Annotated in this window: 39 protein-coding genes, 2 tRNA genes and 1 pseudogene (1 of these 42 running past the window's edge); 20 read left to right on the top strand and 22 right to left on the bottom strand. The window is 39.4% G+C overall.

Annotation, left to right across the window (positions count from 1 at the left end; genetic code table 11):
* Positions 1-1,078, top strand: a 1,078-nt coding sequence (gene radA / locus FIM44_RS03655; RefSeq protein ID WP_140472072.1) for a DNA repair protein RadA, incomplete at its 5' end; no start/stop codon positions are given.
* A gap of 123 nt (positions 1,079-1,201) precedes the next feature.
* Positions 1,202-2,281 (top strand): peptide-methionine (R)-S-oxide reductase MsrB, encoded by a 1,080-nt coding sequence (msrB, locus tag FIM44_RS03650; protein WP_140579123.1) that lies wholly within the window; start codon positions 1,202-1,204, stop codon positions 2,279-2,281.
* A 399-nt stretch (positions 2,282-2,680) separates the two neighbouring features.
* On the opposite strand, the gene FIM44_RS03645 is transcribed toward msrB, so the two are convergent.
* Positions 2,681-3,514, bottom strand: coding sequence for a sulfite exporter TauE/SafE family protein (locus FIM44_RS03645; RefSeq protein WP_140579122.1), 834 nt, complete (start codon positions 3,512-3,514; stop codon positions 2,681-2,683).
* Between the two features lie 211 nt (positions 3,515-3,725).
* Positions 3,726-5,807: a Hop family outer membrane protein HopM/HopN gene (hopM, locus tag FIM44_RS03640; RefSeq protein ID WP_274595360.1), complete on the bottom strand. Its 2,082-nt coding sequence runs from the start codon at positions 5,805-5,807 to the stop codon at positions 3,726-3,728.
* 254 nt (positions 5,808-6,061) lie between these two features.
* Here hopM and FIM44_RS03635 point away from each other — a divergent pair, with 254 nt between their 5' ends.
* Positions 6,062-7,219: a SulP family inorganic anion transporter gene (locus FIM44_RS03635; RefSeq protein WP_140579126.1), complete on the top strand. Its 1,158-nt coding sequence runs from the start codon at positions 6,062-6,064 to the stop codon at positions 7,217-7,219.
* 34 nt (positions 7,220-7,253) lie between these two features.
* Here the strand turns inward: FIM44_RS03635 and FIM44_RS03630 are convergent.
* The 3 genes from FIM44_RS03630 to kdsB form a co-directional block, all read right to left on the bottom strand.
* Positions 7,254-7,328 (bottom strand) — tRNA-Asn (locus FIM44_RS03630).
* Between the two features lie 139 nt (positions 7,329-7,467).
* Positions 7,468-8,922 (bottom strand): porin HopA, encoded by a 1,455-nt coding sequence (hopA, locus tag FIM44_RS03625; RefSeq protein ID WP_140579121.1) that lies wholly within the window; start codon positions 8,920-8,922, stop codon positions 7,468-7,470.
* Between the two features lie 201 nt (positions 8,923-9,123).
* Positions 9,124-9,849 carry a 3-deoxy-manno-octulosonate cytidylyltransferase gene (gene kdsB, locus FIM44_RS03620; protein WP_140579120.1) on the bottom strand — a complete coding sequence of 242 codons (726 nt, stop codon included), beginning with the start codon at positions 9,847-9,849 and terminating at the stop codon, positions 9,124-9,126.
* A gap of 109 nt (positions 9,850-9,958) precedes the next feature.
* Between kdsB and dsbK the strand changes: the two genes are divergently transcribed.
* Genes dsbK through FIM44_RS03600 form a run of 4 tightly spaced genes read left to right on the top strand, consistent with a single transcriptional unit; the run spans position 9,959 to position 13,154 of the window.
* A complete protein-coding gene (gene dsbK / locus FIM44_RS03615) occupies positions 9,959-10,756 on the top strand; it encodes a protein disulfide-isomerase DsbK (RefSeq protein ID WP_140579119.1) in 798 nt (265 codons plus the stop codon).
* Between the two features lie 15 nt (positions 10,757-10,771).
* Entirely contained in the window at positions 10,772-11,428 is a 657-nt protein-coding gene (locus tag FIM44_RS03610; protein WP_140579118.1) for a UPF0323 family lipoprotein, read from the top strand.
* A 23-nt stretch (positions 11,429-11,451) separates the two neighbouring features.
* Positions 11,452-12,624: a glutathionylspermidine synthase family protein gene (locus FIM44_RS03605; protein ID WP_140579117.1), complete on the top strand. Its 1,173-nt coding sequence runs from the start codon at positions 11,452-11,454 to the stop codon at positions 12,622-12,624.
* On the top strand, positions 12,624-13,154 hold the full coding sequence (locus tag FIM44_RS03600) for a hypothetical protein (RefSeq protein WP_140579116.1): 531 nt from the start codon (positions 12,624-12,626) through the stop codon (positions 13,152-13,154). Before FIM44_RS03605 ends, FIM44_RS03600 begins: the two co-directional genes overlap by 1 nt.
* 482 nt (positions 13,155-13,636) lie before the next feature.
* Here FIM44_RS03600 and hcpE read toward each other — a convergent pair whose 3' ends face one another.
* From hcpE to flgI, 12 genes are all read right to left on the bottom strand, one after another.
* A complete protein-coding gene (hcpE, locus tag FIM44_RS03595) occupies positions 13,637-14,704 on the bottom strand; it encodes a Sel1-like repeat protein HcpE (protein WP_140579115.1) in 1,068 nt (355 codons plus the stop codon).
* Between the two features lie 93 nt (positions 14,705-14,797).
* Complete coding sequence (locus FIM44_RS03590) at positions 14,798-15,169, bottom strand: c-type cytochrome (RefSeq protein ID WP_140499339.1); 372 nt, start codon at positions 15,167-15,169, stop codon at positions 14,798-14,800.
* A complete protein-coding gene (hemC, locus tag FIM44_RS03585) occupies positions 15,169-16,089 on the bottom strand; it encodes a hydroxymethylbilane synthase (RefSeq protein WP_140579114.1) in 921 nt (306 codons plus the stop codon). Before hemC ends, FIM44_RS03590 begins: the two co-directional genes overlap by 1 nt.
* A 10-nt stretch (positions 16,090-16,099) precedes the next feature.
* On the bottom strand, positions 16,100-17,833 hold the full coding sequence (gene proS / locus FIM44_RS03580; protein ID WP_140579113.1) for a proline--tRNA ligase: 1,734 nt from the start codon (positions 17,831-17,833) through the stop codon (positions 16,100-16,102).
* Between the two features lie 3 nt (positions 17,834-17,836).
* The gene (gene hemA / locus FIM44_RS03575; protein ID WP_140579112.1) at positions 17,837-19,186 is read right to left on the bottom strand and encodes a glutamyl-tRNA reductase; all 1,350 of its coding nucleotides are present in this window, start codon (positions 19,184-19,186) and stop codon (positions 17,837-17,839) included.
* Entirely contained in the window at positions 19,186-20,109 is a 924-nt protein-coding gene (locus FIM44_RS03570) for a polyprenyl synthetase family protein (protein ID WP_140579111.1), read from the bottom strand. Before FIM44_RS03570 ends, hemA begins: the two co-directional genes overlap by 1 nt.
* 9 nt (positions 20,110-20,118) lie before the next feature.
* Positions 20,119-20,514 (bottom strand): hypothetical protein, encoded by a 396-nt coding sequence (locus FIM44_RS03565; RefSeq protein WP_001004080.1) that lies wholly within the window; start codon positions 20,512-20,514, stop codon positions 20,119-20,121.
* Positions 20,507-20,791, bottom strand: coding sequence for a DUF2018 family protein (locus FIM44_RS03560; protein ID WP_024773878.1), 285 nt, complete (start codon positions 20,789-20,791; stop codon positions 20,507-20,509). The genes FIM44_RS03565 and FIM44_RS03560 overlap by 8 nt, the downstream gene beginning before the upstream one ends.
* Before the next feature lie 20 nt (positions 20,792-20,811).
* Positions 20,812-21,246, bottom strand: a complete 435-nt coding sequence (gene dps, locus FIM44_RS03555) for a DNA starvation/stationary phase protection protein (protein WP_000846456.1) — start codon at positions 21,244-21,246, stop codon at positions 20,812-20,814.
* Positions 21,247-21,451: 205 nt separating this feature from the next.
* Entirely contained in the window at positions 21,452-22,597 is a 1,146-nt protein-coding gene (flgS, locus tag FIM44_RS03550; protein ID WP_140579110.1) for an acid survival sensor histidine kinase, read from the bottom strand.
* Positions 22,594-22,911: a hypothetical protein gene (locus FIM44_RS03545; protein ID WP_000609401.1), complete on the bottom strand. Its 318-nt coding sequence runs from the start codon at positions 22,909-22,911 to the stop codon at positions 22,594-22,596. The genes flgS and FIM44_RS03545 overlap by 4 nt, the downstream gene beginning before the upstream one ends.
* Complete coding sequence (gene flgI / locus FIM44_RS03540; protein ID WP_120926916.1) at positions 22,908-23,936, bottom strand: flagellar basal body P-ring protein FlgI; 1,029 nt, start codon at positions 23,934-23,936, stop codon at positions 22,908-22,910. The genes FIM44_RS03545 and flgI overlap by 4 nt, the downstream gene beginning before the upstream one ends.
* Before the next feature lie 189 nt (positions 23,937-24,125).
* On the opposite strand from flgI, the gene FIM44_RS03535 reads away from it, so the two are divergent.
* From FIM44_RS03535 to FIM44_RS03525, 3 genes are read left to right on the top strand one after another with little or no spacing between them, the layout of a single operon-like run.
* Positions 24,126-25,604 carry a DEAD/DEAH box helicase gene (locus tag FIM44_RS03535; protein WP_140579124.1) on the top strand — a complete coding sequence of 493 codons (1,479 nt, stop codon included), beginning with the start codon at positions 24,126-24,128 and terminating at the stop codon, positions 25,602-25,604.
* A 20-nt stretch (positions 25,605-25,624) separates the two neighbouring features.
* A complete protein-coding gene (locus FIM44_RS03530) occupies positions 25,625-26,713 on the top strand; it encodes a prohibitin family protein (RefSeq protein WP_001121057.1) in 1,089 nt (362 codons plus the stop codon).
* Positions 26,714-26,719: 6 nt separating this feature from the next.
* Positions 26,720-27,259, top strand: a complete 540-nt coding sequence (locus tag FIM44_RS03525) for a DUF2393 domain-containing protein (protein WP_140579109.1) — start codon at positions 26,720-26,722, stop codon at positions 27,257-27,259.
* An 84-nt stretch (positions 27,260-27,343) separates the two neighbouring features.
* Here the strand turns inward: FIM44_RS03525 and nikE are convergent, their stop codons facing one another.
* The 3 genes from nikE to FIM44_RS03510 all read right to left on the bottom strand — a co-directional run bounded on the left by nikE (position 27,344) and on the right by FIM44_RS03510 (position 30,106).
* Positions 27,344-28,894, bottom strand: coding sequence for a nickel ABC transporter ATP-binding protein NikE (gene nikE / locus FIM44_RS03520; protein ID WP_140579108.1), 1,551 nt, complete (start codon positions 28,892-28,894; stop codon positions 27,344-27,346).
* A gap of 9 nt (positions 28,895-28,903) precedes the next feature.
* Positions 28,904-29,926, bottom strand: a complete 1,023-nt coding sequence (locus tag FIM44_RS03515) for an ABC transporter permease (protein ID WP_194148687.1) — start codon at positions 29,924-29,926, stop codon at positions 28,904-28,906.
* A 104-nt stretch (positions 29,927-30,030) separates the two neighbouring features.
* A tRNA-Ala gene (locus FIM44_RS03510) sits at positions 30,031-30,106 on the bottom strand.
* Positions 30,107-30,263: 157 nt separating this feature from the next.
* Here FIM44_RS03510 and hopF point away from each other — a divergent pair.
* The 7 genes from hopF to xseA all read left to right on the top strand — a co-directional run bounded on the left by hopF (position 30,264) and on the right by xseA (position 37,875).
* The gene (gene hopF / locus FIM44_RS03505) at positions 30,264-31,706 is read left to right on the top strand and encodes a Hop family outer membrane protein HopF (RefSeq protein ID WP_140579106.1); all 1,443 of its coding nucleotides are present in this window, start codon (positions 30,264-30,266) and stop codon (positions 31,704-31,706) included.
* 12 nt (positions 31,707-31,718) lie between these two features.
* A complete protein-coding gene (gene hopG, locus FIM44_RS03500; protein WP_140579105.1) occupies positions 31,719-33,149 on the top strand; it encodes a Hop family outer membrane protein HopG in 1,431 nt (476 codons plus the stop codon).
* Between the two features lie 98 nt (positions 33,150-33,247).
* Positions 33,248-34,483, top strand: coding sequence for an adenylosuccinate synthase (gene purA, locus FIM44_RS03495; protein ID WP_140579104.1), 1,236 nt, complete (start codon positions 33,248-33,250; stop codon positions 34,481-34,483).
* Positions 34,480-34,908 carry a flagellar export protein FliJ gene (locus tag FIM44_RS03490; RefSeq protein WP_140579103.1) on the top strand — a complete coding sequence of 143 codons (429 nt, stop codon included), beginning with the start codon at positions 34,480-34,482 and terminating at the stop codon, positions 34,906-34,908. Before purA ends, FIM44_RS03490 begins: the two co-directional genes overlap by 4 nt.
* Positions 34,901-35,554 (top strand): MotE family protein, encoded by a 654-nt coding sequence (locus FIM44_RS03485; protein WP_140579102.1) that lies wholly within the window; start codon positions 34,901-34,903, stop codon positions 35,552-35,554. The genes FIM44_RS03490 and FIM44_RS03485 overlap by 8 nt, the downstream gene beginning before the upstream one ends.
* Positions 35,554-36,600 carry an RIP metalloprotease RseP gene (gene rseP / locus FIM44_RS03480; protein WP_140579101.1) on the top strand — a complete coding sequence of 349 codons (1,047 nt, stop codon included), beginning with the start codon at positions 35,554-35,556 and terminating at the stop codon, positions 36,598-36,600. Before FIM44_RS03485 ends, rseP begins: the two co-directional genes overlap by 1 nt.
* A gap of 12 nt (positions 36,601-36,612) precedes the next feature.
* Positions 36,613-37,875 carry an exodeoxyribonuclease VII large subunit gene (gene xseA / locus FIM44_RS03475; protein WP_140579100.1) on the top strand — a complete coding sequence of 421 codons (1,263 nt, stop codon included), beginning with the start codon at positions 36,613-36,615 and terminating at the stop codon, positions 37,873-37,875.
* 18 nt (positions 37,876-37,893) lie between these two features.
* On the opposite strand, the gene FIM44_RS03470 is transcribed toward xseA, so the two are convergent.
* Both FIM44_RS03470 and FIM44_RS03465 read right to left on the bottom strand, forming a co-directional pair.
* Positions 37,894-39,066 (bottom strand): DNA methyltransferase, encoded by a 1,173-nt coding sequence (locus tag FIM44_RS03470; RefSeq protein WP_140579099.1) that lies wholly within the window; start codon positions 39,064-39,066, stop codon positions 37,894-37,896.
* On the bottom strand, positions 39,059-39,673 hold the full coding sequence (locus FIM44_RS03465; protein ID WP_140579098.1) for a hypothetical protein: 615 nt from the start codon (positions 39,671-39,673) through the stop codon (positions 39,059-39,061). The genes FIM44_RS03470 and FIM44_RS03465 overlap by 8 nt, the downstream gene beginning before the upstream one ends.
* 188 nt (positions 39,674-39,861) lie before the next feature.
* On the opposite strand from FIM44_RS03465, the pseudogene FIM44_RS03460 reads away from it, so the two are divergent.
* The 3 genes and pseudogenes from FIM44_RS03460 to FIM44_RS03450 all read left to right on the top strand — a co-directional run.
* Positions 39,862-40,555 (top strand): annotated as a pseudogene (locus FIM44_RS03460) (BsaWI family type II restriction enzyme).
* Complete coding sequence (locus FIM44_RS03455; RefSeq protein ID WP_140579097.1) at positions 40,552-41,310, top strand: DNA-methyltransferase; 759 nt, start codon at positions 40,552-40,554, stop codon at positions 41,308-41,310. The pseudogene FIM44_RS03460 and the gene FIM44_RS03455 overlap by 4 nt, the downstream one beginning before the upstream one ends.
* Positions 41,311-41,381: 71 nt before the next feature.
* A protein-coding gene (locus FIM44_RS03450; protein WP_140579096.1) for an ATP-dependent Clp protease ATP-binding subunit crosses the window boundary here: on the top strand, positions 41,382-43,216 show its 5' portion. The gene runs 736 nt beyond the window's last position; 1,835 of the gene's 2,571 nt are visible here — the first part of the coding sequence; it begins with the start codon at positions 41,382-41,384; its stop codon lies off the right edge, out of view.

Genomic DNA, 43,216 nt, shown 5'->3' with positions numbered 1-43,216 from the left:
GTTGTATTTAGTGGGGGGGAGTCCTGGGGTGGGGAAATCCACTCTGCTTTTAAAAGTGGCTTCTGGCTTAGCCAAAAACCAGCAAAAGGTTTTGTATGTGAGCGGGGAAGAGAGCCTAAGCCAGATTAAAATGCGCGCCACTAGATTAGATTGCATAGAAAAAGAATTGTATCTGCTCAATGAAATCAATTGGCCTGTGATTAAGGCTAATATTGAAAGCGAAAATTATTTTGCTTGCGTGATTGATTCCATTCAAACGCTTTATTCGCCAGAGATTTCTTCAGCGCCCGGCTCTATTTCGCAAGTGCGAGAGATCACTTTTGAGCTCATGCGTTTGGCCAAAACAAGAAATATTGCTATTTTTATCATCGGTCATATCACTAAAGAAGGGAGCATCGCAGGGCCTAGGGTGCTAGAGCATATGGTAGATAGCGTGCTGTATTTTGAGGGCGATCCCAGTAGGGAATTAAGGATTTTAAGGAGTTTTAAAAACCGCTTTGGCCCTACGAGTGAAATCGGCTTGTTTGAAATGAAAGAGCAGGGTTTGGTGAGCGCTAAAGAAGCTTCAAGCTTGTTTTTTTCTAAAGAAGAGCCTATGGAAGGGAGTGCCATTACCATTACTTTAGAAGGCTCAAGAGCGTTGATTTTAGAGATTCAGGCGTTGGTGAGCGAGTGCAGTTTTGGAGCGCCCAAACGATTAGCGAACGGGTTTGACACCAACCGCCTTAACATGCTTATTGCTTTGTTAGAAAAAAAGCTAGAAATCCCTTTAAACCGCCATGATGTGTTCATTAATGTGAGCGGGGGCATTAAGATTAGCGAGCCGGCTTGCGATTTAGCGGTCATTGCCAGTATCCTTTCAAGCTTTAAAAACAGAAAAATTGACAATAAAACCGCGTTTTTGGGCGAAGTGAGTTTGAATGGCAGGATTTTAGAAGCCCCTAATTTGAACGCTAGATTGAAAGAAATGGAAAATTACGGCTTTTTAAAAGCCATTTTGCCTAAAAAACCCAGTCAAAAAACCTCTATCAAATGCTATGAAGCCAATGCGGTGGGGAAGATTGTTGAATGGATGTGATTTTAAATTTTGTTACCTAATAGAACAGAGCCTTATTAAAATTTAAACTCAATTTAAAGAACAACTATCGTTTTTTTTAGTTATAATGGCAGACACCATTAAAATTAAAACAAAGGTTATTCAATGAAAGTATTATCTTACTTGAAAAGTTTTTATCTTTTTTTAGCGATAGGAGCAATTATGCAAGCGAATGAAAACATGGGGGCTAAACACCCAAAAACCGATGAAAGAGTGATTTACTTGGCTGGGGGGTGCTTTTGGGGGCTAGAGGCGTATATGGAGAGGATTTATGGCGTCATAGACGCAAGCTCTGGTTACGCTAACGGCAAGACTTCAAGCACGAATTATGAAAAATTGCATGAGAGTGATCATGCTGAAAGCGTGAAAGTGGTTTATGATCCTAAAAAAATCAGTTTAGACAAATTGTTGCGTTACTATTTTAAGGTGATTGATCCGGTGAGCGTGAATAAGCAGGGTAATGATGTGGGCAGGCAGTATCGCACAGGGATTTATTATACCAATAGTGCGGATAAAGAAGTGATAGATCACGCCTTAAAAGCGTTGCAAAAAGAAGTGAAAGGCAAAATCGCTATTGAAGTGGAGCCTTTAAAAAATTATGTGAGGGCTGAAGAGTATCACCAAGATTATTTGAAGAAAAATCCTGGTGGTTATTGCCATATTGATTTGAAAAAGGCGGATGAAGTGATTGTGGATGATGATAAATACACCAAACCAAGCGATGAAGTTTTAAAGAAAAAACTCACCAAACTCCAGTATGAGGTGACTCAAAACAAACACACTGAGAAACCCTTTGAAAACGAGTATTATAACAAAGAAGAAGAGGGCATTTATGTGGATATTACCACAGGCGAGCCGTTATTTTCTTCAGCGGATAAATACGACTCCGGTTGCGGGTGGCCAAGCTTTTCTAAGCCTATCAATAAAGATGTGGTGAAATACGAAGACGATGAGAGCCTTAATAGGAAACGCATTGAAGTATTAAGCCGTATTGGTAAGGCGCATTTAGGGCATGTGTTTAACGATGGGCCTAAAGAATTAGGGGGCTTAAGGTATTGTATCAACAGCGCGGCTTTAAGGTTTATCCCCTTAAAAGACATGGAAAAAGAGGGCTATGGCGAGTTTATCCCTTATATCAAAAAGGGTGAATTGAAAAAATACATCCAGGATAAAAAAACGCATTAAGGGGTAATGACTAAGCCCCCTAATGGGGGTTTGAGCGTTTGGGTTATTTTAAAAACGCTAAAAACCGCCCACTGATTTATTCTTAACTATTCTTATTCAAAAAAAACAACCTCTATAAAATATTTTATTTCTTAAAAGAAGTCATTTAAAAAATGTATTTTTTGGTTTTGTTCTCATCAAATAAGGATAACTAAAACTTTTTATTTTTTTAAAAATGAGGTTTTTAATTTTATTTTTTGTTTCAAACTCATTTTTTAAGGGGGTAGGGGGTTATCCCATTACAACCCCCAAACTAAACCCCCCCTAACCCTAAAGAAGCGCTTTTTTAGAGATTATCGCTTGCTCTTAGAAAGCTTTTTGATATTAATTTTAAAAATGCCCTTGAGCATTTTTAGATTTTTACCCCATAATGAGCTTGTGTAAAGTCGCTAAAATGCTTAAAGCATAAATGAGGAGCAACAGGATTTTATGCACCTTTTCATTAGCCAAAGCAATGAGCTTGATGCCAATGCCCACGCCTAAAAACGCTCCAATACCGGTAATCACCCCCGCTTGAACGCTTATATCATCAAGAACCTTCCCGTTATAAAGAGAGATGACCCCGGATAAAGAAGCGAACACCACAAAAAATAGCCCCAAAGGTACGATTTTTTTAGAATCGTATTTCAAAAAATAGCCCAAAAACGGCACCATTAAAATCCCCCCACCCATGCCTAGCGGGATAGAAAAAATGCCGGTAACAAAACCGGCGAGCATCAAAACCCCATGCGTTCTGTCCATAGACACAAAAGGGATTGCGCGCTTTTTTTCTGGCGTTTTGTTATTCGCATGCAAATCAAAATGCATTTCTTCAAAATGCTTTGGCTTTTTGTTGCTAGAAAATGCGTATTTGATAAAGGTGTAGCACACCACCACCACAAACACAGCCATTAGAATTTTATCGTCAATGATTTTTAAGATAAAGCTCCCTAAAATCGCCCCCATTAGCCCTCCAAGTGCGGCAAATGAGCCTTCTCTCAAATCCAATAAGCCCTTTTTGTAATTGATGATAGAGCCGACCACCGAAGAAAAAAGCATTTGCATGAGCGAAATACCCACCGCATGGCCATAGCTAAAATGGGCAAAAATCGCGCTAGGGACGACAATCTCCCCCCCACCAATACCAAAAAACCCGGCGGTAATGCCGGTGAATAGCCCCACAAGAGCCAAAATAAACGCTGTTGATTCTTCCATAAAAAACTCCCTAAATTCTAAATGATTACTTTATCAAAAAAGAGTGATAATCTTTAAAAATTTTTCTTTAATGATTGCAAAAATAGGGTTTTGATCACTTTAATTTTATCGCTTGAGAGCGGTTGCAAGAGATTATCTAGGCTCTTTACTGCTTAATTTTAAAAATGCTTTTAAGCGTTTTTAAACAAGCCCCCTTTTTTAAAGAGGGTTTTTAGTAAGCAAACACATAATTGAGAAAAAGGCTATACATCCTTCTGTATTCTAGTTTCGCGCCCATGAAAGAATAATAGCTGGTGTTAATGGTAGGGATTTTAAAGCCTAGTTCAATGCCATGCTGAGCGGCATGATCGCTGTTTTTTTTCTTAGGCCTAGCGAGATTCATTCTCAAGCCTAAATCAAACAAAAATTGGAAATTAGAAGTGCTGACATTAGCGTTATAAATGCCATTCATCATGGTCAAATTCACTTGTTGGGAATTAAGCCATGAAGTGCCCGCTAACGCAAAGCCTCCAAAAAGCCCCACAGAAAGCTTGTTATTTTTGCCTAAGAAATTGGTGTTTTTATCGTTGATGAAGTTATAAAGAGCGTCCATACCCACCCCATAAGTCCACACATCAGAAGCGGAGTTAAAAAAATTAGATTTGATATAAGCATGGTTGTAATCAAAAAAGCCATAATACCTTAACCCCCAATTCCTTTTTTTACCAAAGAATTGCTTATAGCCCACTTGCACGCCGATCCCGTTCATCGCGCCGTTATTGTTTTGAAAGTCAATCACGCCGATGCGCCTGAAAGGGTTTTTGCCTAGTTCTTGCGCAGTGGTTTGGAGCTGGTTGTATTTGTTGGTATCCAAAGAATAAGTGAGTAGGTCTTCTGGGGAATTGGGGTTTTGAGTTGCATGCGTCATGTTTTGAAGAGATTTAGCGTTGGGCAAGTTAGAGATGCCGCTATTAATTGCTGTAGAATCTTTGTTTAGAGTGTTAAGGGCTTCTTTAAAATTCAAAATGGTTTGAGATAAAGCCTTATCCTGATTGACCTGGTTGCCGTAATAAGCGGTGTGTTGCTCCAAAGAGTTTAAAGTTTCTTTCACAAACGCGCAGCCTGAACCCCAAGTGTTATTAGTGATCACACCAGCCGATCCCGCTTTACATTCTTCCAAATCCCCTTGGATAGGCCCTTGAATGCTGTGGAAATTGTTTGCAACTTGTTGGGCTAAGCTTAAAATCTCTGCTTGAGCATTCGCTCTGTTGAGCATTTCTTGAGCGAATTGCTTGTTTTTAGAAGTGTAGGGGTTGAAATTGTCTGGTTGTGTGATTTGGGTATTTTCATTAGCGTTAAGCTGTTTAGTCTTTTCTAAAACGGCTTGAGCGTTTTTAATCATCTCGTTAATAGCGTTAAAAGAAGGGCCAAAAATATCCATCACATTCCCAGGCGTAGAACTCAACCCCCACGCTTTACCGCCATTGCTCGTTTGCACATGCGGGTTTTGAGTGGTAAGAACTTGCATGATAATAGCGGCTTGTTGCAAAAGGTATTCAGCGTTATTGTTGTATTTCACTCGTATCGTAGGCGAGAATGCTGATCCGCCTGAATAAGAGATTGGGATCTCTTTCCCATTCTCTTTATAATAATGCTCTATGATATTGTTTTGTGTAGTGGTCTTATAATTGGTCTGTTGTATGTTGACTACCCCTGTTTTGGTGGTGTCGTTCAAGGCAGGCATCCCGCCTCCTTGACTTTGGTTCAAAGCGGTTTGGATGATTTGATAAGCTTGGTTGAGTTTTTGGTATTCGTCAATGGATAGAATACCATTGGGACCTGTCCCATACGCTTGATTGCAAGTGGTGGTTGTCCTATTAAGGGCTGGTGTGTTACCAAACGATTGATAGCTTTGATTGTTGGTAGGGCCAGGGCCACAGCCAATAAAAAGGGCTATGACTTGCCACATGCCAACAGCGGCATTGAGCGCTAAAGCCACAGCTTGATAGGCTGGGGAAGTGGTGGTAGCACTGGTGAGGTTGATCGCGCTTGAGCTTAGATTGCCAATCGCACCCGTGATCGCGCTCGGTGTGCTGGCTAGATTGACTAAGGAATTGAGATAGTTGTATTGGTTTAAAAGGTTGCTTAAGTTATCGTATCTGTCCGCAAGGTTTTGCAACGCTCCAGTGTTTTTCACTTTTTGAACCGCTTCACCGATTTGATAGCCCACGCTCATGTAAAATCCATCGTCTTCAGCTCTTGATAATGAAGCTATGAGAGAAAGAGAGAGCAAGAGGGATTTTTTGATTTTCATGTTTTCTCCTTTTAATAGATTTTTCTTTCACATTCCCATGACATTCCCATGATAGCCATGTTTGTGAAAGTTCGCCATTTTACCATAAAATGCTTATTCTTAACTTAAATTTTATATTTTGAAAAAAAAAAAAACGATTTTAAGTATTTTTTACCATAAAATATTTAAGAAAGCTTAACGCTAAGAAAAATTTTATTGGTTTGAAATTGGTTTTTAAGTCTTATAATCAAGCCATTCTAACAAGAAAGAAAGGCATGTTTGAAAAGATACAAAAAGAATGGCTGAGCAACATTCAAAAAGATTTGTTGTCTGGTTTTGTGGTGGGGCTTTCTGTGATCCCAGAGACGGCCGGCTTTGCGATCATGGTGGGTTTAGATGTGGGCGTGGCGTTTTATACGACCTTTTACATGGCTTTTGTTTTGTCTCTTTTTGGGGCTAGAAAGGCGATGATTAGCGCAGCGGCCGGATCAGTGGCGCTCATTTTAGTGGGCGTGGTTAAAAACTATGGGCTTGAATACGCGGGCGTGGCGACTCTTATGGCAGGGGTGTTACAAATTCTTTTAGGCTATTTGAAAATAGGGAATCTTTTGAGGTTTATCCCTCAATCAGTGATGTATGGCTTTGTGAACGCGCTAGGCATTTTGCTTTTAATGGAGCAATTCAAATTCCTTCAAAACCAAAATTTAGGGGTGTTTATTTTACTCGCTATTGGGATATTGATTATTTATCTTTTCCCTTTAATCACTAAAAAAATCCCCTCTAATCTGATTTGTATCCTTATAGTGAGCGCGATCGCTTTAATTTTTGATACGCATGCGCCGAATTTAGGGAGCATTGAGCAAGGAGTTTCAGGCTTTCATTGCATCATTATCCCCAAAAATTTGGATTTTAAAATGGTGGTAGGGTTGTTGCCTTACGCTCTTTCTTTAGCGCTAGTAGGCACGATAGAAAGTTTATTGACCGCTAAAACTTTAGATATTATTTTAAAAGACGGCGTGAGCGATAAAAATAAAGAAACTAAAGCGCAAGACTTGGGGAATATCATCTCAGGGCTTTTGGGGGGAATGACAGGGTGCGCTTTAGTGGGGCAGTCTATCATCAACGCAAAATCTGGGGCCAAAACCAGGCTTTCTACTTTTTTTGCCGGCTTCTCTTTAATGGTGTTAGTGCTAGTGTTTAATGAATATGTGGTTAAGATCCCCATTGTGGCGGTTGTGGCGGTGATGGTGATGATTTCTTTCACCACTTTTAATTTCCAATCCGTTATGAACATTAAAAAAATCAAGCTCTATGACACGCTGAACATGCTCTTAGTCATGGCGGTGGTTTTATACACGCATAATTTAGCGATAGGGGTTGTGGTGGGGGTGTTAGCCAATGCGTTATGGATCAAATCAAAAGGGATTGCATGAAGTTTTGCTATAAAAAGTTAGGTAGTTAAAAGTATGGCTCCAGATGTAGGATTCGAACCTACGACCAAGCGGTTAACAGCCGCCTACTCTACCGCTGAGCTAATCTGGAATTTCGCTCAAAAACAAAAAGAAATTTTAGCGTGTTTTTTGTAAAAAGTCAAGTAAAACGATGCCGTTATTCATTGAGAGCCAAAAAGAGAGCCAAAAAATTGGCTTTGTCCTCATTAGTAATGAGAACCGATTCAATATCAATAAGCCAAAACATAATTGAAATACACGCTATAAAGTCTTCGGTATGCTAATTTAGCGCCCATGAAAGAATAGTAATTCGTGTTGATGGTGGGGATTTTCACGCCTAATTCAACGCCATGGTGAATCCCTTGAAGCCTTAAACCGGTATTGAATAAGAATTGGAAATTAGTGTTGTTGATCTTAGCGTTGTAGATGCTAGTGGTGGTTTTTAAATTCACCAATTGGGAATTAAGCCATGTCGTGCCGGCTAATGCGATGCCTCCAAAAATGCCAAAAGAGACTTTGCGGTTTTTATCGGATCCGCCATTGATGAAATTCAATAAAAGATCGCTGCCGGCGCCATAAGTGAAAACATTGGAAGCGGAGTTAAAAAAGTTGGATTTGATATAGGCATGGTTGTAATCAAAAAAGGCATAATACCGGATCCCAAAAAATTTATTTTTCCCAAAAAATTGCTTATAGCCTAATTGCACGCCCACGCCATTCATCGCCCCATTATTGCTTTGAGAATTGATTAACCCCACGCTTCTAAAGGGGTTATGGCCAAACTCTTTGGTGGTGGTTTGGAATTGGGAATATTGAGTTTCATTGAGAGAATAACTATAGCTAGAACGGCTCACCAAACCTTGAAACCCTTTAGAATCGGGCGTTTTTTGAAGGGTGTTATAGATGGTTTCTAAATTGTCCCCTTTGAGGTAAGAGATAGTGTCATCAATAACGCTTGAGACTTGATTAAGGTTTTTATTAAAATCAGCGTTGTTAAACGCGCTTTGTTGGTTTGCGCCTTGACTTGGGTCAGTTCTTCTAAATTGCTCGGCGGCTTTTTTAGCGCTATCAATCATGCTAGTAATAGCGCTAAAGGTGCTGCCAAAAATAGTGCATGCGTTCCCGCTTGCATTAATGCCCCATGGTTTGCCATTGCCTCCGTCTATTCCTGGGCATTGGCTTTGAAGGGTGCTAATAATGGTGCTAGCTTGAGTTAAAAGATGGTCATAGTCATTATCAATCGTGAGTTCATTGTTTTTATTTTCTAGGGTATTTTGGAGCAATTGAGAAATCGCATTGATTTCGTTGTATTTATCAGTGGGTAGCGTGCCATTGGCTAAATTAGAGGCTACCACTTGCCACATGCCCACCGCAGAGCTGAGCGCTGAGGATACGGCTTGATTAGCGGTATTAGGGGCCGTTTTTAATCGGCTAGCACTCTCTTTTAGATTGCTAATCGCTTGAGCGGTGCTTGAATTGGTGTTAGAGGCCGTTTGTTTGAGTTCGTTATAGCGGGTTAAAAGATTGTTTAAATTTTCGTAAGCGTTGGAGACTTTTTGGATTTCGCCGGTGTTTTTCACCATTTGAGCGGCTTCGCCGATTTGATAGCCCACGCTCATAAAAACGCCGTCATTTTCAGCCAGGAGCGGTGAAACCATAAGAGAAAGTAAAATCGTTTTTTTCATAAAATGTTCCTTAAAGTAATGTTTTATTCGTAAAATCGTATCAAATTGAAACTTTATTTACAATGAATTTAAATTGTGCCATAAATTTATTGAATTTTTAATAAAATTGAGCGAAAATTAACAAATTGTGCTTTTTTTTGGATTTAAAAAAAGGTTTTTGAATGGTGGAAAATGCTTTGAGCGCTTTTTAAAATTTAGCGCTCAAAGGAGATTGGGGTTAAAAATTTTCAAAGCGTTTTGCAAATCTTCTTTGGTGTCAATGCCCACGCTTTCACTTTGAACGATTTTCACTGCAATCTTTTTTTGATAATACAAAGCCCTTAATTGCTCTAATTTTTCTATTTCTTCTAAAACGCAAGGTTTTAAAGCGCATAATTCTTCTAAGATTTCTTTATTGTGGAAGCCATAAATACCGATATGCCCTAAAAGGGGGGTTTGGCGTTTTATATCAGCGTCTCGTAAAAAGGGGATAAGGGAGTGCGAAAAATACAAGGCGTTATTTTGGCCATCTAAAACCACCTTGACTAAATTAGGGCTTTTGGCTCGCTCTTCATCAATGGCTTTAGCGCAAGTCGCCATGAAAGGGGCGTTTTTGGTGGCTTCTAATAACGCTAAAATGACCTCTTTTTCTAAAAAAGGCTCATCGCCTTGCAAATTTAAAACCCTTTCATCGTTTTTTAACCCTAAAATTTGCGCCGCTTCCAAACAGCGTTCCGTGCCGCTATTATGGTGTTTGGAAGTTAGCACCGCTTTAATGTGGAATTTTTGGCATGTTTGCATGATGCTTTCATCATCGCAAGCGACTACGCATTCATCTACTAGATTCGCATTTTTAGCGCAACGCACTACCATAGGCAAGCCAAAAATATTTTCTAGCACTTTATTTTCAAAACGACTGGATTTTAATCTGGCAGGAATGATAATCATCTTTAAACCTTTTTAAGCCTTGTGAAAATAGGGGATTTTTATGGTATTATACCCATTAAAAGCTTATTCCTTTTTAAAGGGTTTAGGCTATTGAACTTTAGGAGTTTTAATGATATTAAGAGCGAGCGTGTTGAGCGCGTTACTTCTTGTAGGCTTAGGGGCAGCCCCTAAACATTCAGTTTCAGCTAATGACAAACGGATGCAGGATAATTTAGTGAGCGTGATTGAAAAACAGACCAATAAAAAGGTGCGTATTTTAGAAATCAAACCTTTAAAATCCAGTCAGGATTTAAAAATGGTCGTTATTGAAGATCCGGACACTAAATACAATATTCCGCTTGTAGTGAGTAAGGATGGTAATTTAATCATAGGGCTTAGCAATATCTTTTTTAGCAATAAAAGCGAAGATGTGCAATTAGTCGCAGAAACCAATCAAAAAATCCAAGCCCTTAACGCTACCCAACAAAATAGCGCGAAGTTGAACGCTCTTTTTGATGAAGTGCCGGCTGATTATGCGATAGAGTTGCCCTCTACTAACGCTGAAAATAAGGATAAAATCCTTTATATTGTTTCTGATCCCATGTGCCCGCATTGCCAAAAAGAGCTCACTAAACTCAGGGATCACTTGAAAGAAAACACCGTGAGAATGGTTGTAGTGGGGTGGCTTGGAGTCAATTCAGCTAAAAAAGCGGCTTTGATCCAAGAAGAAATGGCGAAAGCTAGGGCTAGGGGAGCGAGCGTGGAAGATAAGATCTCTATTCTTGAAAAGATTTATTCCACCCAATACGATATTAACGCCCAAAAAGAGCCTGAAGATTTACGCACTAAAGTGGAAAATGTTACTAAAAAGATTTTTGAATCTGGCGTAATTAAGGGCGTGCCTTTCTTATACCATTATAAGGCATGATATAAGGTTGCTCTCATGAAAAAACCCTACAGAAAGATTTCTGATTATGCGATCGTGGGTGGTTTGAGCGCGTTAGTGATGGTAAGCATTGTGGGGTGTAAGAGCAATGCTGATGACAAACCAAAAGAGCAAAGCTCTTTGAGCCAAAGCGTTCAAAAAGGTGCGTTTGTGATTTTAGAAGAGCAAAAGGATAAATCTTACAAGGTTGTTGAAGAATACCCCAGTTCAAGAACCCACATTATAGTGCGCGATTTGCAAGGCAATGAACGAGTGTTAAGCAATGAAGAGATTCAAAAGCTCATCAAAGAAGAAGAGGCCAAAATTGATAACGGCACGAGCAAGCTTATCCAGTCTAATAATGGAGGGAGTGGAGGGAGTAATGAAGGCTCAGGCTTTGGCTTGGGGAGCGCGATTTTAGGGAGCGCGGCGGGGGCGATTTTAGGGAGTTATATTGGCAATAAGCTTTTCAATAACCCTAATTATCAGCAAAACGCCCAACGGACCTACAAATCCCCACAAGCTTACCAACGCTCTCAAAATTCCTTTTCTAAAAGTGCACCCAGCGCTTCAAGCATGGGCACAGCGAGTAAGGGACAGAGCGGGTTTTTTGGCTCTAGTAGGCCTACTAATTCGCCGGCGGTAAGCTCTGGGACAAGGGGCTTTAACTCATAATTTAATCTATTCAAGGCTAAAAAATGCAAGTGATTCCTTTAAAACCTTTAGACAATAAGACCTTAGAAGAAATCGGCCTAGATTGGCACACTAATGACGACATGTCATCTTATATCGCTGATGAAATGGTGGTTGTTTCTCAAAAAGAAGCGGACGCTTATTATGACGCTTGTAATGAGCTTTATGACATGTTTGTAGAGACGGCTGAAGAGGCCATTAAAAACGATCGCTTTTTTGAATTGGATATTCCTAACGCGCTCATTCCTATGATCAAACAGAGTTTTGAAGAAGAAGTGCATTGGCATATTTACGGGCGTTTTGATTTAGCTGGGGGGCTTGATGGCAAGCCTATTAAATTACTGGAATTTAACGCTGATACCCCCACCATGCTCTATGAAACGGCGCTGATCCAATGGGCGTTACTCAAAGCGAATGGCTATGATGAAAACAAGCAATTCAATAACCTTTATGAAGCGCTTGGCGAGAATTTTAAACGCATGGTAACTTTAGGCGAAGACACGAGCCGTTTTGAGGAAATGTATGAGGGGTGGAAAATCCTTTTTTCAAGCGTTAGGGGGAATATTGAAGAAGAGCGCACCATGCGTTTTTTGCAAGACACTGCTCAGAGCGTGGGGTTTGAAACGGATTTTTCTTACATTGATGAGGTGGAATTTAATATAGAAGAGGGCGTGTTTAAAAACGGCTTGAATTATGAGTTTTTATTCAAACTAATCCCTTGGGAAAACATTGCTATTGACGAGCCAGAATTAGCCCTTTTGATGCAAGGCATGATGGAAAATAAAAACACGATTTTTTTAAACCCCGCTTACACGATCCTTTTCCAATCCAAGCGTTTTTTAAAACTTTTGTGGGACAGATACCCCAACCACCCCTTATTGTTAGAAACGAGATATGAACCTTTGGTCAATAAAAAGCAAATCAAAAAAGTGGCTTTTGGTAGAGAAGGAGCAAATAGTGAAATCTTTGAAGCTTCCATGCAATCGCTTTTGAAAACGGACGGCGTTTATTCTAACCACAAACCCGTTTATCAAGAGTTTTACGAGCTCAATTCGCATAACGGGTTGTATTATCAGCCTAATGTGTTTTTTGCTTATGAATCTTGCGCGCTAGGGTTTAGAAAAGGGGGGTTAATCTTGGATAATTTTTCTAAATTCGTGAGCCACAGGTTGCAATAATGACCGCAACGATGCGTTATTTTCACATCTATGCGACCACTTTTTTCTTCCCTTTGGCGCTTCTTTTTGCCATTAGCGGGCTTTTATTGCTCTTTGGGGTGCGCCAAGACACTGGCGCTACGACAAAAGAGTGGGTTTTAGAAAAATCCTTAAAAAAAGAAGAACGATTGGATTTTTTGAAAGACTTTTTGAAAGAAAACCATGTCGCTATGCCTAAAAAGATAGAGCCTAGAGAGTATAGGGGAGCGTTGGTTATTGGCACGCCTTTGTATGAAATCAACCTTGAAACTAAAGGCACTCAAACAAAAATCAAAACCATTGAAAGGGGTTTTTTAGGCGCGCTCATCATGCTGCATAAGGCTAAGGCGGGCGTTGTGTTTAAGGCGCTTTCGGGGATTTTTTGCGTGTTTTTATTGTTGTTTTATTTGAGCGCGTTTTTAATGGTGGCTTTTAAGGACACTAAACGCATGTTTATAAGCGTTTTGATAGGGAGCATGGTGTTCTTTGGAGCGATCTATTGGTCTTTGTAGGGTTTAAAAACAAAAGGTATTTTTTACAATCAAAGAGCTTGCGTAAAGCAAGCGGCAGTTTCTCATAATGCGCTCTTATGGGGTTATGGGGAGTTTTTGGGGGTTGTAGGGGAATTTCAAAATACCCCCTATCCCTTTATGAGTTTTAAAAATCCCGTTTTTTAAAAATTCAAGCTTATTCATAGTGGAGCAACGCTAAAGGTATTTGAGATTTTCCTCTAGGCTGATGCGAGAGTTTGGGTTTCGCTCTGTATCCCTAATGATAGGGATTTTACAGATTTTGATTTTTAGCGCATCCGCTCACGCACCATGTCTTTAAAGGCACAACTCCTTTGCCCTAGATAGCAATGTTATAGATTTAATAGCATTCATCACAAACGCTAAAGATGTTTGGGGTTTCTGCTTTAGCTCTTAAAACAGAGCCAAATCTTTGAAAAGTTTTGAGTCAAACACGATGATAATTTAGGGGGTTGGTTAAATTTTCAATACCCCCTGAGTTTAGTGAGGTTTTCGCATGCTTGTTTCATGCCTAGCTTACAGCCCTTGTCATAAATCGTTATGGCGTTTTCTTTATCTTTCATGTTGTAATACATGCCCGCTAGAGCGAAGCAACCCACTTCATCGCCCATATCGCAACCCCTTTCATAATTATCAAGGGCTTTCCTCAAGTCTTTTGAAACAGCGTCCCCTTGGGAATACATAAAGCCCATCCTAGAGCAACTCACCGCGCTCCCCATATCGCATGCTTTTTTGAAAAAATCAAAAGCCTCTTGGGGATCTTTTTTGACATACCTGCCTAACATATACATAGAGCCTAAACTCGCGCAACCACCAGAATTGTTTAGAGCACAAGCTTTTTGCAAATAATCAAACGCCACTTCAAAATCTTCATCAAGCCCTGCATCGCCGTTTTCAAACAAACTCCCTAGCGCGTGGCAAGCCTGCCCATCATCCAATCGGCACGCTTTCAAATAATAGATGACGGCTTTATGGTTGCTTTGTTTGACTTCTAAAAAGCCTTTTTCATAAGCCACGCCCAAAACATAACACCCCTTAGCCATATCAAAATTACAGCTTTTTTGATAGTAGGTAACCGCTTGAGCGGCATTGCCTTTGATTTTTCGGTCATAAATAATGCCTAAATTGTAGCAACTCTCAGGGTGTTTTAAAACGCACGCCTTAGCATAAGCGTCAACGGCCTCTTGATAATTTTGAGTCGTGCCTAACCCCTCATCATAAAGCCCCCCTAAACCAAAACACCCTTCCCTATCATCAGCTTGGCATGCGGTTTTATAATATTCTAGGGCTTTTTTATAATCTATTCTAGTGCCTTGCCCGTTTTCATAAATGATTCCTAATTGCGTGCAACCTTCACTCACCCCATCGTTGCATGCTTTTTTAAAATAAGACGCTGCTTTAGAATAATTCCCGCTTTTATAGGCTCTTTCACCAATCCCTAAAAAGCTATTGTCTTGTTTCCCCCATAAATGGGCGTTCAAGCCCCAAAAAAATAACCCACAAACTAATATTTTTAAAATTTTGACACTCATTTTTACCTTCTTTTAAATTCTGATTTTTAGAACCCTTCTTTAATCAAAACAAAAAATGCAACGCTCCATTTTAACATAAATCAAGCGCTTTGATTAAGGCTTAAGAGGATCCTTACGCTCTTCTTTAGGCTCTAAAGAGGTGATGTAAAGGTAAATCGCTTGGATTTCTTCCAAATTGAGATTGTATTTAGGCATCATGCCTTTGCCTAAACTCAGGGCGTCTTTAAAGGTTTTAAAATCTAAATGGTTGATTTTAGGGGCGTAGAGGATTTTTTTTTCGCCTTTTTCATAATAAAAGGTGATTTCTTGTTGTTCGCCTTTAATGCCATGGCATTTCGCGCACGCAACACCCCTAGGGTTTTTATAAAGAGCCATCCCGTATTCTAAATCAGAGATGAAATCCGCTTCTTTAGCGCCTAAAATTAACCACCACCCAAACAAAACTAGCGCGATAAACAAACGCATTAAAACAACTGCGCCTTTTCTAAAATCTCTTTAGCCCCGCTTTGCAAAAACGCTTCTAAAAGCTCTTGAACCAGATCAAGCGCCTTAGTTTTATCCCCTTGCTTTTCTTTAGTGATGACTTCTTTCCCATTAGGCAAGCCTAAAATTGCCTGGATTTTAACCCTATCGCCCATTAAACTCGCATGCACGCCTATAGGGATCTGACACCCCCCATTAAGCCCTTTAATAAACTCCCTTTCTAAATGGCAGCAAAACGCGCTTTCTGTGTCATTGAGTTTTTGAAGCGTGGCAAAATGCTTGTGGTTTTTGAGCATTTCTACCCCTAAAGCCCCCTGACCCATGCTGGGAATCATTTCTTCCACGCTAAAAGCCTTGCGGTATTTCGCTCCTTGAATTTCTAGGCGGCATAACCCGGCTTCAGCTAAAATGATAGCGTCAAATTCACCGCATTCAAGTTTTTTCAAACGGGTTTGGACATTCCCCCTTAAGCTTTCTGTATCTAAATCCTGGCGCTTCAGTTTGATCTGCATGGAACGCCTTAAAGAAGTCGTGCCAACCTTGGCTCCTTTAGGCAAGCTCATCAAATCAGGGAATTTCACGCTCAAAAAAGTGTCCCTCACATCAGCCCTTTTGGTGATGCATGCCAAGTCCAACCCCTTTTCAAACACGACCGGCACATCTTTTAAAGAATGCACCGCCAAATCAATTTCGCCTTTTAAAAGCAATTCTTCTAATTCCTTAGTGAATAGCCCCTTACCGCCGATCTTATTTAAAGGGGTGTCTAAGATTTTATCGCCCTTAGTCTTAACGATTTGAATTTCGCTTTCTATAGAGCATTCTTTTTTCAGGCGTTCTTTAATGTGATTCGCTTGCCATAAGGCTAATTCGCTCCCCCTAGAGCCAATCACTAATTTTTCCACTCACTCCCCCTTATTCGTTCGCTAACATTTCTAAAATTTTTTCTTCTAATTCGGCGTCTTTAAGCGTTTGTTTTTCTAAATTAGCGCGTTTGATGCATTCAAATTCTTTATTCTCTAAAGTTTGCTTCCCAATAATGAGCGCCAATCGTTCCCCAATCAATTCAAAATCTCTCATCTTTGCCCCAAAACGCGCGTCTCTGTCATCTAACAGCGCATCAACGCCCTTTTGGAGCAGCCTTTCATACACTTCAAAAGCGAGTTTTTTTTGCACTTCATCTTTCCAATTAGAAACCACGATCACCACATCAAAAGGAGCGGTGTTTTTCGTCCATACACAGCCTAAATCATCGCTTTTTTGCTCTAAAATCGCGCTGAGCAATCGGCTAATGCCTATCCCATAGCACCCCATTTCAAAAAACCGCTCCTTACCATTCTTATCCAAGAAACTAGCCTTCAAACTTTTAGCATAGCCTTGCCCGAGTTTGAAAATATGCCCCACTTCCAAACTCTTATGGTATTTCAACGCTCCTTGACAATTAGGGCAACAATCGCTTTCTTTAACCTGGACAATATCCGCATAAACAAGATTTTCAAACCCTTTTAAATCCACGCCCACCGCATGAAAATCCTTTTCATTAGCCCCAGCGATCAAGCAATCGCCCTCTTTTAAATCTCCATCAAAAATAATGTAAGAAACATGCTTTTTCAAGCCATAAGGCCCTATAAAACCCGCTATCAACCCTGCGTCGTTTAAATCTTCTTCATTGGCCTCTCTTAATTCTAAAGCGTTCGCTCCTATAATGTTCAAGGCGTTTAGGGCTTTAACTTCCTCTAAATTGTCATCGCCCCTAACAAAAAAGCACGCTAGGGTTTCTTTATCTTTATGGATCACCTTTTTCACAAGCGCTTTTAGAACAAAATAAGGCTCTGTTTTAAAAAACTCCGCCACGCTTTGCGCACTAGTGGTATTAGGGGTAGGGAATTTCGCTAATTGCGCTTTTGGGACATTCAAAGGCTCAAGCCTTTTAGAGCGTTTAGCGATTTCAATGTTGGCGGCATAATCGCAATTTTGACACACCACGATCGTGTCTTCCCCGCATTCTGTTAAAACGACAAATTCCCTGCTTTTACTCCCCCCAATCGCCCCGCTATCCGCTTCCACAATACGAAAATCCAAACCCAAATCGCTTAAAATCTCTTTATAAGCGCTTTGCGTGTTTAAAAATTCCTTATCCAAGCTCTCAGCGTCTTCATGAAAGCTATAACCATCTTTCATGATAAATTCCCTCGCTCTCACCAGCCCGAATCGAGGGCGGATTTCATCACGGAATTTCGTGTGGATTTGATAGAGATGGACGGGTAATTGCTTGTAGCTTTTGATGAAATTAGCGGCAATTTCGGTGATATTTTCTTCTAAAGTGGGGCTTAAAACAAAATCATTGTCTTTTCGGTCTTTAAAAACCAGTAATTCCTTGCCGTATTTATCCAAACGGCCTGATTTTTCCCACAAACTCGCCAAAACCACAAAACTCATTAAAATATTTTGCGCCCCATGCTCTTGCATGCGTTTGTGCGTGATGTTTTCTATTTTGTCTAGCACTTTTTTAGCTAAGGGCAGGAAATTATAAATCCCGCTGCCTACTTGATAAATGTATCCTGCTTGAGCTAAGTGTTTATGGCTTTTTAACACGGCATCTTTAGGGGGTTCTTTGAGAGTGGGGGCAAAAAGTTTTGAAAACAGCATGCATTATTCCTCGTAATATTCGCATTTATAGAGATTCAAATTCTGGGCATGGCTAGCGTTAGATTTGTCTAAATTAAACAAGTTTTTAATCGCGCCCACAAGCACATCGGATTCTTCTTTTTGAGCGTTCTTTTTTAAAGCGATAGTAGGGTGGTGTAAAAAAGTATTGAAAGCGTTGTGCAAGATCTTTTCAATATTGCTTTCGTATTCTTTAGGCACATAGCGTTTTTTGAGCGCCTTTTGCAATTCCTTTTGGGCTGAAATCCTAGCCAATTCCCTTAAATCCTTAATCACAGGCTCTACTTCTAAACTTTGGATCCATTGGTAAAATTCCATCGTGGCAAGCCCTACAATCTCATAAGCTTTCGTCCTGCTCTCTTGCCTGTTTTCCACATTTTCCCTCACCATAGGCTCTAAATCATCCACGCTGTATAAGAAAATATTATTGAATATCGGCTTTTCAATATTTCGTGGCACGGCTAAATCAAACCAAAAACGCCTGAAAATCGTTTCTTTTAACATGCGATTTTGCACGATAAAATGCGGCGAAGAAGTGGCGCAAAAAAGCAATTCGTATTCATTGATATAAGCGCTTAAATTTTCTATATTTTGAAAGCCCACTTTTTTAGGCTCTTCTAATTCTTTGATGAAATCTTCAAATTTAGCCGCATTACGCCCTAAGATGAGCGCTTCAAATTGCTTGTTTAAAAGGTGTTTGATAACTAATTGAGCCATCTCGCCAAGCCCTATCACAAGGGCTTTTTTATCCTTAATCCTTTCTTTTTCAAAAATATTAAGCGCTTCTTTGACCGCCACTGAAGAGATGGAAACCCCTTGCTTGGAAATGCCGGTTAAATTGCGCACTTTAGCGGCGCATTTGAAAGCAAAATGGAGCAATCGGGTTAAATCTTTGGAGCAAAATTTCTCTTCAAAAGCGAATTTATAGGCGTTTTTCATCTGCCCTGTGATTTGAGTTTCTCCCACCACTAGGCTATCTAAACTGCTGCACACGCTAAAGACATGATGGACTGCGCTTTCATCAGTGTTCATTAAAACGCATTTTTCTAAATCAGACACGCTCATTTTTTTATTTTGAGCCAAAATTTTCAATAACGCGCTTTTTTGTTCGTTAGCGTGAGCACCATGCCTTAGGCTCGCATAGATTTCAAAGCGATTGCATGTGGATAGCACCATGCACTCTTTGATGTTAGGGCAATGGTTTTTAATGGTTTGTAAAAATTCTCTAAGCATTGCGGGCGAATTGATAGCGAGTTTTTCTCGCATTTCCAAGCTCATGCTTTTATGCGTAAAGGCTAGGGTGAAATATTTTGACAAATGAGTTTCTAACTCCATTAAAAAGTCCTATAAATGACATCTTGCGCTAGTTTTTCTAAAATCAAATTGTTTTCCCCTTTAATGGCTTCAAGAGCCTTTTTAGAATAAACTTGAGCGGTTTTAAGGGTTTCTTCTATGATACCATATTGCTTGAATTTTTCCTTAGTCCATTCTATGATTTCATGGCTATCTTGTTTAAAATAAGAAATTAAAAGCCCTTGATCGTGCTGATTTAATTTTTCGTATAAAAGCAAGTAGGGTAAAGTGGTCTTGCCTTCTTTAAAATCGCTGAAATTGGGCTTGCCTAAAGTTTTGGCGTCTTGAGTGATGTCTAATAAATCATCAATGATTTGAAACGCCATGCCAAAATTCAATCCAAAATCCGCATACATTTTTGCGTCTTTATCCAAAAGAATCGCCATGCTCTTTAAACTCGCTTCTATGAAATGAGCGGTCTTGTCTTCTAAAATGCACCAGTATTTTTGCTTGTCGCTATTAAAACTTCCCCCCACAAACACATCTTCAATCTCGCCTCTAGAGAGCCTTAAAACCGCATTAGAGAGAGCTTTGGCGATGGATTTACCCATTTTAGATAGTTCAAAAAAGGCTTTGGAATAAAACACATCCCCAAGCATCACGGCGTTAAAATTGCCAAAAAGAGCGTTAATGCTGGGGAGTTTTCGGCGCATGGTCGCCTTATCAATCACATCATCATGCAATAAAGAAGCGGTCTGTATCATTTCCACAATCGCGCACAAATTGAAAGCTTTATCCAATAAAATAGCGTCTGTTTTTTCGTCTAATAAAGCGAGCATGAGTTTGGAGCGCAACATTTTTGAAGGGCCGATCTTAGAAAACAATTCATCTATAAAGCCGCTTTCAATTTCTTTGATCCAAGAAGCGATTTTATTTTGAATGGTTTTAAGTTGTTTTTCTTGCATGCGAATTCCTTAAGGCTCTTTAGGAGAAAAAACAAGGGGCATAAGGGCTAAAAGCCTTAAAGCGGCTTTATCTTCTTTAAAATCTTTAAACACAAGCGACAGAGTGCTGTTAGAAGAAAATTTTTCTTCAAAAACTTTGAGATTATAGGTATTTCTCGCATGATCGGTGTATAAAATAAACTGGTAAGGGAAATGGTTAAAACGCATGTTGATGACTAAACCTTTATTTGCATATAGCGTCCAATAGAGCGTGATTTCTTTGGTTTGTTCATTTGAAGTGTCTTTGATGATCGCTTTAAACACTTCATCTTTTTTTAATTCTAGCGTTTTATCTATCCCATAATCAAGCCCAAACGCCTTTAAAAAAAAGAGGAATATCAAGCCATAGCGGATAAGCTCATTCATTCCCGCTGAGAATATTCGCCATGGATTGGATCACAATGTCTGTTTTCCTGCTCTCTATTTTTTGTTGCAACTCTTCATCAATTCTTAAAGCTTTAGCGAAAGATTCAAACCTTTCTTCTAAGTCTTCTTTTTCTATAAAAGTTTCCAAGAGAGCCAGAAGCTCTAAAAGCCTTTCTAGCTCTTTTTTAGAAAGCTTTTTACTCGCATGAAAAATAATGTCATTCCACTTGTCTAAGGGGTTTCCCTCAAAAATTTCAAGCTCGCTGTAATCTCTCATGCTGGCTTCTTTTTGGTGGCTTAAGCCAAATGGGCTTGCAGCATCCAAATGGATTTTTGCAACTTGGCTAATTGATCGTCTGCATAAGTTACGGTGACTTTATCGCCTTCTTTTTCAGCGGTGTTAGAGAGCTCTTTAAATTCTTTTTCTAGGTGTTTGTAATCGCCTAGAATTTCTTTAAAGATGTCTTTAGAGTGGAAGCTTGTTTTAGTTTCTTCTTTAACGCGAGTGAGTTTGAGCGCTTCAGATAAAGTGACTAAGGGGTGGTGTCCTAATTGAGCGATCCTTTCAGCGAGATCATCAAACATGTCTGCAAATTCTTCATAAATTTCTTCAGTGGCTTTATGCACATTGAAAAAATCGGTGCCTTTCACATTCCAATGGAAGTTATGCACTTTCATAAATAACACGATCGCATCCGCTTGCAAATGTTTTAAAATTTCAAATGTTTTCATCAAAAGTCCTTTTTTTAAAATTGTTTTAGGCTTTTATTTTCATAAAAACCTTGATCGCTATCCTACACCAAAAGAGTTAATGAAAAATTTTTTTGATCTTATTTTTGTCAAATATTGATAAACCCTATTCAATTTAATATTATTTAATATTTTTAAAATTTTGTTTTATAGTAAAACTCATTTTTAAGAGGGATAGTTATCCAAATTAAGAAGCGTTAAGAATCTTAATTTCAAAGGTTTTTTCTTGATTTTCTAATAGCGCAATGCTCCCTTCATGGGCTTTAACCACTTGTAAAGACAGGGCTAACCCTAAGCCATTACCCTTCAATTTGGTGGTTTCAAAAGGCTCAAATAAAGCACTTTTGTTTTCCACTTCCTTACCATTATCAATAATGGTGAAGACGATAAATTCATTTTGAATGAACGCTTCAATCTTCACCTGCCCCTGCTCGCTCTCTTCTAAGGCTTCAATCGCATCAATAGCGTTATACAAGAAATTCTGTAACACAATCCCCATTAAATCAAAGTCAAAAAACCCTTCTTCGTCGCTAAAATTAAAAAGAAAATCAATGTCTTTAGAGTAAGTGTAGCAATTTAGGGCTTCTTTGAGATCGCTCTCTAGCGTTTTCAAACTTTGCTTGGTGCGGTTGGCTTGAATGCCTTTAGAAAAAAGCAAGGTGGCTTTAATGATTCTTTCCACGCGCCATAAAGCTTTTTGCAATTCTACAACAATGGGCTTAGTCTTTTCGTTCGCATGCTTTAATAACACCGAAGCTAAAAGAGAGATAGAGCCTACAGGGTTTCTGATCTCATGGGCTAAATGCGCTGAAATTTTCCCCATAGAAGCGAGCCGCTCTTGGCGTTTTTGAGCGCTAATATCGGTTGCGGTGATGATTTGCTTGCCTTGAATGCTGTTTTGCTGGACTAAATAGCTTTTATTTTCATGTTCAATTTCAGTGTTAAAATTTTCTAATTTAGCCTTATTGAACACCTCATGGCTTTGATTGGCTAAAGAATTTTTATAAAAAAAGCTCCCGTTTTCATTCATTACCCAAATGGCTTGCGGTAAAATCTCTATGACCCATTCATAAAGGGCTTTATAATCCTTAAATTCCTTTTCCACCTTGTAGCTTTGCAAAATAAATTGGTTTAAAAGCCCTAGCAATTCTTGCATGTCTTTTTTATTGGAAAAATTTTCTAATAGATCTTCGCTCTCTTTGGGTTTAAAATTTTCTAATGAAATCACATTGTCTTCCTTTTTTAACAACCCCTTGAAAGAAGAAGTCTTATCAGAGCGTTTCAAATAGGGACGCTTTAAATAAGGGCGTTTTAAGCGCTTGGATTTTTTCATGGTTTTTGTTTTTCTTGCTCTTTTAAGAAATTAAACAGCATTTCGCTATAACCAAAATTCCCGCTCAATTCTTTAGAGAGGGTGTCCTTATACATGGACGCATAAATTTCATCGCCTGGGGCTTTAGGATACAAAGGGTTATCCATTTTCATAGCGCTATCTAGCATGAATTTTAAAAGCAGCGCTTCAAAAGAATCGGTTTGTTCTTTGAGGAGCTTGTCGTTTTTATTTTGAGCTAGCGCTTTTAATTTCTCTTCGCTCGCTAATTTAGAAACGTTGTATTGCTCTAACATGGCTTTATTGTTGTTTATCATAGTATCTCCATTTCAGCGCTAATCGCGCCGCTTTTTTTTAGGGCTTGCAAGATTGAAACCATCCCCTTAGCACTCACGCCAATTTTTTGTAAGGCTTTTACCACCCCGGCAATGGTGATGCTTTTCCCGTTAGAACTCAGCGTGTTGTGAGCGGTGTCTAAGGACATGTTATGGTCTAAATCCTGCGTGTTTTTAGAATCATTTAATGGCTCTTTAGTGATTTTAAGCGTGATGTCTTGGCTTGTAACCACTATCGGATGCACTATTATATCCACTCCTGAAACGATCGTGCCTGATTTTTCATCTACAATGATCTTATTTTTCGCGCTGTAATTAATAGGGATTTCTTGCACTAAGGCTAAAAACTCCACCATAGAAAGACGCTCTGGGCGAGTGATTTGAATGGTTTTTGGATCTAGCGCTATGGCTACTTTATTGCCAAACACCTTATTTAAAGTGTTTTGCACTTGGATAGCGTTTTTAAAATTAGGGTTTTTTAGGCTCAAAACCATGGCGTTTTTATGGAACAAATCATACGAAACTTCCCTTTCAATAGTCGCCCCGTTAATGATATGGGCTGAGAGCAAGTTATTAGAATTACCCAAAGTGATAGCCCCTTGAGCGAGGGCGTAAATATTCCCATCCACCGCATTTAAAGGGGTCATCACCAAAGTCCCTCCTTGAATGGATTTTGCATCCCCAATAGAAGAAATTTGAACATCAATTTTATCGCCCTGTCTTGCAAAGGGGGGTAAGGAGGCTGTAATCATCACTGCAGCGACATTTTTAGATTTAATATCATCTGCAGAGATTTTGACATTCACGCTCTCTAGCATGTTAGAAATGGATTGCATGGTGAATTTTGAGCCGGATTTATCCCCTGTGCCATTTAAGCCAATCACAAGCCCATAACCAATCAGCTGGTTATCCCTTACGCCCACCACGCTCGCTATATCGCCTATTTTTTCGGCCAAAAGCTTGTGGAAAGCTAATACAAAAATAAGCCACAAAAACACCCGTTTCAATCAAACCCTTTCTTTATTCCTTAAATTCTAATTATTTTAGCATAAGCCTTTTATAAAAACTTTAAACTTAATTGAGTGCATTTTTATGCTATACTCAAAAATCTTATAAACTTTAAATCAAAGATTTTAATTTTAGCCTTTTATTAGCTTTTTATAAAGTTTCAAATTAAATTGAGGTATGAATCTCCCATGGAATTGAATCAACCACCACTCCCTACAGAAATTGATGATGACGCTTATCATAAGCCGAGTTTTAATGATTTGGGCTTAAAAGAATCGGTTTTAAAATCCGTTTATGAAGCCGGTTTCACTTCCCCAAGCCCCATTCAAGAAAAGGCCATTCCGGCTGTTTTGCAAGGCAGAGATGTCATCGCGCAAGCCCAAACAGGCACAGGAAAAACCGCCGCTTTCGCTCTGCCCATTATCAACAACCTTAAAAACAACCACACCATAGAGGCCTTAGTGATCACGCCCACCAGAGAATTAGCCATGCAAATTAGCGATGAGATTTTCAAACTAGGCAAACACACTAGGACTAAAACCGTGTGCGTGTATGGAGGCCAGAGCGTTAAAAAACAATGCGAATTTATTAAGAAAAACCCCCAAGTGATGATCGCTACACCAGGAAGGTTGTTGGATCATTTAAAAAACGAACGCATCCATAAATTTGTGCCTAAAGTGGTCGTTTTAGATGAAAGCGATGAAATGCTGGATATGGGGTTTTTAGACGATATTGAAGAGATTTTTGACTACCTCCCTAGCGAAGCGCAGATTTTGCTTTTTTCAGCCACGATGCCAGAGCCGATTAAAAGATTAGCGGATAAGATTTTAGAAAACCCTATTAAAATCCATATCGCTCCTTCTAATATCACTAACACTGACATCACCCAACGCTTTTATGTGATCAATGAACATGAGAGGGCTGAAGCGATCATGCGCCTTTTAGACACCCAAGCCCCCAAAAAGAGCATTGTTTTCACGCGCACCAAAAAAGAAGCCGATGAATTGCACCAATTCCTTGCTTCTAAAAATTACAAAAGCACCGCCTTGCATGGGGATATGGATCAAAGGGATCGGCGCGCTTCTATCATGGCGTTTAAAAAAAATGACGCTGATGTGTTGGTGGCTACAGATGTGGCGAGCCGTGGGCTAGACATTAGCGGTGTAAGCCATGTGTTCAATTACCACTTGCCCCTAAATACCGAGAGCTATATCCATCGCATTGGGAGAACCGGGCGAGCGGGCAAAAAAGGCATGGCGATCACTTTAGTAACCCCCTTAGAATACAAAGAGCTTTTACGCATGCAAAAAGAAATTGATTCAGAGATTGAACTTTTTGAGATCCCCACCATTAACGAAAATCAGATCATCAAAACCTTACATGACGCTAAAGTGTCTGAAGGGATCATCAGTCTTTATGAGCAGCTTACCGAAATTTTTGAGCCGTCTCAATTGGTTTTAAAACTTTTGAGTTTGCAGTTTGAAACCAGCAAAATTGGCTTAAACCAGCAAGAAATTGACGCGATTCAAAACCCTAAAGAAAAAACGCCAAAAACCCCTAACAAAAAAACGCACCAGCATGAGCAAACGCGTTCTTTCAAAAAGGGCCAGCACAAAGACAGACACCCTAAAACAAACCACCATTCTAAAAAACCCAAACGCCGTTAAAATATTTAAAAAGGAAATCCATGCCCATTGATTTGAACGAACATTTAAAAAAGAAAAATTCTCAAAAAGAAACCCCCACGCCTAATACGCCTAATAATGGGGGGCGTTTCATCCCGCCGTCTAATTCTTTTAATTCTAAAAAACTATCGGTTTTAATTGTCATTGTTCTTTTAGGCGTTATCGCTTTTTTGGCCAAGCCTTTTGAAGTGATTAGCTCAGGAGAAATTGGCATTAAAATCACCGCTGGGAAATACGAACCCACCCCCTTACAGCCAGGAATCCACTTTTTTGTGCCTATCATTCAAGACATTCTCATTGTGGATACAAGGATTAGAAATATCAATTTTTCACGCACCGAAGACATGGGCGTGGCGGGTAAAAACCAAGGGATTTTTAGAAACGACGCTATTAACGTGATGGATAGTAGGGGTTTGACCGTTTCTATTGAACTCACCGTGCAATACCGCTTAAACCCTCAAACCACCCCTCAAACGATCGCTACTTATGGCTTGTCTTGGGAGCAAAAAATCATCAACCCTGTGGTGCGCGATGTGGTGCGATCTGTCGTGGGGCGCTATCCGGCTGAAGATTTACCCATTAAGCGCAACGAAATCGCCGCTCTTATTAATAGCGGTATCAATAAAGAAGTTTCTAAGCTCCCCAACACCCCTGTGGAATTAAGCTCTATCCAATTGAGAGAAATCGTCTTGCCCGCTAAGATCAAAGAGCAAATTGAAAAAGTCCAAATCGCGCGCCAAGAATCAGAAAGGGTGAAATACGAGGTGGAGCGCTCCAAGCAAGAAGCTCAAAAACAAGCCGCTCTGGCTAAAGGGGAAGCGGACGCTAACAGGATTAAGGCTCAAGGCGTGGCGGATGCGATCGTGATTGAAGCTAAGGCGAAATCTCAAGCTAATTTAAGCATTTCGCAAAGTTTGAGCGACAAGCTTTTAAGGCTGCGCCAAATTGAAGTTCAAGGCCAGTTTAATGAAGCGTTAAAAACGAACAACAACGCTCAAATCATGCTCACTCCAGGCGGGGCTGTGCCTAATATTTGGATTGACACTAAAAGCAAGGTTAAATCTAGTATTGCCGAGACTAAAGAGCCTTAAAAACGCATGGCATCTCTTGCCTTTGTCCAAGCTTTTTTGGAGTCTTTTAAGGGATTTTTAAGCCAAGCGACTTTAATTAGCGTTTTAATAGCGAGCGTTTTAATCCTTTTTTGCGCAATTTTGCTCCTTTTGGCTCTGCTTTTAAGAAACCGCTGGGCTAGCTATATAATGACAGCAGCTTTTTTGGGCACGTTTTTAAGCATGCCTTTTGTTTTGAATGTTTTACTCACTCAAGCAATTTATCCCATAGAAACACGCATCTTACACGCTAACCCTTTAAGCTATAGCAACGCCTTTTCTTTGCAAGTGGGAGTCAAAAACTATTCCAAATTCAGTTTAAACAAATGCGTTTTACGCCTAGAAGTCCTTAAAAACCCTCACAATTTTGTAGAAGAGCATGCTTTTAAATGGTTTGTCAAAAAAAGCTATGAAAAAACCTTTAAGGAAAAGATTTTGCCTGAAGAATCCAAGGTCTTTTCATTCTTTATTGACAACTACCCTTATTCAAAAACAGCCCCCTATCAAGTTTCTTTGTTTTGTTTATAAAAAACTAAAAGATAACGCCCAAGATAACATTCATTATAAAAGCGATTAAAAGACGCTAAAAGCATAAATTTTTAAATAAAACTTTTAAAGCCTGGATTCTAACAAACGCTTCGTATAAGCGTGCTTAGGGTTATCAAACACCTCTTTAATAGCACCCATTTCTACGACTTTCCCCTCACTTATCACTAACACCTTATCGCAAAACGCTTTGATCACATCTAAATCATGGCTGATAAACAAATAGCTCAAATCCTGCTTTTCTTGTAAATTCAACAACAATTCCAACACGCTTTTTTGAATGCTCTTATCTAAAGCAGAGGTTGGCTCATCTAAAAGAATGATTTTAGGTTTTAAGGCAATCGCTCTAGCGATCGCCACTCTTTGGCGTTCCCCTCCACTGAGCTCATAAGCGTAAAAGTTGAGCAATTCAGGGTTTAAACACACTTCTTCTAAACAAAGTTTTGCGAGATGGTGCCATTCTTTTTTGGAAGCTTTAGGGTAAGCAAAGCGCAAAGCTTCTGTTAAAATGCTTTGAATGCTTAAGCGAGGGTTTAATGAGGCGTAAGGGTCTTGAAACACCATTTGCAAAATCTTGCGGTAGGGTTTGAACGCCTTAGAATTTAAAGGCCCCACGCTTTGGCCTAAAATCTTTTCTTCCCCGCTGTTTAAAGCGAGTTTTAAAAGCCCCAACGCTAGAGAGCTTTTCCCGCTCCCGCTTTCGCCAATGATGCCGATGTTTTCTTTGGCTTTGAGGGAAAAATTGACTGATGCGATAAGGGGTTTTTTTAAAGAAGTTCTAAAGAAGCGTTTTTGCAAGTAATAAACGCTAAAATCTTTTACTTCTAAAAGCGTCTCATCTAGCGCTTTTAAATTTTTAGCGGGCAAGTTTGAAGCTTGAATCAAGAGCTTTGAATATTCGTGCTTAGGGTCATTAAAAAGATCTTTAGTCAAATTGGTTTCTACGATCTCGCCTTTTTTTAGCACATAAACCCTATCAGCCAAGCGTTTGACCGCTTTTAAATCATGGCTAATGAACAAAAGGGCGATGTTTTTTTCTACGCTCAATTGCTTGAGCAAGTCTAAAATCTGGTTTTGGATTTGCGCATCTAATGCGGTGGTAGGCTCATCGCAAATGAGCAGTTTGGGCGCATTAATAATGCCCATAGCGATACACACCCTTTGGCACTGCCCTCCGCTCAATTCATAAGGGTAACGATCCAAAAATTTTTCATCTAATTGGACTTGTTTCATGGCGTTTAAAACTTTTTCTTTAAGGAGCGTTTTAGAAGCGTTTTTATGGTGTAAAAAATAGGCTTCACTCATTTGTTTGCCGATTTTATGCAAGGGGTTCAGGCTGGATAGGGGGTCTTGAGCGATGTAAGCGATCGCATTACCCCTTAAATGTTGCATAAACGCTTCGCTTTCTTTTAAAAGGTTGGTTGTTTCAAACAGCACTTCCCCATTATGGGGCTTGAATCTAGGGTTTAAACGCATGATGATATTAGCGATAGAGCTTTTCCCACTCCCGCTCTCGCCCACGATCGCCACCCTTTCGCTAGGATTTAACGAAATATTGATGTTTTGGAGCGAAAAATGCGCGTTTAAAACGCAGTTCAAGTTTTTGATTTCTAGCATGTAACCCCCTTATTTGAGCATGTTAGCGTTGAAAGCATCGCGCACCCCTTCGCCAATGAACACCAAAACAGAAAGCAGCAAGCTAATGGCTACAAACGCCACGATGGCTAAATGGGGCGTAGTGAGATTGTCTTTGCCTTGATTGACTAATTCGCCCAAACTCGCGCTCCCTATAGGCATGCCAAAACCCAAGAAATCCAAAGACACTAAAGTAGAAATACTAGCCGCCATTAAAAACGGCACATAAGTGATTGTCGCTACTAAAGCGTTGGGTAAAACATGGTAGAAAATGATTTTTAAATCACTCACCCCAAGCGCTCTAGCGGCTTTGGTGTAGTCCATATTCCTTGCTTTTAAAAACTCCGTGCGCACGACTTGAGAAAGCCCCATCCAGCTAAAGAGCAAGACTAAAAATAAAATGATCCAAAAATTAGAATTAAACGCACTAGAAATCACAATGAGTAAAAAAAGCATAGGGATCGCGCTCCAGATCTCGCTCAACCTTTGCCCCACTAAATCCATTAACCCTCCATAATACCCTTGAAACGCTCCCAAACTCACGCCAATAAGAACGCTAAAAAGGGTGAGTAAAATCCCAAACACTAACGAAACACGATAGCCATAAACCAGTCTGGCTAACACATCTCTGGCTTGATCGTCTGTGCCTAAAAGGTGTTTGAAGCTTGGGGGGGTGGGGGCAGGCGAGTCTAAATCCATAATGATCGTATCGTAGCTATAGGGGATGAGCGCATGGATGATGAAAGCGTCTTTTAAAAGCGTGTTTTTCACATAAGGATCGTTATAATCTGTGGGGGTGAAAAAATCGCCTCCAAACTCCACTTCCGCATAGTTTTTAAACATGGGGAAATACGCTTTATTATCTTTATAGATGAATAAGGGGCGATCATTCACCCACAAGGGGGCTAAAAGAGAAAGCGCTAATAAAGCGATAAAAAGATAGAGCGAAAACACCGCCCGCTTATTCTTTTTAAAACTAAGAATGCGCATTTTAAACAAACTGCTCACGCTCAAACTCCCTTGATGAAAAACAATTCCTAAGATTATAATTAATTATGGGTAATACTAGCAAGAAAATGGGTTTGATCCATAAAGAAAGATGATAAGCGTAATAATAATGGTGGAGTGTAGGGGGTTCGAACCCCTGACCTCAACGCTGCCAGCGTTGCGCTCTCCCAACTGAGCTAACACCCCACTAAAATTAAGCGAGCATTATAACATTTTGCTTAAAAGATGTCAATTTGATGCTTTTTTGAAACACTTAATAGCAAATTAAGAATGATTATCTTAAAATTAGAAAGTTTCTTTTATGGATTAAGTAAAATCACTTATCAAAGCAAAAAGGATATTTTTGAAAAACCACTCCTTTAAAAAAACGATCGCTCTTTCCTTACTAGCGAGCATGTCTTTGTGTAACGCTGAAGAAGATGGGGCGTTTTTTGTCATAGATTATCAAACGAGTTTGGCCAGACAGGAATTGAAAAATCCAGGCTTTACTCAAGCGCAAGAATTAAAGCAGTTGATTAGAGATGGGGCTGTGAGGTTGCAAACTTCTGCCATTCCCTTATCCTACTACTTGGATATTTTAGGGAATAAAACAAAAACTCTTTTGAGTGAAAGCGTGAAAAACAATGCACAAGCATCACAGCAAAATGTGCAACCAAACCAAGCCTTAGTCAATTTAGAGCAATCTCTAGAGATTTTAGGAAAGCTATTGGATCTATCCCAACAATACGCCAGTCAGAATGTCATTAAGCCTTTGGTGGTGGATGTAGGGAAAGAACAAATCGGTATCACTGATAGCATGCTCTCAGTGGCTCAAAACATCGTTTTAGCTTTAGGGCAAGTGGATTTGAGCAAAATCCAAAACAATAATAACCAACAGCTATACGAGAACATTGTGAAAGTCATGCTTTTAGGTGCAGGTGGGACTAATGGAGCGTATAATGGCGTGAGTGTGGGCGATATTGCCACAGGCATGCAAAATTTTTCTTCGCAAACGGGCTTGATAGGGGCTAATTCTACGGTGAGCGAGCTCAACGCTTTGATCAAGAGCGGGATTTCTTTAGATCGTGAGACTTTGAAGTTAGGGAGTTTTATTGAAAAGAATATCTGTAGCAGTGCATCGTCTTGTTTTAACAAGAACCAGCTTATCTATAAGAAAGGGCTAGATAGAGTCATAGGCATCATCAATACGAGCTTGAATCAGTTTGAAGATTCGGCTAGTTCTCTTTATAAGATTTCTTATATCCCTAACCTCTTTTCGCTCAGAGATTATCAGTCAGCGAGCATGAACGGCTTTGGGGCTAAGATGGGTTATAAACAATTTTTCACCCATAAGAAAAATATTGGCTTAAGGTATTATGGGTTTTTGGATTACGGCTATGCGAATTTTGGCGATACAAATTTAAAAGTGGGAGCGAATCTTGTTACTTATGGGGTAGGAACGGATTTTTTATACAATTTCTTTGAACGCTCCAGAAGAAGGGAAAGAACTGCAATCGGTCTTTTCTTTGGTGCTCAAATTGCAGGGCAAACTTGGAGCGCTAATGTAACGAACTTATTGAGCGGGCAAAGGCCTGATGTCAAGTCCAGTTCGTTCCAATTCTTGTTTGATCTGGGCTTGCGCACCAACTTTGCAAAAACCCATTTCAATAAGCACAAGCTAGATCAAGGGATAGAATTTGGGGTGAAAATCCCTGTTATCGCTCATAAATATTTTGCAACCCAAGGCTCAAGTGCGAGCTATATGAGGAATTTTAGCTTCTATGTGGGCTATTCAGTCGGTTTTTAAGGAAGGCTCTTGATGAAAAACACCAACACAAAAGAGATAAAGAATACAAGAATGAAAAAAGGTTATGGTCAATACCACGCACTCAAAAAAGGGCTTTTAAAAACCGCTCTGCTTTTTAGCTTTCCTTTAAGCATGGCGTTAGCTGAAGATAATGGCTTTTATATGGGAGTGGGCTATCAAATCGGCGGCGCGCAACAAAACATCAATAACAAAGGCAGCACTTTAAGGAATAATGTCATTGATGATTTCCGCCAAGTGGGAGTGGGTATGGCAGGGAGTAATGGGCTTTTGGCCTTAGCGACAAACACGGCCATGAACGCTCTTTTAGGGATAGGCAATCAAATTGTCAATACTAATACAACTGTTGGCAACACCAACGCAGAGTTAACCCAGTTTAAAAAAATACTCCCCCAAATTGAGCAACGCTTTGAAACGAATAAAAACGCTTATAGCGTTCAAGCCTTGCAAGTGTATTTGAGTAATGTGCTTTATAACTTGGTTAATAATAGTAATAATGGCAGCAGTAATGGAGTCGTTCCTGAATATGTAGGGATTATAAAAGTTCTCTATGGTTCTCAAAATGAATTCAGTCTCTTAGCCACGGAGAGTGTGGCGCTTCTAAACGCGCTTACAAGAGTGAATCTGGATAGCAATTCGGTGTTTTTAAAAGGGCTATTAGCCCAAATGCAGCTTTTTAATGACACTTCTTCAGCAAAGTTGGGCCAGATCGCAGAAAGCTTGAGTAATAGCGGTGGTGCAGGATCGATGCTTCAATCAATGCTTCAAAAGGATGTGAAAACCATCTCGGATCGAATCGCTACTTACCAAGAGAATCTAAAACAGCTAGGAGGAATGCTGAATAATTACGATGAACCCTACTTGCCCCAATTTGGACCAGGCAAAAGCTCTCAGCATGGGGTTATTAATGGCTTTGGCATTCAAATGGGCTATAAGCAATTTTTTGGGAGAAAGAGGAATATAGGCTTACGATATTACGCTTTCTTTGATTATGGCTTTACGCAATTGGGCAGTCTTAGCAGCGCTGTTAAAGCGAATATCTTTACTTATGGCGCTGGCACAGACTTTTTATGGAATATCTTTAGGAGGGTTTTTAGCGATCAGTCCTTGAATGTGGGGGTGTTTGGGGGCATTCAAATAGCGGGTAACACTTGGGATAGCTCTTTAAGAGGTCAAATTGAAAACTCGTTTAAAGAATACCCCACTCCCACGAATTTCCAATTTTTGTTTAATTTGGGCTTAAGGGCTCATTTTGCCAGCACCATGCACCGCCGGTTTTTGAGCGCGTCTCAAAGCATTCAGCATGGTATGGAATTTGGCGTGAAAATCCCGGCTATCAATCAAAGGTATTTGAGAGCGAATGGGGCTGATGTGGATTACAGGCGTTTGTATGCGTTTTATATCAATTACACGATAGGTTTTTAGGCTCTTTTTAGGGCTTATAAAGAGGCTCTTTACTTTTTTTTGGTATTCTAACAAGCTTTTAAACCATCCAATCTACTTTGTTTTAAGGATAATATTTTATGGCAGATGTCGTTGTGGGGATCCAGTGGGGAGATGAGGGGAAGGGAAAAATTGTTGATAGGATCGCTAAAGATTATGACTTTGTGGTGCGTTATCAAGGCGGGCATAACGCTGGGCATACCATTGTGCATAAGGGGGTTAAGCATTCTTTGCATTTAATGCCCTCAGGGGTTTTATACCCCCAATGCAAGAACATCATTTCTAGCGCAGTGGTCGTGAGCATTAAGGATTTGTGCGAAGAAATCAGCGCGTTTGAGGATTTAGAAAATCGTTTGTTCATTAGCGACAGAGCCCATGTGATCTTGCCTTATCATGCCAAAAAAGACGCTTTTAAAGAACGATCTCAAAACATCGGCACGACTAAAAAAGGCATAGGCCCTTGCTATGAGGATAAAATGGCAAGGAGCGGGATAAGAATGGGGGATTTATTAGACGATAAAATCTTAGAAGAAAGGCTAAACGCTCATTTCAAAGCCATTGAGCCTTTTAAAAAAGCGTATGATTTGAGCAGGAATTACGAAAAAGATTTGAGGGAGTATTTCAAAACTTATACTCCAAAAATCTGCCCCTTTATCAAAGACACGACAAGCATGCTGATAGAAGCGAACCAAAAGGGTGAAAAAATCCTATTAGAAGGGGCGCAAGGCACGCTTTTAGACATTGATTTAGGGACTTACCCTTTTGTAACAAGCTCTAACACCACGAGCGCTAGCGCATGCGTGAGCACCGGCTTAAACCCTAAAGCGATCAATGAAGTGATAGGCATCACGAAAGCCTACTCCACTCGTGTGGGTAATGGGCCTTTCCCTAGTGAAGACACCACACCCATGGGCGATCATTTAAGGGCTAAGGGCGCGGAGTTTGGCACGACAACCAAGCGCCCAAGGCGTTGCGGGTGGCTGGATTTGGTGGCTTTAAAATACGCTTGCGCTTTGAATGGTTGCACGCAATTAGCTTTAATGAAATTAGATGTTTTAGACGGGATTGATGCGATTAAGGTGTGCGTGGCTTATGAAAGAAAGGGCGAAAGATTGGAGACTTTCCCTAGCGATTTGAAAGATTGTGCGCCGATCTATCAAACTTTTAAAGGCTGGGAAAAAAGCGTGGGCGTGAGAAAATCAGACGATTTAGAGCCAAACGCTAGAGAGTATATCCGTTTTATTGAAAAAGAAGTGGGGGTAAAAATCCGCCTTATTTCTACAAGCCCTGAAAGAGAAGACACGATTTTTCTATGAAAAAATTCGCTTCTGTATTGGTGCAATTAAAAACCCTTGCGTTAGAAAAAATAGAGCAAAAGCTTGAAAACAAGCGTTTAAAATTGCGGCAAAATGAGCGAGAAATTTTGGACAAACAAGCCCAATTGAGCACGTTTAAAAACCCTGAATTGGGGGGAATGAGCCTTTTTTTACAAACCCAACAATTAAAAAGTGCTCTAAGAATGGAGATAGAACATTACCAACAAGAGAGCGAGAATTTAACTAAGGATTTAAAAATTTTAGAAAAAGATTACCTTTTGGCTAACCAGGAATTAGAAAAAGCTAAAATCATTTTAGAAAATGAAAAGCAAAAAGAAAAGGAAATTGTGGAAAAAAAAGAGCAGGCTCTTTTGGACGAAAACGCCATGATTTTACACTGGCAAAAAGAGGGCTTGCATGCGTAAAATCTTGTTAATGGGTCTGATTTTACAAGCGCTCTTTAGCGAAGAAGCCGCGCAAGAATTGTTGCAATGCTCGGCGATTTTTGAATCCAAAAAAGCCGAATTGAAAGACGATTTGCGCCGATTGAGCGAAAAAGAGCAGTCTTTAAGGATCTTGCAAACCGAAAACGCCCGCCTTTTAGATGAAAAAAACGATCTGTTAAACAAAAAAGAAAAAGAAGTGGAAGAAAAACTGAAAAATTTAGCCGCTAAAGAAGAAGCCTTTAAAACCTTACAAACGGAAGAAAAAAAGCGCCTTAAAAATTTGATAGAAGAAAACGAAGGCATTTTAAGAGAAATCAAGCAGGCTAAAGACAGCAAGATTGGCGAAACTTACTCTAAAATGAAAGATTCTAAGTCCGCCTTGATTTTAGAAAATCTACCCACTCAAAACGCCTTAGAAATTTTAATGGCGCTAAAACCCCAAGAATTAGGTAAAATTTTAGCCAAAATGGATCCTAAAAAAGCGGCGGCTTTGACAGAGTTGTGGCAAAAACCCCCACGAGAAAATAAAGAAATCCCAAAAACCACACCACCCCCTATAGTGCCCACACCTTCAAAAGAGCCGATGATAAAAGATCCTAACACCAAAGAGCCTGCAGAGGTATGATGTTCATTGCAGCGGTTTTAATGCTGGCGTTTTTAATCTTTGTCCATGAATTAGGGCATTTCACTATCGCTAGGATTTGTGGGGTCAAGGTAGAAGTGTTTAGCATTGGTTTTGGTAAAAAACTCTGTTTTTTTAAGCTTTTTGGCACGCAATTCGCTTTGTCTTTGATCCCGCTTGGGGGCTATGTGAAATTAAAGGGCATGGATAAAGAAGAAAATGGAACGAATGAGACCGCGAATGATAGCTACGCGCAAAAAAGCCCTTTCCAAAAGCTATGGATACTATTTGGGGGGGCGTTTTTCAATTTTCTTTTTGCGATTTTAGTGTATTTTTTTCTGGCATTGAGCGGGGAAAAAGTCTTACTGCCAATCATTGGCGATTTAGAAAAAAACGCGCTAGAAGCTGGGCTGTTAAAAGGGGATAAAATCCTTTCTATCAACCATCAAAAAATAGCGAGTTTTGGAGAGATTAGAAGCGTAGTGGCGCATGCTAGAGGCGAGTTGGTTTTAGAAATAGAGCGCAACCATCAGATTTTAGAAAAACGACTGACCCCCAAAATCGTAGCGGTGATAAGCGATTCTAACGATCCTAATGAAATGATCCGGTATAAAGTGATAGGCATCAAGCCGGACATGCAAAAAATGGGCGTTGTCTCTTATTCCTTAATTCAGGCGTTCAAGCAGGCCTTGAGTCGGTTTAAAGAGGGCGTTGTTTTGATTGTGGATTCTTTAAGGCGTTTGATTACAGGGAGCGCTTCAGTTAAAGAATTGAGTGGGGTGGTAGGCATTGTGGGAGCGTTAAGCCATGCCAATAGTTTGAGCATGCTTTTGTTGTTTGGGGCGTTTTTGTCTATCAATTTAGGGATTTTAAATTTATTACCCATTCCGGCACTAGATGGGGCGCAAATGTTAGGGGTTGTTTTTAAAAATATTTTTAAGATCACTTTGCCAGCGTTTATGCAAAATGCGTTGTGGCTAGCGGGGGTGGGGTTTTTGGTTTTTATCATGTTTTTAGGGCTTTTCAATGACATCACTCGTTTGCTATAAAAGGGGGAGTTGGTGGATGTATTGAGCGTGAGCGAAATCAATGCACAGATCAAAGCCCTTTTAGAAGCGACTTTTTTGCAGGTTAGGGTTCAAGGGGAAGTGAGTAATTTGACTATCCATAAGGTGAGTGACCATGCGTATTTTTCGCTCAAAGACAGCCAATCAGTCATTAAATGCGTGCTGTTTAAAGGGAACGCTAACAGGCTTAAATTCGCTTTAAAAGAAGGGCAGGAAGTGGTTGTTTTTGGGGGCATTAGCGTGTATGTTCCAAGGGGGGATTATCAAATCAATTGCTTTGAAATAGAGCCTAAAGATATAGGTTCATTAACTTTAGCTTTAGAGCAATTGAAAGAAAAATTACGCCTTAAGGGCTATTTTGATGAAGCCCATAAATTACCCAAACCGCATTTTCCTAAACGAGTGGCAGTCATCACTTCTCAAAATTCAGCCGCTTGGGCAGACATGCAAAAGATCGCTTCCAAACGATGGCCGATGTGTGAATTAGTCTGCATCAACACTTTAATGCAAGGGGAGGGGTGCGTTCAAAGCGTGGTGGAGAGCATCGCTTATGCGGATAGTTTTCATGACACAAAAAACGCTTTTGATGCGATTGTAGTGGCTAGGGGTGGGGGGAGCATGGAGGATTTGTATTCTTTCAATGATGAGAAAATCGCTGATGCTCTGTATTTGGCTAAAACTTTCAGCATGTCAGCTATTGGGCATGAGAGCGATTTTTTATTGAGCGATTTGGTGGCGGATTTAAGGGCTTCTACGCCTTCAAACGCGATGGAGATTTTACTCCCTAGCAGCGATGAATGGTTGCAAAGACTTGATGGGTTTAATGTGAAATTGCGCCGCTCTTTTAAAACTTTGCTCCATCAAAAAAAGGCGCATTTAGAGCATTTAGCGGATTTTTTAAAACGATTGAGTTTTGAAAACAAGCACCATTTAAACGCTTTAAAACTAGAAAAACTAAAAATCGCTCTAGAAAATAAAACCCTAGAATTTTTACGCTTTAAAAAAACGCTTTTAGAAAAAATCTCTACTCAAACATTAACAAGCCCTTTTTTACAAACCAAAACAGAGCGATTGAACGCACTAGAAAACGCCCTTAAACTCGCTCATGCACATTTGAAATTACCCCAATTTGGGGCGTTGGTGAGTAAAAATCATCAAGCGGTAGAATTAGAGGCATTAAAAACGGGCGATAAAATTGAATTGAGTAATGAAAAAGCCAGAGCGAGCGCTGAAATTTTGAGCGTGGATAGGGTGTAGGGGTTTGAAAAATAATATTTAAAATAAAATAGATTTTGTTTTTAAAATTTCGTATTCACTTCTTTTGATGATCTTTTCTAAACGCAACAGCATGATGTTTGAAATCGTGTTTTGATACCCCTTGTTTTTTAAAATGCTGGCAGCTTGCGGGTTATTTTTAATTGTTTCTTCTTTTTGGCACAAATAAAAAGACCAATTTAAATAATAATCCTTATTAACTTCTATAACCGCTTGCGCTGTTGTCCCGCTACCTGCAAAAAAATCTAAAATAATAGAATCTTTAGGGGTGGAGCATAATAATAAATATTTGATCAATGCTACAGGTTTTGGCGTCTTAAAAAGCCCCTTTAAGCCTAATTTTTCTAAATCTTTTGTGCCTTGTCGGCTATAAAAATCCAACACGCTCAAACAATTATCTTGCGATTCTTTTAAGTAATATTTTTCATAAGGGCGATTATTCTTAAAAATAAGTCTATTTTGATGATATAACTCCTTAAGCTTTTCATCGCTGCTCCACCCTCTGCTTTTTAAGGGTTCTAAAAAAAGATTGATTTCTTGTATCGCTACACTGCGCGGGTTGGAAGGCGTGGATAAATCTTTAGCGGAATAAATCTCACCTTTTTCATCCACTAAATTGTAATTTTTTAAAAAATTAAAATGTTCTTTTTGGGATAACTCTTTGATTTGTTCTTTTAAGACAAGTTGGGCTTGAGCTTGTCCTTTTTGTTTAAAAACATTCTTAATCGTTCGCATTAAATCTTTTAATGCTTTAGCATAAACAGGCAAAAGCGTTCGTAAGATTTTAAAACCAGGAGCGAACGCTTTATTTTTGGCGTAGCTTAAAACATATTCATGGGTAATATTGATGTGTTTAGCGTTAGATCTTGTGGCTTGTTTGGTGATAAAAGTGCCTAAAAAATTGCGCGTTCCAAAAATTTCATTGGCAATGATTTTAACTTCAGCCATTTTATTATCATCTATAGAAATAAAAATACAACCACTTTGTTTTAACACCGCCTTTGCTAAAATCAAATGCTCTTTAATCCATTTCTCATAATCAGCATGAGCGTCTTCATATTCAAAGTTAGAACTCTTAGTGTTATAAGGGGGATCTATATAGATAGTTTGGATGCTTTCTTTTTCTATTCTTTTCAAACACTCCAAAGCTTCCATGATAAAAACTTTATGCAAGATAATTTTCCCAAGAAAAACGACCAAACTTGAGATTAAAAAGATTGATAAGCTCTTGTTCTTTTGAATCAATGGGTTTCATTTTAGAATCAAATTCTTTGATTAACTTACTAATTCCTATCGTTTGAGTTGAACGCCTCCTTTCGTTATGACACTCTTTCACTTTTTGTTCTAAATACAATCCCATTTTAGGGTGCTTCCCATAAACAATGAATAAAAGATTAGAAATATTATTCCACACGCCCACGGCTAAAGTCGTTTTAATATCGCAAAAAACTTTGGCTTTTTCTAAAGTGGTGTCATTAAAAGTCGTGCTCCAAGTTTTACTTTGAAAAGATACTTGTTTGATTTCTAAAAATTCATCGTTCGAACTTCTTTTAGCATCAAGACCATGCTTTTGGGTATTGATGAGATCATAATCTAAATATAAAGCCACCATGCTGTCTCTCAATTCATTCAAAAATGAATCGTTGTCATGTTTATTGTATTTATTTTGAATTTCTTCAATTGGCTTTAGTGCTTGATAGCTTTCTGTAATGAAGTTTCTATCAATAGGTTCAAAGCAACCCTTATTAAAAAATCCCAAAGATTGATTTAAAAATTGCATATCTAGCCCTTTGATTAAACTCTGTCAATATTATTTTAGTGAAAATATATGATTCATTAGCAATACTTTTAAGCAGAATATCTAAAATTTAAATTTCATTTTTATTATAAGCTTGTTTCAAACACCAGCCATTATCAAAAAGTTTTGTATTATAATTTGATTGATTCCTGTTGATTAAGGTGTTTGGATTGAGTTTAGCCGATATTATTTTAGAGCGTTTTAAAGATTTTATGAGAGGACAACCTGAGCCTTACAAGTTTTTACAGGTTTTTTACGCGTAAGAAAAAGAACGCTTTTTAAATCATAAAATGAACGATTATATCAAGCAAAATAAAAGCAAAGAAGAGACTAGTATTTTAGCCAGACAAGGCTTTGTCAGTGCGGTTGGAAGAGCGTTAGAAAAAATCATAGAACTTTTATTAAAAGATTTTTGTATTAAAAACAATGTCAAAATGACGAACGATAAAATCTTAAGGGCTAAGCGCATTAATGGCGAGTTGGATAGAGTCAAACGGGCTTTATTGGTGCATTTTGGAGAATATAGCGTGTTACCTGATGGGGGATATTATTCTTTATCAAACCAACAAGGATAATGTCAAAATTCTAGCGATTTTATCGGTAAAAAATTCGTTTAGAGAGCGTTTCACAGAAACGCCTTATTGGAAAATTAAAACTTTTACAATCGCCTATAACTTCTCACATTAAAGTTTTCATGATAACGCCGGATAACGATGATGAAATCAGCTTTAAAGACAAGCCTAAAAAAGCATTGTCATGGAGCATGAATTAGACGGCCTTTATTTAGCCAAAAGCCATTTTGATCAAAGCTCTAAAATTAAGGATATAGAAAATTTATTAGAAGATTTAAAAAGGCTTTTATGAAACCTTATTTCAGTTTGGAAAAATTGGATTTATACCATGGCGATGTCAGCGTTTTAAAGACTTTTGAAAAAGGTTTTTATGATTTGTGCATCACTTCACCGCCCTATAATTTGAGCGTTGAATATCAAGGGAGTAATGATTTTAGGGCTTATGATGATTATTTAAATTGGTGCAAAAATTGGCTTAAAAATTGCTATTTTTGGGGCAAGGAGCAGGCGAGATTGTGCTTGAATGTCCCTTTAGACACGAATAAACATGGCAAGCAAAGTTTAGGGGCAGACATCACAGCAGTGGCCAAGGAGTGCGGTTGGAAATACCAAAATACGATTATTTGGAATGAAAGCAATATCTCAAGACGCACCGCTTGGGGGAGTTGGCTGCAAGCTAGCGTGCCTTATGCTATCGCTCCTGTGGAGTTGATTGTTGTTTTTTATAAAAACGAATACAAACGAAAAAAACAAACTTCTACAATGAGTAAAGAGGAATTTTTGCTCTACACGAACGGGCTTTGGAGTTTTAGCGGCGAATCCAAAAAGCGCTTAAAACACCCAGCCCCATTCCCAAGGGAATTACCCAGGCGTTGCATCCAATTGTTTTCTTTTTTAGAAGACACGATTTTTGATCCTTTTAGCGGCTCTGGAACGACTATTTTAGAGGCCAACGCTTTAGGGCGTTTTAGCGTGGGTTTAGAGATTGAAAAAGAATATTGCGAGTTGTCTAAAAAGCGTATTTTAGAGAGTTTGTCATTAGTGTGAGCGTTTTAAAAAACCTTTGAGGGTTAAAATAGTGTAAAATAGTAGATTTTAAAACTCAAAAAGGATTGATAATGAATTTATTTGAAAAAATGACCGACCAATTGCATGAGGCTTTAGACAGCGCGCTCGCTCTAGCCTTACACCATAAAAACGCTGAAGTAACGCCCTTGCACATGCTTTTTGTCATGCTCAATAACTCCCAAGGCATCCTCATTCAAGCCTTACAGAAAATGTCTGTGGATATTCAAGCCTTGAGGCTTAGCGTTCAAAGCGAGTTGAATAAGTTTGCTAAAGTTTCACAAATCAACAAGCAAAATATCCAGTTAAACCAGGCTCTAATCCAAAGTTTAGAAAACGCTCAAGGCTTGATGGCTAAAATGGGCGATTCTTTCATCGCTACAGATGTGTATCTTTTGGCGAACATGAGCCTTTTTGAAAGCGTTCTAAAACCTTATTTAGACACTAAGGAATTGCAAAAAACTTTAGAGGCTTTGAGGAAGGGTGCGACTATCCAAGGTAAAAACGATGATTCTAATTTGGAAAGTTTGGAAAAATTTGGCATTGATTTGACGCAAAAAGCCTTAGAAAATAAGCTGGATCCCGTGATCGGAAGAGATGAAGAAATCATTCGCATGATGCAAATTTTGATAAGAAAAACAAAAAATAACCCTATTTTACTGGGTGAGCCTGGAGTGGGGAAAACGGCGGTTGTGGAGGGTTTGGCCCAACGCATTGTGAATAAGGAAGTGCCTAAAACGCTTTTAAACAAACGAGTTATCGCTTTAGATTTGAGCTTATTGGTGGCTGGAGCGAAATACAGAGGCGAGTTTGAAGAGCGCTTGAAAAAGGTGATTGAAGAAGTGAAAAAAAGCGCGAATGTGATTTTATTCATTGATGAAATCCACACGATTGTAGGGGCTGGGGCGAGTGAGGGGGGCATGGATGCGGCTAATATTTTAAAACCCGCGCTCGCTAGGGGGGAATTGCACACCATTGGAGCGACCACTTTGAAAGAATACCGCAAGTATTTTGAAAAAGACATGGCGTTACAAAGGCGTTTCCAACCCATTTTACTCAATGAGCCTAGCATCAATGAAGCTTTACAGATTTTAAGGGGGTTAAAAGAAACTTTAGAAACGCACCATAATATCACTATCAATGACTCCGCGCTCATAGCGAGCGCTAAACTCTCTAGCCGTTATATCACTGATAGGTTTTTACCCGATAAAGCGATTGATTTGATTGATGAGGGGGCGGCTCAATTAAAAATGCAAATGGAATCCGAGCCGGCCAAACTCTCTAGCGTTAAGCGCTCCATTCAAAGACTAGAAATGGAAAAACAAGCCCTTGAAATGGAAAAAAAAGAGAGCAATGCCAAACGCATGCAAGAAATCCTTAAAGAATTGAGCGATTTGAAAGAAGAAAAAATCCAATTAGAAGCGCAATTTGAAAACGAAAAAGAAGTGTTTAAAGAAATTTCACGCTTGAAAATGGAAACGGAAAGTTTGAAAAAAGAGGCTGAGAGGTTTAAGCGCAATGGGGATTACCAGCAAGCGGGTGAAATTGAATACTCTAAAATCCCTGAAAACAAAAAGAAAGAAGAAGAATTGCAGCACAAATGGGAAGCGATGCAACAAAACGGGGCGTTGTTGCAAAACGCTTTAAGCGAAAACAACATCGCTGAGATCGTGAGTCAATGGACGCATATCCCGGTCCAAAAAATGCTCCAAAGCGAAAAAAATAGGGTTTTAAACATTGAAAGCGAATTGCAAAAAAGAGTGGTGGGGCAAGAAAAAGCGATCAAAGCGATCGCTAAAGCGATTAAAAGGAATAAGGCTGGGCTTAGCGATAGCAATAAGCCCATAGGGAGTTTTCTCTTTTTAGGACCAACAGGCGTGGGTAAAAC

Source organism: Helicobacter pylori (assembly GCF_006440215.1).
Taxonomy (GTDB): Bacteria; Campylobacterota; Campylobacteria; order Campylobacterales; family Helicobacteraceae; genus Helicobacter; species Helicobacter pylori_CS.
Note: the sequence above shows the minus strand (reverse complement) of the source record. Positions and strands in the feature narration are given on the sequence as shown.

Excerpts from the sequence above, each read along its gene's own strand:
- FIM44_RS03610 (WP_140579118.1), top strand. The coding sequence starts at position 10,772 with ATGAAAAAACCCTACAGAAAGATTTCTGATTATGCGATCGTGGGTGGT.
- flgS (WP_140579110.1), bottom strand. The coding sequence starts at position 22,597 with ATGAAAAAATCCAAGCGCTTAAAACGCCCTTATTTAAAGCGTCCCTAT.
- dsbK (WP_140579119.1), top strand. The coding sequence starts at position 9,959 with ATGATATTAAGAGCGAGCGTGTTGAGCGCGTTACTTCTTGTAGGCTTA.
- FIM44_RS03455 (WP_140579097.1), top strand. The coding sequence starts at position 40,552 with ATGAAACCTTATTTCAGTTTGGAAAAATTGGATTTATACCATGGCGAT.
- FIM44_RS03535 (WP_140579124.1), top strand. The coding sequence starts at position 24,126 with ATGGAATTGAATCAACCACCACTCCCTACAGAAATTGATGATGACGCT.
- FIM44_RS03525 (WP_140579109.1), top strand. The coding sequence starts at position 26,720 with ATGGCATCTCTTGCCTTTGTCCAAGCTTTTTTGGAGTCTTTTAAGGGA.
- nikE (WP_140579108.1), bottom strand. The coding sequence starts at position 28,894 with ATGCTAGAAATCAAAAACTTGAACTGCGTTTTAAACGCGCATTTTTCG.
- hopM (WP_274595360.1), bottom strand. The coding sequence starts at position 5,807 with ATGAAAATCAAAAAATCCCTCTTGCTCTCTCTTTCTCTCATAGCTTCA.
- proS (WP_140579113.1), bottom strand. The coding sequence starts at position 17,833 with ATGCTGTTTTCAAAACTTTTTGCCCCCACTCTCAAAGAACCCCCTAAA.
- FIM44_RS03490 (WP_140579103.1), top strand. The coding sequence starts at position 34,480 with ATGAAAAAATTCGCTTCTGTATTGGTGCAATTAAAAACCCTTGCGTTA.
- FIM44_RS03465 (WP_140579098.1), bottom strand. The coding sequence starts at position 39,673 with ATGCAATTTTTAAATCAATCTTTGGGATTTTTTAATAAGGGTTGCTTT.
- FIM44_RS03590 (WP_140499339.1), bottom strand. The coding sequence starts at position 15,169 with ATGCGTTTGTTTATCGCGCTAGTTTTGTTTGGGTGGTGGTTAATTTTA.
- FIM44_RS03645 (WP_140579122.1), bottom strand. The coding sequence starts at position 3,514 with ATGGAAGAATCAACAGCGTTTATTTTGGCTCTTGTGGGGCTATTCACC.
- dps (WP_000846456.1), bottom strand. The coding sequence starts at position 21,246 with ATGAAAACATTTGAAATTTTAAAACATTTGCAAGCGGATGCGATCGTG.
- FIM44_RS03485 (WP_140579102.1), top strand. The coding sequence starts at position 34,901 with ATGCGTAAAATCTTGTTAATGGGTCTGATTTTACAAGCGCTCTTTAGC.
- hopA (WP_140579121.1), bottom strand. The coding sequence starts at position 8,922 with ATGAAAAAAACGATTTTACTTTCTCTTATGGTTTCACCGCTCCTGGCT.
- FIM44_RS03600 (WP_140579116.1), top strand. The coding sequence starts at position 12,624 with ATGACCGCAACGATGCGTTATTTTCACATCTATGCGACCACTTTTTTC.
- rseP (WP_140579101.1), top strand. The coding sequence starts at position 35,554 with ATGTTCATTGCAGCGGTTTTAATGCTGGCGTTTTTAATCTTTGTCCAT.
- FIM44_RS03530 (WP_001121057.1), top strand. The coding sequence starts at position 25,625 with ATGCCCATTGATTTGAACGAACATTTAAAAAAGAAAAATTCTCAAAAA.
- FIM44_RS03545 (WP_000609401.1), bottom strand. The coding sequence starts at position 22,911 with ATGATAAACAACAATAAAGCCATGTTAGAGCAATACAACGTTTCTAAA.
- FIM44_RS03570 (WP_140579111.1), bottom strand. The coding sequence starts at position 20,109 with ATGCAAGAAAAACAACTTAAAACCATTCAAAATAAAATCGCTTCTTGG.
- FIM44_RS03635 (WP_140579126.1), top strand. The coding sequence starts at position 6,062 with ATGTTTGAAAAGATACAAAAAGAATGGCTGAGCAACATTCAAAAAGAT.
- FIM44_RS03560 (WP_024773878.1), bottom strand. The coding sequence starts at position 20,791 with ATGAGAGATTACAGCGAGCTTGAAATTTTTGAGGGAAACCCCTTAGAC.
- hemA (WP_140579112.1), bottom strand. The coding sequence starts at position 19,186 with ATGGAGTTAGAAACTCATTTGTCAAAATATTTCACCCTAGCCTTTACG.
- hcpE (WP_140579115.1), bottom strand. The coding sequence starts at position 14,704 with ATGAGTGTCAAAATTTTAAAAATATTAGTTTGTGGGTTATTTTTTTGG.
- hopG (WP_140579105.1), top strand. The coding sequence starts at position 31,719 with ATGAAAAACACCAACACAAAAGAGATAAAGAATACAAGAATGAAAAAA.
- FIM44_RS03565 (WP_001004080.1), bottom strand. The coding sequence starts at position 20,514 with ATGAATGAGCTTATCCGCTATGGCTTGATATTCCTCTTTTTTTTAAAG.
- kdsB (WP_140579120.1), bottom strand. The coding sequence starts at position 9,849 with ATGATTATCATTCCTGCCAGATTAAAATCCAGTCGTTTTGAAAATAAA.
- FIM44_RS03605 (WP_140579117.1), top strand. The coding sequence starts at position 11,452 with ATGCAAGTGATTCCTTTAAAACCTTTAGACAATAAGACCTTAGAAGAA.
- purA (WP_140579104.1), top strand. The coding sequence starts at position 33,248 with ATGGCAGATGTCGTTGTGGGGATCCAGTGGGGAGATGAGGGGAAGGGA.
- msrB (WP_140579123.1), top strand. The coding sequence starts at position 1,202 with ATGAAAGTATTATCTTACTTGAAAAGTTTTTATCTTTTTTTAGCGATA.